The organism is Yersinia massiliensis (assembly GCF_003048255.1).
Classification (GTDB): Bacteria; Pseudomonadota; Gammaproteobacteria; order Enterobacterales; family Enterobacteriaceae; genus Yersinia; species Yersinia massiliensis_A.
This window is the reverse complement of the sequence record NZ_CP028487.1, coordinates 1960831-2017492: the sequence shown is the minus strand read 5'-3', so window position 1 is coordinate 2017492 and position 56662 is coordinate 1960831. Positions and strand designations below refer to the sequence as shown.

Here is a 56662-nt window from a genome sequence, read left to right as displayed (position 1 = left end):
ACCGGCAATCCATGGGTTGAACAGCAGTTTGGCTAATTCAATGAAGACACGCTCACTATTTTGCGTCACATTTCCCGCTTGCTCAGGGTTGTTTTCAAAATACGCGATACCAAAGAAGCCCACGGCGATAGTCCCTGCCAAACACAGAACCATCCAAGTCATACTGATGCGGCGTGCACTACGAATGGTGCGATGTGAGTCTGCCGCCATAAAGCGCGCTAAAATGTGTGGCTGACCAAAATAACCCAAGCCCCAACCGAGCAATGAGAGAATGGCCACCAGATTCAACCCTTTAAACATATCGATATTGGCTGGATTTTTCGCCGCAATCACCATAACCGAGGTATCAATGCCCCCCACTGCCAGAATCACAATAACGGGGGTGAGTATCAGTGCGAAAATCATCAACGTCGCTTGGACCGTATCCGTCCAACTGACCGCCAAGAACCCGCCGATGAAGGTGTAAATGATGGTTGCCGCAGCGCCTGCCCACAATGCCGTGCCGTAGCTCATCTCGAAGGTGCTTTCAAATAAGCGCGCGCCGGCCACAATACCTGAAGCACAATAAATCGTGAAAAAGACCAAGATAACCACGGCGGATATCACCCGCAGTAATTTACTCTTATCTTCAAAGCGGCTAGTGAAGTAATCCGGCAATGTCAGTGCATTGTTATTGGCTTCGGTATGTACGCGTAACCGCCCTGCGACCAGTTTCCAGTTAAGATAAGCACCGATCGTCAAACCAATGGCTATCCAACTCTCCGAAATACCTGACAGGAAAATCGCGCCCGGCAATCCCATTAATAGCCAGCCACTCATATCAGATGCACCAGCCGATAATGCGGTGACGACACTGCCTAAGCTTCGTCCACCTAGAATATAATCATCAAAGTTATTGGTCGCCCGGTAAGCAATTAAGCCAATCAATATCATCCCAAAAATGTAAACTAAAAAAGTCACCAACATCGGTGTATTCATGGTCATGCAACGTCTCCATAGTGCGTATTATCGTTTTAATATGTCCCGCAGTTTTTCGTTCTGCTTTCTGAGTGCGGCGTCTTGTTTATCTCTGGCGGTCGGAACGTGACACTAAGTTGCACCAAGGACAAGCGATGGTTCTCAGATAAGCTATCAGCACAACTATTTGCAAGCGAATGGCTATCTTAGGGTTGCTATCCTAGTGGAGGACTTTCTTTGTTCACAACAAAATAAACAATTTTTTTACAATAAATTCACTCCACATCACATTAACTGATGTCGGAAGTTACACTCACCCAATAATTATGAGTGATACCCAAGGTTAATCCCCTACAAAGCCTATTATTATGAGCATCCGTAAGCCTGATGCGTAATATTATAATTATTTCCCCTTCATACTAATTGTTAAAAACAAGACTAAATTCACAGTTCATTCACACAACCGATTTAACACGGTTGCACAAAGTTGCAACATGCCTGATATTGTCTGCAATAAAATCATAATCCCTTATATAAGGAGCCAGACAGCATGGCGAGTACCACAATGGGCGTGAAACTAGATGAAGCCACACGCGACCGAATTAAGGCGGCAGCACAGCATATTGACCGCACACCGCACTGGCTGATCAAGCAAGCCATTTTTACCTATCTAGAACGGTTGGAGAGTGGTAGTGAATTACCAGAGCTTCCCTCAACACAGGTGACTGCGCTACTCGAAACGGACGACATTATGCCGCAAGTCGCGGATAGCGCCCACCAGCCATTTTTAGATTTTGCCGAACAAGTTTTGCCACAATCCGTTGCCCGTGCCGCGATCACTGCCGCCTATCGTCGCCCAGAAACTGAAGCGATCCCCATGTTGTTGGAGCAAGCACGTTTACCGGCCGATTTAGCACAGGCAACCCATTCGCTCGCCTATTCCATTGCTGAAAAACTGCGTAACCAAAAAAGTGCCAATGGCCGCGCCGGGATCGTGCAAGGCTTGCTGCAAGAATTTTCGCTCTCTTCACAAGAAGGCGTGGCGCTGATGTGCCTTGCTGAAGCCTTGCTGCGTATTCCCGATAAACCGACTCGTGACGCGTTGATCCGCGATAAAATTAGCAACGGCAACTGGCACTCTCATCTGGGCCGCAGCCCATCAATGTTCGTCAATGCCGCCACATGGGGTTTACTGTTTACTGGCCGCTTGGTTTCTACCCACAATGAAGTGAAGCTATCCAGTTCATTGAACCGCATTATTGGGAAAGGGGGCGAACCGCTGATCCGCAAAGGCGTGGATATGGCGATGCGCCTGATGGGGGAACAATTTGTTACCGGTGAAACCATCGCGGAAGCATTGGCGAATGCCCGTAAGCTGGAAGATAAAGGGTTCCGTTACTCCTACGATATGTTGGGCGAAGCTGCACTCACTGAAGCGGATGCACAGGCGTATTTACTCTCGTATCAACAAGCCATTCATGCCATTGGTAAAGCTTCAAATGGCCGAGGAATCTATGAAGGGCCAGGGATCTCAATCAAACTCTCCGCCCTACACCCTCGCTATAGCCGCGCCCAATATCAGCGGGTGATGGACGAGCTTTACCCTCGATTACTGTCGCTCACCTTGCAAGCGCGTCAGTATGACATTGGGATTAACATTGATGCCGAAGAGGCTGATCGTCTGGAAATTTCACTCGATCTGCTGGAAAGACTCTGCTTTGAGCCGAAACTGGCCGGTTGGAATGGTATTGGTTTCGTGATTCAAGCCTACCAAAAACGTTGTCCGGCAACCATTGATGCCGTGATTGACATGGCCCAGCGTAGCCGCCGCCGCCTGATGATCCGCTTGGTTAAAGGTGCTTATTGGGACAGTGAAATTAAGCGTGCTCAAGTGGACGGTTTAGAGGGTTATCCGGTGTATACCCGCAAAGTGTATACCGATATCTCCTATCTGGCCTGTGCCCGTAAATTACTCGCCGTCCCTAGCCTAATTTACCCTCAATTTGCGACACATAACGCACATACGCTATCGGCGATTTACCATCTTGCTGGGCAAAATTACTACCCCGGTCAGTATGAGTTCCAGTGCCTACATGGGATGGGTGAGCCCTTATATGAGCAAGTCGTCGGGAAAGTCGCCGAGGGCAAACTTAACCGTCCATGCCGTATTTATGCACCAGTGGGTACCCACGAAACCTTGCTGGCCTATTTGGTTCGTCGCCTACTGGAAAACGGCGCGAATACTTCATTTGTCAATCGTATTGCAGATGCCACATTGCCACTGGATGAACTGGTCGCGGACCCTGTCAGCGCCGTGGAAAGCATTGCAGCAAGTGAGGGGCAGCTCGGTTTACCTCATCCACGTATTCCCCTACCGCGTGAGCTGTATGGTAAAGAACGTGCCAATTCCAGCGGGTTAGATTTGGCTAACGAGCACCGCCTAGCCTCACTCTCCAGTGCGTTGTTGACCAGCGCGAGCCAAGTGTGGCGAGCAGAACCCATCATTGATGCTGAGCTTGAGGGCGATTCTGAACTTGAAAACTCACCGGAACAACCGGTCACCAATCCAGCAGAACCGAAGGATATTGTCGGTTATGTTCGCGAAGCAACGGAAGCTGAGGCTAGCCGCGCCTTAGATGCTGCCGCCAGTGCCGGTGCGATTTGGTTTGCAACTCCACCGGCTGAGCGTGCCGCCATTTTGGTCCGTGCCGCTGAGTTGATGGAAGCACAGATGCAAACCTTGATGGGGATATTGGTGCGCGAAGCAGGCAAAACCTTCAGTAATGCTATTGCCGAAGTCCGCGAGGCAGTTGATTTCCTTCATTACTATGCTGGGTTAGTGCGCGACAATTTCGCTAACGATAGTCACCGCCCACTTGGCCCTGTGGTTTGTATCAGCCCATGGAACTTCCCGCTGGCTATCTTTACCGGTCAAATCGCCGCCGCACTGGCTGCCGGTAATAGTGTGCTAGCAAAACCGGCAGAACAGACACCACTGATAGCGGCTCAGGCTGTCCGCATCTTGCTGGAAGCCGGTATTCCGCAAGGTGTCTTGCAACTGTTACCAGGCCGAGGTGATAGCGTCGGGGCAACGCTAGTCAATGATAACCGTGTGCGTGGTGTGATGTTCACGGGCTCAACTGAAGTCGCAGCTATTTTGCAGCGTAGTATCGCAGGGAGGCTCGATCCACAAGGCCGACCGACGCCACTCATTGCGGAAACCGGTGGCCTGAATGCCATGATAGTCGACTCGTCAGCACTGACCGAACAAGTGGTAACCGATGTTGTTGCATCGGCCTTTGACAGCGCGGGCCAACGTTGCTCTGCTCTGCGCATTCTCTGTCTACAGGATGATATCGCCGATCACACCTTACAGATGTTACGCGGCGCGATGGCGGAATGCCGCATGGGTAATCCAGAGCGTCTGTCGACCGATATCGGGCCTGTGATAGATGCCGAAGCGAAAACAGGCATTGAGCGTCATATTCAAGCGATGCGCGCTAAAGGACGCACAGTTTATCAGGCCACCCGACCTGATACGCAAGATGAGCAAGAATGGCAACGTGGGACCTTCATCAAGCCGACATTGATTGAATTGGACAGCTTTGATGAGCTGCAAAAAGAGATCTTCGGGCCGGTGCTGCATGTCGTGCGTTTCCAACGCCAGAATCTTGGCGCGTTGGTCGATCAAATCAATGCATCAGGTTATGGTTTGACCTTAGGCATTCACACCCGTATTGATGAAACCATTGCCCATGTGACTGAAAAAGCCAAGGTGGGTAACCTCTACGTTAACCGAAATATGGTTGGGGCGGTGGTTGGCGTACAACCTTTTGGTGGCGAAGGCTTATCAGGGACAGGACCGAAAGCCGGTGGCCCACTCTATCTGTATCGCTTACTGTCTCATCGCCCAGACGATGCTGTGACGAATACATTGGCACGTCAGGATATTGAACAGACGGCGAATGTCACCGGTCGCGAGACACTGCAAACCGCCCATCATGCACTGCAACAGTGGATGAGTGAGCAGAAGCATGAGTCAGCACTGTTGATACAGCGATTTGGCGAATTGGCACAAGGGGGCACCGTTAGGCTGCTACCGGGACCAACCGGTGAACGCAACACCTATGCACTGCAACCCCGTGAGCGTGTTTTGTGTCTGGCGGATAACGAAGCGGATGCCTTGGTACAATTGGCTGCCGTATTAGCTGTCGGGAGCGAGGTTTTGTGGTCAGGGGATGGTGCACAAAAAGATCTGTTACGCCAATTACCCGCGGTGGTGCAATCACGTATTACGCTCACCCAAAACTGGCAAACCGCGAATGTCGTCTTCGACGCTGTTATTTATCATGGGGATGCTGATCAGTTACGCATTCTGTGCGAGCAGATAGCTCAAATCGATGGGCCGATTGTCTCGGTACAAGGTTTTGCTCGTGGCGAAACAAATATCCTGCTGGAACGCCTGCTCATCGAGCATTCATTGAGCGTGAATACCGCCGCGGCTGGGGGGAATGCCAGTCTGATGACTATTGGCTAACTAATCACTGTCGGTTAACTAATCACTATCGGTTAACGTTTCTCTCTGCCCCCATTGATAAACAAAAGGCCCGTTAGGGCCTTGAGATAGCTAACAAAGTGGCTATTGCGGAGAGGACAAGCAGATCGTAAAGACGCCGTAAAATCATCCCTGATGGCTCGAGCCACGCCATCCTTGGCGTGGACGCTTTACTCTTCTACCTGTCCTCACCGTTCCAGATCGAGTCATCAGTGCTTGTCAGCAATGCCCCCTCTTTGCATTTTATTCCCCGAGATAGATCGCACGACGCCCTTGTAACAACGCAACGCAGTCTCTTTCTTTTGGAAACGCTGCGCATCGTTCATCAGGTACTCTTGCGCATGCTGATGCAATTAACCCATTATTAATTCAAGAAAAATTCTGAGATGTTAACGACCCTAGCTTTCTTCTGAGTGAAGATATTGTGTACAACAACCACAGAGGTGATTATTATACTCATGGCTGATAAGAAAATTATCGATGAAATCCATAAAATTGCGAATCGACGTGGTAACGGTCAATTACGTCGTGAGATATGGGTTGATCAGTACGGTAAGATCACGCGTTATAATTTAGCGTATATCAATCATCGTTTATCACAGGGTGATAATGGCCGTGTCATCGGCTATGACAATGCTCATGGTTTTCATCACCGCCACTACTTGGGTGGCATTGAACCAGTTGATTTTATCAGCTTTGACCAGATAGAGGATTGCTTTCAAAAGGATTGGACTTCATTAAGGAGAAGTTAATGGACAAGCTCGTCATCAAAACGGCAACGGAAGCTGATTTTTTCACGCGAGGTAAACAACTCGCCGCCTTGGCAGATGCAGGAAAAGTACTACCGGCAGAACACACGATTACCTTCGAAGATCCCTTAGAGATGGTACGAGTGTTAAGTGCCGCACGTATCGTCTTGCTCCGGATGGTAAAAATGCACCCAGGCTCTATTACCTCCCTCTCAACACGCTTAAAGAGAGATCGCAGTGCCGTCACGCGGGATGTGGCTGTATTAAAAAAAGCCGGATTAGTGACTGTTGAACAAAAAGTTTTACCCGGTCATGGGCGCATGAAAGAAGTTAAAACGACAGCTCATCGCCTGAAACTTGAAGCCTTCATATAAGCGCTAACGGGCATCGTTAATCGGGTAAAAAGGGGGCAAAAAAACGCCCCCTTTTATCACCAAGATTCATTCAATGAAAACAGGTTTCACTAGTGATTATTCAAGAATTTATCAAGGAATTGACGAGTTCGTTCGTGTTGCGGATGGGCAAACAACGTTTTCGCCGGGCCTTGTTCAACGATACGCCCATGATCCATAAAAATAGCCCTATCAGCCACATCGCGGGCAAAACTCATTTCATGGGTCACGATAACCATGGTGCGTTTTTCCTCTGCCAGTGCGCGGATCGTATTTAAGACCTCCCCCACTAGCTCAGGGTCTAACGCAGAGGTTGGCTCATCAAACAAGATTACCTGAGGCTGCATTGCCAACGCTCGCGCTATCGCGACTCGTTGCTGCTGCCCACCGGATAAACGGCGCGGATAAGCATCTTCCTTACCACTTAATCCCACCTTGGCCAGTAACTCACGAGCGCGCTTTTCAGCAGATTCTCGTTTTTCGCCTTTCACAATGACCGGCCCTTCAATAATGTTCTCCAGCACCGAACGATGTGGAAACAAGTTGAAGCTCTGGAATACAAACCCAACCTGCTGACGCAGCGCACGCACTTGCCGTTGCTGTTTGCTGATAGGAATGCTGCCATCAATCTCAATATCACCGACACGAATAATCCCTGAGTCAGGGACCTCCAGCAGATTAATACTGCGCAATAAGGTGGTTTTGCCCGAACCACTTGGCCCGATGATGGCAACCACTTCACCGCTATTCACTTCAAGATCGATACCGTGCAGCACCTGTTGACCTTTAAACTGTTTGGTCAGTTTTTTAACGTCGATGGTACTCATGGCTACTCCTGATCCTGACGATTAACATGGGCTTCCAGCCGGTTTTGTAATGCTGACAGCAACGTCGCCATAATCCAGTAAATCAATGACGCTGCCAGATACATGGTGAAAACTTCCAGTGTGCGTGAAGTGACTAACTGCGCCTGGCGGAAAAGCTCGGGAACTTGAATGGTGGCCGCCAAAGACGTGTCTTTGACTAAGCCAATAAAACTGTTTCCCAGTGGCGGTAACGCGGTGCGCCCTGCTTGCGGCAATATCACACGATAAAGTGTTTGCCAGCGTGTCATCCCGATACTTGCAGCCGCTTCCCATTGTCCTTTTTCAATTGATGAAATCGCTGCCCTTAATGTTTCTGACGTATAGGCTGCGGTATTCAGTGAAAGACCGATCAAGGCCGCCGGCATGGGGTCTAGCTCAATACCAAACTGTGGCAACCCATAATAAATCATGAACAGCTGAGCAATTAAGGGAGTGCCACGAAAGATTGAAACATAAAAGCGGGATAACAGTGAGAATGGCAAGAAACTCGACAACCGCATCATTGCCAACATAAAACCTAGTGCTAGGCCAAAAAACATGCCCCCCAGACTAAGCTGGAGGGTGAACCACGCACCTTTCAATAAAAATGGTGCTGAATCCAGCACCAATTGAATACTTTCAGACATTATTTAGTTACATCCGCACCAAAATACTTCTCAGAAATCTTGGCCAATGTCCCGTCTTCTTGCATCTCTGCGATGGCCTTGTTGATTGCCGCTAACAATTCCGGGTTATCTTTACGCAAAGCAACCCCTGATTCCTGACGAGCAAATGCTGGGCCAGCAACGGCCAATGTATCGTTGGTTTTCTTCACCAAATCCAATGCTGCCAAACGGTCAACCAAAATTGCATCCGTACGGCCTACACGCAGATCTTGATACTTCGTTGGGTCATCATCATAAGTGCGAATATCAACGCCTTTCAGGTTGTCGCGTAACCACTGCTCGTAGTTACTACCCAAACCGACACCAACTTTTTTACCTTCCAGATCTTCAGGCTTGTTGAAATGACCTTCGTTCCCTTTTTTGGTCAACACCTGAATACCCGAAATGGTATAAGGGGTTGAGAAATCGTATTTTTTCTTACGCTCGTCAGAGATAGTGACCTGGTTGATAGCCACATCGATGCGTTTTGATTCCAGTGACGCTAACATTCCATCCCATTTTGTTGGGGTGATCTTGGCTTTAACACCCATGTGTTCTGCCAATGCATTAGCAAAATCCACTTCAAAACCTGTAAGTTTGCCATCTTCCCCTTGGAAGCTGAATGGCGGGTAAGTCCCCTCGAGCCCAACCACCAACGTGCCTCGTTCTTTAACCTGATTCAATAAATCAGCTGCTGCATAAGACTTCACGTTCAGGCCGGTTGCGAGTGCAACCGCCACCATCCCCAGAACTACTCGACGACGTAGAATTGAAAAACCCATAAATACCCCGACTGTCATGTTTATTTTTGATAATCAGCACTTTAACAGTGCTATTAATGAAATAAAGAAATATAAACTAATATGCATAGCCACAAATGGAATAAGCAATAACGAATGGCTACACTTGTGGGTGATAAGCAAAGAGTGCTGGCGCCCCACCTGTGTGAATAAACAGAATCGGGCCATTACCGCGAAACTTATTCAGTGTCAGGCCATCCAGTAACCCCGCCATCGCTTTACCGGTATAGACCGGGTCCAACAATATTCCTTCTAAGCGGGCTAATAGTGCAATCGCTGCCAATCCTTCTTCGTTTGGCATGCCATATTTCGGGCCAAAATAATCATCCCACAAAGTAATCTCTGCCTGCGGGCCTGTTAATCCCAAAGAAATCGCCAATTCTTGCTGGATTTGCGTCACCTTCGGTCGTTGTTCATCAGCTTTGCGCGAAACCGTGACACCAATTAATTCAGCATCCGGTAACAGTTGTTGTAAACCGACCGCTAGTCCAGCATGGGTACCTGCACTACCAGAGGCCACAACAACGGTACTAAAAGCAACATTTCCGGCAGATTGGTCGGCTATCTCGAGCGCACACTGCACATAGCCCAATGCACCTAAGGCATTAGAACCACCAACCGGCACCACGTAAGGACAAAAACCCTGAGCTTCAAGCCGTGTTGCCACTTCGGCTAATTGTTGGTTGGGTGAATGCAATGCATCACACATCACCACCTCAACATTGAACAAGTCCAACAGCAATCGATTGCCATTGGTGAGATAATTTTCTGCTGATGTGCCAATCGGATTCTCGAGTAATGCGACACAATGTAGCCCGAGTTTAGCCGCCACTGCTGCTGTTTGCCGCACATGATTAGACTGAATCGCCCCCGCCGTCACCAGTGTATCTGCGCCCTGACTCAATGCATCCGCGGCCAGAAACTCCAATTTCCGCAGTTTGTTACCGCCTAAAGCAAGCGGCGTCACATCATCACGCTTGATATAAATCTCACGACCAAGGTAATCGGACAGACGGGAGAGTTTTTCTAATGGAGTAACATTGCCGACCAGCTCCAGTCGCGGAAATTGCGCCAGTTTATGTTGAAGCGTCACGTGCCCCCCTGAGAATTAATGAACAATTGTAATCACATAGATTTATCAGATGTCACTCCAATAATCACTGATTTTATTATAGATGTTAGTCGCAATTAACGCAGGAAGATAAGACAATTCGTAGGATAAATAACCGATACTCAATAAAATTCAAAGTGTCATAAAGCAACAAGACATCATTTCCAACAAACGAACACAGATGGCACAAGCGAGGGAATAACCATTATCACCGTGCTTGCAGTTTGGAGGGTAACAAAAATTAGGCATTAAAATGCCCAGTAAAGATGGACTTTGCTGGGCGTCGTATCATTAAAATCAATAAATCAACAATGACTTTTTATATCATGAGCTTCACTCGCTAAAATACAGAGTTTTCTTAACTCACAATGTACTGTTATGTCAGAAATTAGTAATTTTTTTGCCATGCTAAATACTGATCATATTTACGTAAAGCAATACGATAATTATTATGTGCGGCATTCGGCAACTCATCAATAATACGCTGGTGCATGGTTTCTGCAGCAAATTTTTCTGCCGGATAGTTAGTTGCAACCAACATTTCATCTAATCGCCGTAAACGCACAACATATTCGCGAACAGTGCTATGACTCATCTCTGTTTGCTCAAATAAGTACTGTTTGAACGCCATAATATCAAAATAGCCAGGTGTACTATTGCAATATATCTCACTGCAAAAACGGCACAATGCAGTTAATTCATGCTGAAGCTTTGACCACACTTGATCATCGATCGGTTGGTCCATACCGGCAATCGCTTCTTTATTAATAATTTGTCCGCGAAAAACCAGTGCCATACGGTCTAGTTGTTTATGGCAATGTGAGCAATGAGTTTGGCCGTGCTTATAATCTTTTAAATAACGGCTCAGTGGCCGCTTTTTAAGCTGAAGTCCTGGCATGAGAAGACCTGCATTAATAAAGTTAATCACTGTGATATTGCTGAACCAGAGTGAATTAAGAGTCATTACTCAGCCGGGCGCGTAAGCGTTTTATCGCCTGACTATGCAGTTGGCTAACACGGGATTCCCCGACTTCAAGCACTGCTCCTATTTCTTTCAGGTTCAACTCTTCTTGGTAATACAGCGTCAACACCATTTTTTCACGTTCTGGCAAAGCCTCGATCGCTTCAATAACGCGCTGGCGCAGATTTCCTTCCAACAAATGTTGTAACGGATTGGCATCTTCATGCCCTTCCAACATCGGTTCGACACTTTCACCATGCTCTTCCCGCCATTCGTCGTAGGAAAAAAGCTGGCTATTATTGGTGTCCAACAAGATCTGACGATACTCCGCCAAATCAATATCAAGCGTTTTTGCCACTTCTTGCTCTGTGGCTGGGCGCCCAACACGCTGTTCAACTTGTTGCATCGCGCTGGCAACTTCGCGGGCATTACGTCGTACACTGCGCGGTGCCCAATCTCGGCTACGCAATTCATCCAACATCGCGCCACGGATACGCTGCACCGCATATGTGGTAAACGCAGTTCCTTGCAAAGCGTCATAACGCTCGACAGCATTTAGCAGACCAATACCCCCAGCCTGCAACAAGTCATCCAATTCCACACTGGCTGGCAGGCGTACCTGCAAACGCAATGCTTCATGGCGAACCAGCGGAACATAGCGTTGCCAGAGGGAATTTTTGTCGATCACGCCTTCGGCGGTATACAAATCGCTCACTAGACAGGCACCTAAGGGTAAGAGAGTCGTACCATTATCCTGTCAGGTCTGTCAGGCAATCGGCTGAATAGACCTATAAAAAGGCGGCTATTTGGCTTATGCCCCGCGTAATCGGCTTTGAAGCCTCTTTTTTATCGACTTAATTCTGTCTGTATTCGTATAAATTTTGTTTTTTTTGCTTTACGCGCTATATCAATAATTGCAACGAAGAAAGGTCATCATTCACTTTCACTTTATCAATTTCTTCAATTAATTGATTCTTAACACCGGTACTATGCTGGCTAAATGCATGGTAAGAATAGAAGATATCCACAACGACATCTTCGGTTAATGTTTTATTATCTTTCATATAGATACTGATCAATGAACGGATAAAGAAGAAATCAACCATAATTAAATAAAAATGCTTCAATAAAGGAATGTTATCATTTATTGCAAATTGGTCATGATGTAATACATAAAGAAAGTAGTTACGAAGAATATGCGGATGTTTAGCAAAAAACAGGCTCACATCATCTTGCCAAATACGACTTAACTCTTTCATTTTTTCGCTAACCACCTCAGCGTTGAAATCAACGACAAGATAGGCAATAAGATTATTTAAATACCCTAATATCGTCTCTCGACCGCGATAACCCGGCGTTTTGGTTATGAAATTTTGTAACCTGATTAAAAGCTGCCACTGCAACTCCCCATTAAAAGGCAGATGTTCTAAACACCCGTTAATCTCACCGGATTCAAGTTTTTGCAGTAGCCCTTCATAGCCTGATTCCATATAAGGCAGCTTATGATTGATATCGCCTTCTAACTTTTGATAAAAAAGTAGAAAAGAGGCCATACTGTATAGGCTTTCTTCTATACGAACCTGATCTTGCATGAATAAATTAGCGCAGAAAAGGTTAATCAAATTCCCTTCTGCACTCAGTTCCGAAGCTTGAAAGAACGTTTTATGTTCCTCAATCAGAACATCCATTTTTAAGCTATTCGGATTCAGTAACACCTGAGATGCTGCTTCTGGGCAAGAGATGTTCAAACTTTGCCGTTTTTCCTGCTTATAAATATGTTCCGTTCTAGGATATACAGTACAAGTATCACTGAGTGCATCTTTACCTAAGCGTTTATAAATACCGCAGAGCTGGTCTACATCCAAATAAGGACAGTTATCTTGATCATTGAGTTTTATTGCGGCCCAATTAACCTCACTCGTTCTACTGACCGCTATATTAGTAACGGCAATTCTTTTAATATCCGGATTTTGGCTTTTAGCGTACTTACGGTACGTATTTTTATCCAGCGTGATTATCCAGCGTTTACAGCAGTGATCACGACAAGATGCACCTATACAGCTGAAGTTTTCGACATAGACAGGTCGTACTACGCTAAGTTCTTTCACCAGCAAGCCTCAGTATTAACCCTAGATCGAATGCTTTTATTCTAAATAAATTAATCTGTCACAATAATTTATTTAGAATAATAAGGCGACACTCATGCCGCCTTATTGATATAGCGCGATAAATTAATTAACGCAGCAGAGACAGTACAGTCTGTGGAACCTGATTAGCCTGTGCCAATACAGAAGTACCTGCTTGTTGCAGAATCTGTGCACGGCTCATGTTAGATACTTCAGTTGAGTAATCAGCATCTTGGATGCGGCTACGTGCTGAAGTCAGGTTGTTGATGGTATTACCCAGGTTGGTAATCGCTGAGTCAAAGCGGTTTTGTACCGCACCCAGGCCACTACGCAGAGCATCAACTTGTGCCAGCGCTTTATCAACGGTAGCCAGTTGGTTTTCAGTTGATTTCTGAGATGCAGCAGCATCTTCGTTGATCAGCGTTGTGTTGCCATTAGCAGTACGAGACATGTACATTACTTTGCCAGCAGCATTGGTGATTTCATCACCTTTAGCGTTAGCGGTATACACGGTACCGTTAACAGTCAAAGTACTGCCTGTTTTGGTCGCGCCTTGTAAATCCAAGTCCGCTAAGGTTGCAGCACGGTTGCTTTCAGCTGCTTTAGTGGTTAAACCGCCACCAACAACTGAAGTGAACAATGCACTTGAAGTTTTCACTTCGGCAGCAGTACCGCCAGGTGCAGTACTTGCAGTCGTTGTGAAGTCAACGCTTTTACCATCGACAGTCGCACTGAAAACACCGTTACCATTGGCATCAGCAGCAGTTTTAACAGTAAATTCCATGCCTTGTGCAGTGAATTTATCACCAACAGCTTTACCGACAGAAGCGGCAGCAATAGAAGTTGCTTCAGCACCCGCAGTGGCGGTAGTGGTGTAGACTGTTGAAGCTGTGTTAGCTGCAGTCGCTGTGCCAGAGAATGCACCGGTACCTGCATCAATATATTGTGCTGCACCCGCTTTAGTTACTGCGCCGCTGTTGATATCGGTAGCATAAGCTACACCGCCAACATCAAAGTTGTTAGTACCGGTCGCTTTAAACTGAGAAGTCAGATCATCAACAGAGGCTTGTTTAGCGCCATCAACGTTGAAGCCTTGCATGCCCAAGCTTTTTGAGTCAATTTTTTCCAGATTGATGCTGATAGTTTCGCCATCGTTAGCACCAACTTGAACTTTCATGCTGCTGTTGCCAGCCAGAACTTTCACGCCGTTGAACTGAGTTTGGTCAGATACACGGTCGATTTCGTCCAGACGTTGTTGGATTTCGTCTTGGATTGATTTCAGGTCAGAAGATGAGTTAGAACCAGTTGCAGCCTGAACGCTCAGTTCACGTACACGTTGCAAGTTGTTGTTGATTTCACCCAACGCGCCTTCAGTGGTTTGTGCCAGTGAGATACCGTCGTTAGCGTTACGAGAAGCCTGAGTCAGGCCCTTGATATTAGATGTGAAACGGTTAGCAATGGCTTGACCCGCTGCATCATCTTTCGCACTGTTAATACGCTGACCTGAAGACAAACGCTCAATGGCGGAGCCTAAGGCAGACTGAGATTTGTTCATGTTGTTCTGAGTCGTCAGAGACAGAATATTAGTGTTAATTACCGCCATAATATTATTCCTTAAATGCTGTTGGGTTATGGTTTGGGCTTACTGCCCACGGCTTCATCACCGTCACAACTTGTATCGGCGCTCTTTAAGGAACCTTTAGCCATTCTTTGAAATAATTTTAAATTTCGCTCAAATTATTCTTTATCTCTTCTTTAATTATTGCTCTATTCAATAGCCTAAATAGCCCCCTGTTATCCCCCGTTATTCCAGCCATCATAAATTCTATTTTATGTGTAAACTTTTCCACTTCTTGGCCGATAACCCCTGTAACGACACTTGAATATTAAGGATTAGACATGGCAAGTATTAGTTCGGTGGGTATCGGTTCAAACATGAACTTGGGCACGTTACTCGATCAATTAAGTGCCTCAGAGCAGACTCGTTTGACACCATTAACTAACCAGCAGACCAGTTACAAAGGTAAGCTCACAGCCTATGGTGTGTTACAAAGCGCGTTAGCTAAAGTCGAAACTGCCTCTGCAGCACTAAGAAAAGCCGATACTCTGGCCACGACCTCGATCAGCAGCACGAATACTGCTTTTGCTGCAACCACCACCAGTGGCGCAACAGCAGGCAATTACACGATTGAAGTGACCAATCTGGCTAAAGCACAATCCTTACTCTCTTCTGATGTGCCAAACACAACAGATAAGTTGGGTAATAGTAATGACAACCGGACGATCACTATTACTCAACCGGGTCAGAAAGAACCGCTGGAAGTTAAATTGACCAGCGAACAGACCTCATTGACCGGTATTCGCGATGCGATCAATAAACAAGAAGGTAGCGTCACTGCCAGTATCATGAAAGCAGATGATAATACCTATTATCTGGCGTTGACATCTAAGGAGACAGGGACGAAATCTGAAATGACCGTCAGTGTTTCGGGTGACGATACCTTAAATAATTTCCTAAATTACACGCCAAGTGCCACCGGCGGCAGCGGCGCGTTAACCCAAAAAGTCAAAGCGGAAGATGCAACACTGACCGTTAACGGGGTCGCCATCACTCGCCAAAGCAATACGATTACCGATGCGCCACAAGGTGTGACCCTGACACTCAAAGCGCTCACTAAAAAAGATGAACCAGAACAGCTGACAGTAACGCGTGACTCCACCGCAACCAAAGCAGCCATTCAAACATTTGTCGATGCTTATAACTCATTGCAGACAACATTTGCCTCTTTGACTAAATATACGGCTGTTGAAGCGGGCAAAGATCAATCCACCAGCAATGGTGCATTGGTGGGTGATGGCACATTGCGTAACATTCAAACGCAATTAAAAAGTCAATTAGCCTCAGCCCAATCGGGTGATGTGAAAACTTTAGCAGCGATGGGTATTACTCAAGATCTTGATGGCAAATTAGTTATCGACGCGAAAAAACTGGATAAAGCGTTAACTGACCAGCCTAACAACGTGACAGCCTTTTTTGTCGGTGACGGTAAAACCACGGGTTTTGCCACTCAGATGGATAACCTGCTAAATACGGCGTTAGATAGCACCAAAGGCACATTGAAAACAGCCACAGATGGTATTAATAAGTCATTAAAATCATTAGAAAAACAGGTTGAATCAACCACTGACAGCATTAATGCCACGATTGAACGCTATAAAGCGCAATTTACCCAATTAGATAAATTGGTCAGTTCATTAACCAATACCGGCAATTTCTTAACGCAGCAATTTTCTTCATAAAGGATAGAGCATGTACAGTCGCTCAGGGGTTCAAGCTTATGCCCAAGTAGGAATGGAAAGTGGTGTCATGAGCGCCAGTCCTCATCAACTGATCGTGATGCTCTTCGACGGGGCGCAAAGCGCCCTGGTTCGAGCGCGTATCTTGATGAATCAAGGCGATATTCCGGCCAAAGGTGCTGCCCTTTCTAAAGCAATTAACATCATTGATAATGGACTAAGTGCAGGGCTAGATATGGAGAAAGGGGGTGAACTAGCGCAGAATTTATCAGCCCTATACGACTATATGTCACGCCGTTTACTGTACGCTAATTTGCATAATGACGAACAGGCAATTAATGAAGTCGCTGCCTTACTCGAGAATATTGCGGATGCTTGGCGGCAGATTGGCCCCAATTATCAACCCAACTAGGACCCCATTGAATGGAACGTCACCAGCATCTTTTGTCCGAATATCAACAAATCCTGGCCCTTAGTGAGCAAATGTTAATGCTGGCGACTGAGGGTAACTGGGATGCGCTGGTTGATCTGGAAATGACTTATCTTAAAGCGGTTGAAAGTACCGCTAATATCACCATATCCTCATGCACATCTCAGGTATTACAAGATTTATTGCGAGATAAGTTAAAGGCTATTTTAGATAATGAAGTCGAGATTAAGCGTTTATTACAACAACGGCTTGATGCGTTGAGTGAATTAGTGGGGCAATCAACCCGACAACAAGTGGTTAATAATACTTATGGCCAGTTCCCTGACCATGCTTTGCTATTGGGTGAAACACAGTAATCGGTGGGTCACTGAATCTTAAATATTGATTCTTTGCTTAACACCATATGCAATTGCAATTATTAACATGGCAATTAATTTTTATTGTCATTCTATTAACATGTGCTGATTTGAGCAAAATACTGTTTTTAGTATAGGATTAATTTAGCATGATAGCGTATTGATAATCGTACTCATCATGTCGAACTGGCTATTATCATTATCCTTAAATCTTTTCGCTAAGTAGTCAGTTACTATAAATTTTCTATTAAAATGAGTTGCCAGTCTGCCATTCAAAGCGTAAAGATATTCTCAGGACAATATTGTGAAATGAATATCGATGGAACGTACGATTAATTTTTGTCCGGGTGTGGGTAGCTCAGCACATGTTATTCAACACACGGAACTACTACTTACTTCAGTCTATATTGAGATGCCACTTCTCATTATGGTTAACCGTGGGCATAAGATAATCCGCTGGGATAATCAGGAGTGTATTGTCCAAGCGGGTGAAGTTGTCGCAGTCAGTAGCGGACAAACGATTGATGTGATTAATGGTTTATCTGATGACGGTTTATTTTTTAGTCACCAACTTCGTTGTGACCCACGTTTGATAGCTACCTTTGCTAGTCACCCCCTTTCTGCTGGGCTTAAGCGTGTTCCAGGAGTGCTCGCTATACGAAATTTAGCTCCCGAATTTGTCAATACTTTCAGTAACACCTTTAAGGCTATCTCAGATATTGGGGATATCCCCCCCACAATTGTCAGGCACCGAATGCTTGAATTACTGTTGTGGTTAGCTGATCGTGGCGTGAAATTTAAGCTGAATGATGGCAATACACTCGGTGAGAAGGTACGCCGTTGTTTGGCGATTGATCCGCACAAAATATGGTCTGCATCTGAAGTAGCCAGTCATATGGCGATGAGTGAGGTTGTGTTACGGCGAAAACTCGCGGCAGAAAATATACTTTTGCGTGATTTAATGATTGATGTCCGTATGACTAGCGCTCTACGTTTGTTACAAGGTACAGATTGGCCAATCTCTTTAATTGCCAGCCAAGTGGGATATGAAAGTGCATCACGCTTTGCCGAGCGTTTTCGCAAACGTTTTGGTTTTGCACCAACAGCAATTCGCGGGCATCACCGTATACTGGCGGCAGATAACGATTCTCCCTCAGATGATTATCATGAATATCTAAATTTACACGCCCCTAACGTAGGGTCGGCATGAGTCACGGCCCTCAGGCATTTAACACCTTATAAAAATATTTAACCCACTCAATAATATCGCTATATCCCCTTAACTGAGCTGTTTAGAATCCCTTTCACCTTCCTATCTGTACTGCTAAATACTGCTTTTAGATATTCCGCACGTTAAATCATTCTTTTTTCAGAGTATGGTTAGTATTTTCATCCAAAAATTTAGTCTTAACTCTTAATAAAGACTTTTAAATCATGCGATTAGATTAACTAGACTGAATATCTCAACAAAATGTTGATTATGTCTGCTCATCCTATGATTACAGTTGATGAAATAATAAACTTCGGGATGGCTATGATGCTAACCAAACTGTCGGGATTAAAGAATCGCTATCCTTTGCACATCCAAATTGCTGCGCTATTCACACTATTGATTGTTTCAATTGGTACTGTGATTATTGCCTTTAACCATAGTCAGTTGACGAAGTTAACTGAGATCAGCACCAACCGTCAGTATCAAAAAACGGGAACGGCCATTGCAGCTGAATTAGATGCGGTTACTCGTCCCATGATGATGTCAGTTAACCTTCTCGCCAGTATGCAGATTACAGAATTATCCACACTGGAACAGAGAATGGCTTTTGTCAGTAAGTTTATTGAAGTTCTGCAACAGAATGATTATGCCAGCGCCGTCTACAGTGCTTATCCCAATGGCGATCTCTTTATGCTTAGGCGTTTAACAGAAGCCAACCGCTTATTATTTCACGCACCTGAAGAAGCCGAATGGATGATTCAAAGTAATCGTTTTTTGGATAGCATGCCGGAAAAACGATTTATTTATCTAAATAAGCAACAGCAAGTTATTGCCGTTATGCCAAGAGATAATGATAACTATGACCCGCGGCGGCGTGATTGGTTTATTATGGCCTCCGAAAGTCCCACGCTCATCACCTCCCCTATTTATATTTTCAAAGGTACAGGTGAGGTTGGTTTTACCTATAGTCGCCAAGCTGAAAATAAACAATCGATTATTGGATTAGACGTTTCTCTCGCGTCATTGTCTCAGTTTTTAGTCAAACAAAACCTGCCACCGAGTAGCCAAGCAATTATTATTAACTCCCGCGGCGAAGTCATTGCTAGCTTGCCAAAACCCAAGGGGAATCCCGCTGAAACGTCCCATGCGGATAATCAACCCCCTGTATTACAAGTGTTGCTAGACACACAATCAGGCACGAATGCGCAAAAGAATAGCAATACCGGCAGTATTATGTTTGAAGCGAAAAATCAGCAATGGTTTGGTTCTATTGTCGACATTAATAACAATGGCAACGCTTATCAGTTAGTGATTGCCACCCCCGCTAGCTATTTGACGGCCGATGCAAATTCAATTCGTAACCATGCCACTTTTATCGCTTTTATTCTATTACTGCTCAGTTTGCCGATCGTTTGGTATTTCTCAAGGAAAATATCCAAACCCCTTATTCGGTTGCGTCAAGATGCGGATGCCATCAGTAACTTATATTTCGAAGAGCATGAACGTGAGCAATCGGCCATTGAAGAAGTCGACGAATTGCACAAATCCATGTCAAAAATGAAGTCGACCCTGAAGCAGTTTATTTCTATGGGCAACATGCTGACATCAGAAAGCAATTTCTATCGCCAAATGCAGGGATTATTAAGTGAAACAACCGAAATCGCCGGTATGACTGGCGGGATTATTTTCCTCGCGGATAAAAAAGCCGATACCTTTACACCGACAGCATTTCGTTGGAATGGTGATAATATTCCGGTTGCTGAAATGTCTTCATTACAAGTCGAAAAAGATAACTTCGCCGCGTTCAAGCCAGTATTGGATGGAAAGACCATCACTGGCACCCTCAACAAAGATAATATTTTTAACCAGCTACAAGATTTCCTACAACCCTATTTACCGTTACGCTTTGTCGCTGTGCCGATGAAAACGCATGATGACCAACTATTGGGCTTCTTACTGTTATTTAATCCTTATGTCTTAAATGCGGAACGTGAGCGCTCAAAAATCCAATTAGTTAATGCACTCGTCGGTAGTTTGTCGGTATCAGTAGAAACTCAGCGCCTGTTGCAAGAACAGAAAAACTTGCTTAACGCGTTCATTGAGCTAATTGCCGGTGCGATAGACGCCAAGAGTGCTTATACCGGCGGGCATTGTCAGCGCGTACCTGAAATCACCAAAATGCTGGCTCGCGCCGCAATTAATATCAAAGAAGGGCCATTCGCCCAATTTAATCTCTCAGAAGATGAGTGGGAAGAACTGCATACCGCCTGCTGGTTACATGATTGCGGTAAGATAACGACACCTGAATTTGTGGTCGATAAATCCACAAAACTGGAGTTAATTTATGATCGTATCCATGAGGTACGGATGCGCTTTGAAGTCTTAAAACGCGAGAAAGAAATCGCCTTCTTACGCAGCCATACCAACGTGGATGCCAATGAAACAGAGCAACAAAGGCTGGCTGACGAATTACGCCAGTTGGACGACGATTTTTACTTTATCGCCCATTGTAATATTGGCGGCGAATTTATGTCTGATGAGGCTATTGCGCGTATTCAGCATATTGCGAGCTACCATTGGACCCGCACATTAGATGATAACGCCGGTATCGCCCATGAAGAACGCGTTCGTAAAGCACGACAGCCCTCTTCTCCCTTACCGGTACAAGAACCAATGTTGGCCGATAAAGAAGAGCATATTATTTACCGCGACGATAAAAATAAGCGCCCAGAATATGATGACTTCAAGGTGAAGGAACCGACGTTCCTTTATAACCGAGGGGAGATTTATAACCTCAGTATTCGCCGTGGAACACTGACGGATGAAGATCGTTATAAAATTAACGAACACATCATGCAGACCATAGTAATGCTAAACAAATTACCGTTCCCGCGCACAATGTCCAATGTGCCCATTATTGCGGGTGGGCATCATGAACGTATGGATGGAAAAGGTTATCCTTACCAGCTCACTTATAAACAAATGAGTATTCCCGTTCGGATGATGGCCATTGCTGATGTATTTGAAGCACTCACGGCGGCCGATCGGCCTTATAAGCCAGGGAAGTTGCTCTCTGAAGCATTGAATATCATGGTTAACATGGTGAATGAAAATCATCTCGATCGTGAGCTGTTTATTTTGTTCCTGCAATCGGGGATTTGGTACGAATATGCGCTAGCCCATCTCCAAGCGGATAAAATAGATAATATTGATGTCTCAGTTTTACTGCAAAGAATAGGTCATCAGGATATCAAACTGGCCGCGACAGCCTAGAAAGCAAGAAACGGAGAGTCAGTGTGATAAAGTGGCGCTATATTTGATAGCGCCCTATTTATCTTTTGGATCGCATTGAGTTTTCCGCAGGCACTGACTGGAGTGAATACGTGTTCTACAGCTACGGTGAAACAGAAATTAATCATCTCAAGCGGCGCGATAAAAAGATGGCCGCCGCGATTGACCGTTTGGGTATGCTAGCCCGCCCGCTGTCCCCTGATTTATTTGCGGCATTGATCCGCAATATCGTTGACCAACAGATCTCGGTTAAAGCGGCGCTCACTGTCAATGCGCGTTTGGTGGCATTACTGGGAACCGTGACCCCGATGACAGTGGCAGCAGCATCCGCAGAAGCCATTCAAGGGTGTGGTATGACGATGAGGAAGGCCGGATACATTAAGGGCGCAGCGGAAGCGGCACTGAATGGGTCGCTGGATTTATCCGCCATTGCGCAGTTACCCGATAATGACGTGATTGCCCAGTTATCGAGCCTCAATGGCGTGGGTGTTTGGACCGCAGAAATGCTATTGATATCCTCGCTTTGCCGCCCAGACGTGCTCAGTTGGGGCGACCTAGCTATCCGCCGTGGCATGATGAACTTATATCGCCATAAAACGCTGCCACGGGAACGTTTCGAAAGATACCGCCGCCGCTATGCGCCCTATGGCACAACCGCATCGCTCTATTTATGGGCGTTATCAAACGAAACCGAATAATCTCAGGGAAAAGCGCCGTCTTACACGCCCATATTCATCATGTGAAGTGGTTAAATTTAAGTTCGAGTTAGTTCTCGGTATATCACGGAAGGCAGTACATTACCGCAAAGTGTCTTGACTATGGTTGGCATAGTTCGAGTTAGTTTGCGGTAATTTTTTGCCCCATTTTTGCCCCATTCCCCCCCCCCACCTAACAGGCATACCTGCCAACCATCACATGCAGAAACTAATCGTCAATTAAGCCCAGTTTTGTATTTTATAAGCCTGATAAACCTCAACGATCGTTTTAAACGATCAATCTTTCATTATTGATCTGTCGAACCAATTTGAAAGCCTCGAACGAATGCCATTATCCTTATTGCTCACATAAATCATGGTCATACCGTAAGGAAATTCGTTGTGATGGAATGGAAATTAATGACGGGAACTGAAAATGATTTTAGTCTCGCGCCTCAATGGGCCAAACGTTTAATCAATAGCGATGGAAGAATTTTGTGGTGGGACGGGATGAGAAAATTCAAACCTATCGATGGTAATGAATTCATACTCTCCGATAGATTTGAAGATAACTATCGGTTAATAGCAGAACGAAGGTTAGTGCCTAAAGTTTGATTTCCGGGCCAAATAAGCCCGGATTGTGCTTATTCCTCGTCCAGTGGTAACTCTGTTTCTTCCCTTTCTGGCATCTGAACACGCAGATCAACAAAACGCCCTAACGGGATATCAATTGGCTGTCCATCTTCATAACCATTGATATTGTTCTGTGCAAATACTGGGGAAGTTGGATGTGTGCGGTGATAGGTCCTAATGACTAAATCACCATCCTCTTCAAGTGAGTAATCAACCCAGATAAGCGGCTGCTTATTTTTGTCTGTCGGAATCTCAATCCCCCCATCGACCCCACCCCATGCATCATCTGAGTTAAATCCCAGCACTCCAGATATTTTATAGACCCCTTCGCTGATGCGTTCTGATGTTGCGCCCTCTGATTCTTCATTTGTTTCAGATCCGCCATCACCGTACAACTTCACCACCGGCGAGGCTTTTTTCAGGAAACCATTTGAGTCTACCGTTGTGTTGTTTGTGTGATAGAGCATAACCGCGGGGCTTAATGCGGTGTCATGGATTGTGCGGACATAGCACTGAGGAGCCCCAGACCCGACATTAAAACTTTGTATAGCGATTACAGCTTTTCTGGACCCGGCAGCAACTTGGCCCGATCCAACACCAAGGGAGATAATATTCCAATGCGCTGGCAAACTACCTGACACGTCTGTAGGAGTTGTTCCGCCCCAGTTAGTCATTGTCGTAAGGCTCATCATTCCCAGCGGGTTTAACCACGCATTATTCACTGATGTCATATTTACTGACGGGCCGCCGATGCCATTAGAACCCGTTGTCATAGCACGGCCTGCTGTCTGGTCTGCGCTATTTGCAACTACATCAGTTACCGCAGCAGAACCCAGCCCTAAGGCGGTTCGGGCCAACGGTGCAGTAATAGCTCCCGTCCCACCATCAGCTATTGAGACTGGTATTGCGGAATTTTGAACTCGGCGCACAGTAAATACTCGTGAACCTTTCGCTCCTACCGATATGACTTTATATATTTTATAATTTGATTGTGATGTTGTATCTGGAATAAGCGTTAATCCAATGCGAGTTGAATTACTGGAGATATAATCAACTGTGATACTGACCCCTGTACCTGCATTATAGATAATATCTGCTGGCGCATTGGTCCAAATATTATTTGAACCAATATAGTTAGCTCCCGTTAGGAAATCTTGCTGTTGCCAATCTAGAGCGGTTAAACCGACAAGCGTTGGCAATCCAACTCCAATGTTAGACAACTGCTGCTGACTAGCTTTACCATTTATATCTTCCGACATTTTAGTTAATGAGGGAATAACCACAGTTGAACCGTCTGGCGCAATAATAGTGACATCGCCAGTGCCTGTTGTTATTAATTGCCAGTCCTCAAGCAAACCTTGGTATAAAGCCAATTGAACAGCCGTACGACGCGCCAAATCAGACATAGAATTTGATACGGTTGTTACTATCGCATAATCTGAATTAGTAATGGATGAGGCTGAGTTACTTGATATTCTAATTTGAGTATCACTATCCACAGCAAGTATTTCATATATAACAACCTGCCCCGCACCGGGGACAAGAATCATCTGCCCCGGCGCGATACCAAATATTGGATTACTCCATAACGTGCCGGTGCCAGTAATAACATTTGTACCGACTACGGACGTGACTTTACCTGCCTTATACCAAGACATATGATTATTCCTAATTTGATTTAAAAGTAAGTGTCGGTATTTAGAACGGGTAAAGCCAACGGACTATTACCGTATCTATTGTCACTCATTGGGACGCTATTTAAATAAGCCCCCTGTCCTGCTGTTATGCTTGATCCTGACATTCTCATAGCGGTTAGATACCACCCTATAAAACCTCCGCTTTGCTCTAGTCCTGCTGGTAGCCCTCCAAGACTAGGAAGGGGGATCATAGGTCTTGTTATGCCAGTATTTACCCATGTATTAGGTGTGGAACTTAGTTGTGTCGTGTTTGCCAGAATTAGCGGCGCATAGCGGGATGAATATGTGCATTGTCCTGATGTATTAAAAATAGCTAACCCCGCAGTGCCGGCGCTGGGCGGTGCAGGGAAAAAACCCGTGGTGAAAACACACACGTTAGCAACCACTGAGCCGTTACTCGTCGAGCCTGTCGAGTTGATAGCAAAGCAATGAATATTTTTATTGGCACTATCGTATAGTAAAGACACATTAGGATCGTTCCAATTAGCAAACACGATAGCATTATTACGGTTTGGTATCCCTGCTGGTACTTGCCAATCTGACGATATAGTGACCTGCCCTCGCCATGTGCAAAAACCCAATGCCGTAGCATCGGTTATTGCCATGAAATTAGCCGAATTTTGCAGGAATAACCCGTATGTCCCGAACGCTGGGGATGTCGGAATTTCAAACGCTGAGAATGTCGCCCATCCGTAATTACTATCTGAAGTCGTAAAGGTTATACGGTTGCCCGACATTGAGTAACCCGTAACATACCACGCATATGCCGAGGCGGCACCTGCGGGGGTATTTACTCCCCCGAAAGATGTCGGGACTAAATATAACTGCCCTCCTGTATAACCATTCAGAACAACGGATGGCGGGTTGCCTGTTCCCAATGTGTCGTAGTTTCCTAGAAATCTAAGTAACCGTGTTCCAGATGTCATATAGACACCTTTCCCCCCATCACTGGGGGAGACATATAGAATCGGCTCTGCCATCAGAAATAACCCACTTGCACGGCAATTTGTCCATTAGCATGATATGTTTTTTGACCACGATAATCTATTATTGTACGAATACCATTTGTGGTTGTGTCCATTGTTAACTGCCCTCTTATATTTGCATTATTAAACCAAGCATCTCCATTTTTATTCACATGCCAACCTATAGTTGAGCCATTCCAATTACTAGACTGGATGTATTCGCCTATTTTTGCATTGGTTATAGAGCCATCTTGAATGAACGCAGCCCTCAGGAATGTTTGTGACCCTGTAGCGGCAAACGCTAACTCATAACCACCGTTATTGGTGTTATAAACTGCAAATGTATCTGCGCTAAAAAGAATATAACTTTTTGCCACTCCGCCTGACACTTCAGCAGCAATTGACATGCCAGCTGATACATCCTGCCCATTATAAGTAAAACCTGCATTGACACTATAAACAGCCGAACCCTGCCCAGTATGGTCAAACTTTGTTGTTGCCTTTGTTTGAATGGCTGCCTCTTGTTCATCAAATTGCGCGGTGACCAATTGTCGATACTCGGCAAATGATTCCTGGTCATTTGCAATAACTGTTCTAACTTCAAGTATCTCCGCTTTACCTCGCCCAGAATCAACCCTCCACCTCCTAATATCAGCATCGTTGGCTATTGCGTTTTCAATTATTGCATCACTGTTTGTATCTATTTTTGTGGTTATAGATTCAAATGCTTCTGATCCCCTGATTGCATCATCAATGTAATCAATCATGCCGGGAATATCGGAGGATGCGACACCGGATGCCTCAACAAACTCAGAAACACCAAACGCATTACGAGTCCTGACGTAAACATAATAAGTTGTATCGGCCTTGAGTCCGTTCAACGTCCATTGAGTTGATCGCCCTAAAAACTGAGCTTCATTCTCAATGTTTGCCAGGCTAGATGCTGGTATTTCTCCAGTCCACCAAAACTCAAAGGTAGTATCTGTTGTGGCTGTAATGTTCATTACTGGCACGACATCAGCAGAGAATATGCCTGGCGTCCATCGAACTGATGACGGCATTGGTGGGACACCAATGAGCAAACTAACCTGCGTTTCAGCCCCTTTCATGCCGTTATCATTACGCCCACGAACTCCAAGAGAATACATCCCTGCCGGAATGCCAAAGAAGTCATAGCGGAACTGATCTGTTTCGTACTGCGCGAAAACCTTTCCATCTAAGGTATAAACCAGCAACTCAAACACAAGTTTTCTGGTTGTAGTGGCTGTTTCCCACGAAGCGCTGACTTGAACAGTCTCACTGTTCGTGTTGATCACCCGAAGGTTCTCGATATTTGGGACGCGATAACCATTCAATGTATCGGAAGGGACATCGAATACAGCCCCTTCATCAACAATGGCTTGCTTGTTGGGGTTATGCAGCGTTGCGGATATGCTGTAGATAGAGTTATTTTCATCTTCAGATATCCCCATAATACGGAACAAGCGCGTAGATACTTCACTGGTTGAAATTGCAAACGTAGTGCCATCTCTAACCCATGCTGGCGCAACTTTCAGCGTGATAGCAGAACCATTAACCGAGGCAATTTCATATTTAGTGAATTTAGCGTTAGCGCCCATGATAGACATAGTGTCGCCATTTCCAGCCAACGCCGACACATCAGCGTCAACATTGATCACCACCCCGCTATGACTAACTATTCGTCCACCGAGTCGGGCCGCTGTTCTGTTGTTATCCATTAACTCAACAATGTCGCCAGGGATAAACCCAATTGCATCACGTGCCATGCGAAACGTTACTTTGTCTTTTTCAAGCTTGGCGCTTTCGACTAACCATCTAGCGGTGCGGCGGGCCTGTCCACGAGATGTACAACCAAAAGCCTCTATCGTTGTTTCGTTGTAGGCACCACTACTGCTGATCATCTCATCATCAGAGTAATATTCCTTCACTTGCTCCCAACCGTTATTGGGGTCAGTCCATGACACAACGACAGCGTTGTAACGCTCGGATCGCTTCATTGCGCTATAGGTGAATAGCCCATCAACGACACTGGCATTCGTTACAGCGGCAACCGGATCTTGTGGTCGGTCTATCATGATGCTGAATCGCATACCATCCCACAGCGCTATCCCTCGAAACATGCCAGCGATATCATCAAGTAATTCACGCGCACTTTTCTGCTCAGTAATATAAGCATTCAAGGTAAATCGAGGCTCTTCACCACCGAATCCATCTTCTACTTTTTGGTCACAGAATTGAGATAACACGTACAGGCTACCGTCATCAACATCGATATATCCCGCACGACGAGCCAGTCCGTAGCGCGTATTTTTAACCAGCATGCGGAATATCCACGCAGGGTTATTGGTCCATGCTGATTTGAAACCACCCAGCCAGAGGCCGGTATATGTGCGTGTTATTGGGTCGTAATTATCGGGTACATCCACTATTAGTCCACGTAAATGGTATGTTCGGTTAGGTGTGTCAGTGTACTGATCTCGGTCAATTACAGCGCCACATACAGCCGTGTAAGGATATGAGAGATTGTCGTCAATCATCTCAGTAAAGCTATTCCAGATGGTTCCATTTCTGAGAAAGTCGCTTGTACTATCAGCAGTAATGCGGCGAACTCGAATATCAAATGGCTTTGTTTCAGGTGCATCAATCAAGTGCGCTTCAAGGTATTCCCCTGAAATTTTATTTGGGCCAATCGTTACTGTTTTAACGACCTGAAAAGAACTATTCCCAACCCTGGTTTCAATGACCATTGTCACTGAAGTGTTCCTTTGGTTTCCTTGAGCATCCTGCTCTACCAATGAACTGACGCCGATATTAAGCCTTACGCGGGTAACATTTGTGTCAGTGATAGTTCTCACTAGCGGCGTTGCCTGAGTTACGTCTGCCTTAACAATGGTTGTTGACTCAACAGCAGAGAAGCCATTTATTGGGGTTTGTGTTGCTGATCCTGGCCGCCAGGCGACGCTAACTCCAGGAACGCTAACTACACCTGCATTATTAGTGATTGGTGTTTTATTTAGTCTGAATGATGACAAATGCTCTTGGTCTACAGGGCCGTAAATTGGGCCATCTGAAATGATGTCGAGAACGCGATAAAATTGCTTTGACGTGAGATTGTCATTAATGAGTGTTGGTGTACTTCCGCCACCGCCGCCTGAACTCATATTGCCACCTTAGCTAATAGAGATGTTCCAATCTTTGTTATTGCTGGTATCAATGCCGAGCGAACCCACGTTCGATCCAACAACCATTTCGCCCAACAGCAATGGAACAGGCCGCCCCTGTCCAACTTTGTTCTCAGCGCTGGTGAATGAGTTATTCGTTATCGTGCCACTTTGTGCAGACTCAGCCGACGTCTTAGTTTTCATGTTCGAGGTCATATAGAGCGAATAGGCTACTGAGGCCACGGTAACGGCGACCATGATCCACGCTGCGGCCACAGCAGTTATTGCCCCCTCAACAACAGGGACAAACAAGACTGTCGCGCCGTCCCTTAAGTGCCGATCCATGTGAAAATTAAGCGTGTCATTGGAAACGTCATTGCCGTCAACCCGCATTCGAATTTTTGATTTATAGAAGTCACGTTTGAATTCAGGACATTGGGCAAGAAGAAGGCGTAACCCCTGCGAAGGGGTATCAACCTTTAAAGTGATTTGGCGGAAATGTCGTCGAAGACTCCCCGAAAATCTAAAGATGAGCATTGTTCGTGTCTCCAGATTGAATGAGTAAGGCGCAAATAAGCAGGCCGCAAAGGTTCGCGACGACTTAGGCGACCGGTATTTTCATGATGAAGAATGGTGTTATCACCAAGGTAAATCATGGCGTGGCAAGGGTCTGACTCTGGAAAAGCTCGCCGAATAAACACATCACCCAGTTGGACGTCTTGCATATTTACTCCATGAAAACCATTGGCTGCCATGTTTTTTAGGTAAAGGTCTTCGCCGCGCAGCCACCACCCGTTAGTGCGTTCAAAATCAGGCAAATCAATGCCGCACAAATGATAGGCGTCACGAAATAGTGTGTAGCAGTCCATAACACCATGCTTGAATGTCCGACCTAGCAGATGCTCTACAGGTCTAAATTTCCGAAGCTTTCCGCCGCTAGCAAGCCACCAATCGATGCCGGTTGCCAACTGTCCGGATCGGTCTGCACCAGATAACACAAGCTTTTGCTCTGGGTGAGAATGAAAAACGGCGGTGATTTCTCCCGCCGCTTCTGTTTCTAACCAGTCATCATCACTTATTCGAAAGTGCCGCCTTGGGTCTTGGTGAATATTTCGACATCTGACTAGCGACTCATTGCCTACTATCAGGCCACAAACCTCTTCATCAGACGAGGCGGCGAACTCAAGGCATTCATTCTCAAGCATCAGGACACCTTAGCTGATCCGGGGAAGCAACCTATTGGGAGTGGTTCTGGTTTAGGGTGGCGATATCGACATCCTGAAGAGTGTTTTGAGCACTTATCTTTTGATGGGTCGGTCGTTGGGTTGTCTTTATCATCGGCAACAGGCGGCCCAGAGTAACCACAGCCATCACCGCGATATATCCACTGGCAAACGTCTGCCAGAATGGTTCGTGCTGGGATAATCGCGTTATCGCAATCCACTGGAGTGGCAAGGTTGTAAGTCACTGTCTCGAAAGTTTCTTCAACCATTTCCTCGATCACATAGCGTGAAACAGCCTCCATCGTGGTATCCGCATCTGGATTGCCACCGGGGAAATTAACCGCATCGAGATTTTGAACCAGAACCTGCCGCCGAGTAACGACTGCACCCAATGCATCATCAAAATCGCTGTTAATGCCAGTAATTAAGCCGGTGATGTTGGCAACCTTCATCGTTGGCCGCGAGTAAGTCCCTTCTGACTTAACTTCAAACCCTTCTACCGCTATTGGATAGGCCGAGTATTGCTGACCTTTCCAGATAACATCACCGTAATAACCATTGGTACCGGAATGAAAGCGGATCACATCACCGCCGAATGACTGTAAATCAACCTCGAACAGGTCAATCATTGCGCCAACGCCAGCATCAACGCTCGCGATAATGAGTTCTGCTGGTATGTCTCTCATATTTCACCCATAAAAAAGCCCACTTTCGTGGGCATTGGCGTGTTTATTGATCAACTCAATGGCGATTACCGGCTGATCTTCTATTGTGTAAGGTCAGCCCACTCTAGCCATGCGCGGCTTGAGTGTTATCTATCGGAGGAATGGCTGATTTACTCTGGGATAAGGAAATGATATGAGTCAACAAAAACAAAGTGTTATTAACAATTTGCAGGTAACCACAGATAACACTGATTTGAATACTCTTGGTGCTGAAGTGACCGCTCTGAAAGTGGCGCTCGGCCTTATGTTTCAGAAGTTACAGGAACCATTGAGAGAAATATTCTTAAAAGAATTACGTCAAACAAATACACCAGCCCTTAACGATTTAGCTGACCAGTTAGAGCAATTCAGAGTTTAACTATGAACGTAAAATCGTCCTGAGTAAAAAGTAGAAATATCTTTAGCGGCCTGAGAAATGGCCGCATTTATATCGTTAAAATTTGCTTGATTTGAATCTTGGTGATGAGTCACAGCTTGCTTAATTTCGGTGAGCTGCTTTTTCATCTCTGATACCTGCTGTTCTAGCGCTTCAATTCGTTCTTCTTGCGTCATAACTCACTCCTGCCTTTCGGCTTTAATTAACGTGGCACCTGATCAAACGTGCATGACAATTCAAATACTGGACCGGTCTTTTTCATTGACCACGAGCGGCACACATAAAGCGCTTGAGCACCAGTATCTGATGGTGTCCAGTAGAACGCCTCTACGGCCATTCTCGCCTTAATGAATGCTTCTGCTTGCTTTGCTACATTCGGTTTATTGCATTGACCGTCAGTTCCCATGAATGTCAGAGAATAGCTATCCATCAATGGGTTAATGCCTTTGACCTGCCTCTGCTCGTAGCCATCGCCAAGTTTAACGACAGCTACATTTGGCGCGCGGGAAGCCGTGAAGCCTTTTTGTGGGCTCCATGTAAATGTTTCTGGCATGGGGTACTCCGGATAATAAAAAACCCGCCTGAGCGGGTTAGTATTTTAGTACAGGAAGAACTTAAATTTCTGATGCCAGTTCTTTTAATTGCTTCTTGGCTTGCTCGAAAATTCTTTGTTCAATTACTGCAAGGGATGAATTCTTATCATGCGGAATACAAACGAAAACTTTAATGTTTCGATTATGATCTTCATAAATAAAGTTTACCGTTCCAACAATTCCAGATTCATTATCATCCGGATAATCGAAAGCAGCGATCTCTTCAATTTGATAACGCATTTAAAGCTCCTTTTTAGTTTGTAACTAATGATTACTTTAGTGTCACCTCTACCTGCTCAACAACCCTCGTGGGCGCTGCTGGTCTTTGAGAATAAGCATTGTATCCGTTTTCCATGCCTGCCTTAACTGTTTAATAGTGGCATCATCCAGCCCGTTAGTAGTGTTCACAGTAATATTCATTACTTGATTTAGTGATGTTCCCCCACCACTACCACCCTGCATATCCTTATTGCTGATGACCTTTCCATTGTCGCCGGGGATCATGTACTGCTTGCCGTTGGACGCTTTAAGTAGTTCTGGCTTCCCACCCTCCCCGACTTGGTACATTGAATCAGCATTTACTGGACCGCCGTTCTTACGAGCGCCGGCCAAGGCCAGTCCCTTCGATGCTGCCAGCGCTGTGCCATAAGCAGTAGTACCGACCGAAGAAGCTCCTCCCATTGTCGCAATAGAGGCGCTAACCGCCGCTGGAGCCCATGCCGCTGCCGCTGCGGTTGCTTGTGCGGCCGTAGCAGCAAGAGCAGTAGTTGCCGCCGCCTGTCCCATTATCATGTTTTTGACATACTGAAGCCCCATATCAACAAGAGCACCAATACCATCTTGTGCAATTGTTGAAGCAAGATTAAGCATTGCCTGCTTTCCAGATTGTGTCTGCATGATTAGGCCGGTAAGAATATTGGTTGAGCGCTGCCCTAACGATTCGAGCGAGCTTGCCAGATACTGGTTTCCCTCACTCTGATTCCTCCAGATATCCCATTGAGCTGCCAGCCTAGCTTGCTCGTACTGGGTGTTTGCGGCATTACGGAGAGTTAACGCTTGCTGCTCGGTTAACGTTTTATCCTCTTCAAATTTCTGAATCAGTGCTAACTTTTGAGCATTCTCATTAGCCAACGCCTGTACAGGATCAACTAATGCGGCGTTTTGCTGTTGTGGGGTTACAGCATTATTTGCTGACTCTTCAGCTATCTTTTTAGAATACTCACCCGCTATTTCTAACCTGCGCTTCTGGTAGGCTTCTTCATCGATAAATTTAGCGTCAAGTTGGCGCTTAGCCTGAGCAAGATCTTCATCTCGAACCTTTGCAATATTTGCAGACGTTTGCATCTCCTTGGCTGATATTTTATCCTGTTTTTCTTGCTCAAGTTTCCACTGAATCTCTGCGTTTTTTTCTGCTGCCGCTGTATCCTGTGGGCTAGATTTTCCTCCAAGAGCCTGAATTGCTTTGAACTTTGCTAGAGCTAAACTCCCTTCCTCGTATCCCGTACTTAGTTCGGCGATTGATTCACGCTGAGTTTTTAATGCATTTGCAGCATCATTAGATACTTTATTACCTTCCTTTGTGGCCTGAGAATTTTTATATATCTGAGCATACTGATTCTCTAAATCTTTTGTTCTGGGGTCATCCTTTGCCATTCCTGCATCTTCAGCATCATACTGAGCTTGAAGCCTAGCTCTCGCTTCGCCTTCCAATTTTGTTAACTCAATTCTTCTTTGTGAGTTCTTTAATAACTTGTCTTGTTTATCATCGCCGGATTGTGCATTTGATTTTACCTTAATGGGTTGATTAGCAATCGCTGCATCTTTGGCTGATTTAGCTCTGATATTAGCAATTTCACCTTCTACACGTTTAAGTTCAAATGCAGCTTGCCCTCTCCTTTGTTGGAAAACAGTATCCGTTTCATACCATTGCTTCCCTTCAGCTAATTCATCGTTATATTTTTTTTGTAATTCGATTAGTTTTGGCATGCGTGATGAGTCGCCAATATTCTTATTGTAATAACTAAGATTATTAGAGACAGACATCATTAAGCCTGCAAGGGTTTGGGTTAATCCAATAGATTGGTTTAGGTCGCTAATCATATTTTTAAATGCAACATCAAGGCTGTTTTTTGCACGATCTACGGTAACCGGCATTTTATCAAACTCAATATTTACTGACTGGGCTCGATTTTGGATTGCATTCAGTGCCTGCTCAGCCGTTAATTTTCCATCAAGCATCATTTTACGAAGGTCACCTAGTGACACTCCTAGCCCTGCTGCAATTTGTCTCGCAAGTTCAGGCATATTTTCAAGTACAGAGTTAAACTCTTCAGCCCTAACAACTCCTCCTGCGATGGATTGCCCGAATTGTCTTAAAGCATTTGACATTTCCTCTGTTGAAGAGCCACCAACAGTGCCTATTTTCTGCAAAGTATCTGTCAATAATAAAACCTGCCCGTTGGTTGCCCCTGCTTCTTTCAGGCTAGATGTAAGCGTCTCCCACAACTTCTGAGTGCTAGATAAACTACTGCCAGTATTAGACGCTATTGTTGAAAGAGAGGCCATGGTTGCCTTCGCTTCTTCAACGCTTGAACTTAGTCTCTTAACCCTAGCATCCAACATGTTCATATTGTCAGCTATATCAATAAGCTTTTTTGCTGCGCTGATCGTGAATGCCCCAGCGATAGCAATTCCCACCTTATTAAGACCTGACTCCAATCTCCCTGATGATGCAGTAGTCTTATCAAAACCGCCCTGCATCTGATCAAGTCGCTCATTAACCTTGTTTTGAGCCGCAATTAGCTTACCGACTTCCATCTCTACCTGATAAACGATATTACCTAGTTGTTGTTCACTCGCCATTTTTCGCTAACCTCGCCTCTTCTTCAGCAATTAAACGCGCTTGCAGACGATCATCTGCATCCATGATTTCATCGTATTCTTCGCGGGTGAAACCTTTATCTTCTGGGTATTTAGCCTTGAGCAATAACTGGAACTCGGTCATCGTTAACTGCTCGGCTTCGTCGCGTGGCATGTTGAAGTGAATTCTTGCAGAATTGATGTAATCCATTGCGTTAAATTCGGAACTGTATTCGTTCTTGCCTTCATTTTTTTGCAGCTTTCTTATTTTTGCTTTACCGATAACACCATGTTCAATTAATTCTCTAGCCATAGTAATAACGACTTCTTTTGAAACTTTACCGGGCCGATAAACAATGCAATTTCGCCATCCCTTAAATTCACCCACAAGCGCCGTTACTGGTCTGTCACAACAAGCCTCAATAACCCTTATAGCGGCGGCAAGAATATGATCTGTGCATTGTTTTATGGCCTTGCTTGGCATTAACGATGCTGGCAGGTTGGCATTTATTGCCGGAGTCAAAACCTGATTCAATTCAGAACCATTCAACACTGCGTATGTTTCGACAATCTCAGTCGCTGCGCCTATTCTTGTCATGTTCTTTAATGATGGGCGGAAGAAATAATCTTGCTGACACTCAGTGTCAGACAGGAGCATCTCGCCAATATCAAGCATCGGGGTCATGGGGTATCCTGAAATTTAGGCAATAAAAAACCCCGCATTAGCGAGGCTATTTGTTTAGCGTAGAGGGTTAAAGATAAATATCTATTTACAAGCTTCCCTACCTACAAAATCAGCTATTGAACCAGTAAATATCTCCCCCATATTCTTATCTGCTCCAGATGCTTTCATTTGCTCCAAGGTATCACCACTCCCAAGATACTTTACGGTGTGATTGTTGCAATCATAAGCCCGCTCAGAGTAACTGACACCAGATGAACCAGATCTCTTGGTTACGATTGTCTTTAGGTCTCCTTGGGTTCCTTTGCTTAAAACTGTGTACTCAGCTTTAGAATCTGAAGGGATCGTGATTTTGTATTCTTCGGCGTTTAAAAATGGCGTAAACAATAAAGCTGTCATTGAAACTATAAAGCGAGTTCTCATATCCCTATCCCCATCCATAACAGTTCGTTACATGATAGCAGGGGTATGGTGCAAGACAACGCAAAAACCCACCGGAGTACGAATGCGTCAGTACTGATCATTTGTCAGTATTGGTTATTTTTTAATCTCAGAGTAATCTGTTTCGGTTCTTTGGTCTTTGATTATGACATGTGATGGAAGCATCTTTTTACCTGCCCCTGCATATAACCGGATTTTACCGGAATGTGAGTAACTGGCAGAATCACTACCCATTTGCAAGGAAACACCATCGTCCCTCAGAAACACAATCATCATTTTCTCTAAATCTATCATGCTTCACCTCAAGGAAATTGTATGGACGCAAGAATATTCATGAACTACTACACGTCCATTGATCTGAATGGATTATTGTTGAAAGCGGCAACAATTGATGACGATACCGGAACCACGCTTAGGATTCATTTACTTTGCGAACGGCTTGTTGAGGCATGGATATGTGCATGCTCTGGTAACGCGTACGTTTTTGGAGATGATACAAAGCGTTTGCGGATGGAATGCAGTTCTAAAATAGAGATGGCCAAAAACTTCGGACTTCCTAGTGATATATGTGAGGCTATCGGGGTAATAAACTCACTGAGAAATGACATTGCTCATAATGTAAGTAAACAGGAAATACCGGACTCAAGAATACAAAGCATTGCGGCTAAAACAAGTAATCACATAGCAAAAACTAACGAAAAATCGCTCGATAACTGTTACATCACTATTTTTGATGAAAATGGAAACGAACAAGAAACTGTAACGCTTAAATCAGAAAGTCCGAAGAATAGACTAAAACTGTATTTGATTTTTGGAGAAATTTTACGCCATGTCATGTTAGTAATAGCAAAAAAACATAGTGGCAAATGGGATAACGATTTTTCACAGCATCAATATGCCATCACTTTGACAAAAAAATAATTATTTTAATTTTAGAACTGTGTTTGACGAAGAAATCATCATCAAGAGCACCAATAAGATGCTCTTTGTGATAATTACGCGGTGATAGTGATATTACTCGTTCCGGTTTTAGCGCCATCATTCGTCGTGAATGTGATTGTCGCTGTTCCGACTGCTACACGGGTGACCAGTCCCGTTGAGCTAACCGTTGCTTTGGTTGCGTCAGAGGTTGTCCATACGCCAGTTTTGTCGGTAGCGTCCGCAGGCAGGACGGTGGCGGTAAGTTGAACTGTTGCGGCGACCGCGCCAGTACTGGTTGCCGGAGCTACAGTTACACTAGCAACCGGAATCGCCGAGCCATCAACGAAAGTGACAGAATCTGCATCAGCAACTTTCCACTCACCAGAGTAAGTAGCAAAGTCAGAAGAACCAAAGTCTGAACTCCACGACGTGGTATTAAAGTAACCCTGAATATAGGTGCCATCATCCACGCCGAGGAAATCAAAGCGAACCCATAGGCCCGGCTGGCGGCCTGCCTGCACTTCATCGAAAATGTATTTCGACATTTTCACCGGACCGACCTCAGTTGATTTAGCTCGTTTTCGCCACTCGCCCTCACCTGAGATCGTCAAATCCATGTTGGTGACCAAGTTCTCTACCAGCCCCTTTGCGTCATCCGCGTCGGAAGAAATGGTATTCATCGAGTAGTCGAGACCCTTGGTGGTTAGCGCACCCATGCGCTGCCAATCCGCTACTTCTGGTAGTGTTTCCGGGCAACCAAACGCCATCCGTAAAACGGCGACGCGACCAACCAGCTTGCCGTAATCATTTTGGCAACCTTGCATATTTTTTACCTCTGTTAGTTCGGCTTAGTCGCCGTATTTAATTGCGAATTGAAGTCTGTAGACCAAGCGGCCTTCAGTGGTTGTGACGGGGGATGGAATACTGCCTAGGTTTTCAATATAGCCAATGCAGTCATTTGGATTCGGATTCGCCTGAACGTGCGCGATTATCGCCTGTGTCGTGTTATCTGCCGCCTCGTCCTCGTTAACTGCACCAATCACATCAACCAAGACATAAAACTCACTGCCCAGGTCATTGCGAATTGAGCTGCCACCGTTGGGCCGGAAGACAATGAATTGTTCAGTCTGCTTGTCAGTATCACGCCATTTGAGCATTTGAGTAGTGAAGCCAGTGGTTAACCCAGCATCGACAAAATAATCCCTGATACGCCTATGCATTGATGGAGTCATAGCTTCATTTCCTCCGCTATCGCTTTATCAATGATGTGCTTAGTATCCTCAAATCCTTTAACTAAGAACTCCTTCTCAGCCGTGGCCCTACGGAACGTTTGTTTAACATTCGGATCATGAACATATATGGCATAGTTTGCCGAGTAGCCCACTCGCCCGGTCAGCCTAGAGCCATTCACGTTGATATCACGAAATTGAGAGTTGATAAGAGTTGATGTATCAATGGGGGTATAGAGTGCTGCCTGCGACGCTCCGATGATTAATGCCTTGGTGATTGCCCTGACAGCTTTCCGGCCTTGAATATCCCCGATCAACCTATCCAGATTGGCCTTTGCCTCTCTGATGCCTTTAACTTTCGCGCCCATATCAGACTCCTGTAATAATTGCGTAGTCGTCTGCAATGCGCTCGAATGTGTCGGCATAACGAATGATGTGCCTCACCTCATCAGCACCATCCACCTTGGTCGGGTCAATCGCTACCGAATCGCCGATCAGGATGTAGTCGCCCCGTTCAGCATCAGCGTACTCAGTCCAGTGTGTGTTTTTGATAACGAACTCCAGACCGATATCACCTAGCTTCGCCGTAGCATCACCACCGTAATCACACATAATCTGAATCGGAGGAAGCCAAGCCTGTTTACCGTACTCATCTGGCTTCCCGTTCTTTTTCCACAATGTGGCCACTGCCGTGTAACTCCAGTTTGCGGCGCTACTCATGATAAATAGTCCTCGAACTGATCTGGGCACTCACCACCTTCACATTCCTTGAATCGCTGAATCCTCACCTTCTTCACGAAGGTTGACCGAATAAATTCGCCATCATTAAGCTCCATGAATTCAGGAGGGTTTTCGTTATCGAATCCCAAATATGAGAAAAACCGAAATCGATGCTTATCAACTAATAAGGAATCTTTGAACGTGATATCACCAGACCCAGTGTCATAGAGCACTTCGATATCAAGCCTTACTGATCTTTGCATGCTTCTTAGTGACGCCATTCTATTTATCCCCGCACATGCATCCACCCTTGCCAATCCAAATCCCAGCAAAGGCGGCATTGCTTGGGTTAGATGGCGTTATCGCAGTGGCGCAACCGTGCTTATCAAGGCTCCTAAGCAATGAGAGAGAGCCATTCCACCGGTCAGCGAATGATTGATACCGAAATGAGCGCGACGCACCAGACGGGGCTGTTTGAGAGCTAATGTACTTATCACCCTGCCCCAGCCCCATCAACCCAATCAGATAAAGCTGGATAAGCAGCGCGGTTGCTGGCGTGTAGTTGGCGTCCAAACATTCCTGAATCGAGTTAGCCTGTTCCACTAACGCATCAAGCACGAAGGAAGGGAGCGATATCCCGACTGTGGCCAGATACTCTTTTGCCTGTTCTGCGGTCAGCATACCGATCCCCTAAAGTGAAACCCTCCGAAGAGGGTATTAAAAAAGCCGCTCAAATATGGCGGCTTATTCGGTTACTTCATTTTTCGGTTGCTTTCGTTTGCCAGATGTCGCTTCTGGAGTTGCTGGAGCCAGGTCACCTAAAGCCTCACCTGACAGCGGACGGACGTTAGCTTCAAGCGCCGGATGTAGCGTATCCAAATCCACCACATCGCCATGCTTAACCCCATTCCAAGGGCGAATAACTTCATACTTAGCCATCGCAACTCCTTACGCCAGATTAGCGCCGTACAGCACGCCAGATTTACCGCCGCCATCTCGCTTAATCTGTAAACCCATAGCCGCCATAATCTGGAAATTCCAGTTTGACTGAGGCATAGGACGTGGCAGAGGAACGACACCAGTTGCCATGCCAACCAGTGGAGTGATCACGTCCTGACGGCGCTGATAGGCGATGAACTCATTGTCAGTCAATGCGAAAGTCTGACGGATTGCGCGAGCAGGAATAAAGCCAGTGATAACATTCAGAACCGTACCGCCTGACAGCAGAGTATCACCGCCGATAGTCACAGTTGCTGGCTTCATCAAGTTGGCCCAAATCTGAGGGGAAACCCACAGGACATCGTATGCTTCCACGAAGTTGTCACGTGCCGATTGTCCGAATGCGCCTGACGTGAAGAACGTAGCGAGTTCAGTTTGAGTGGCGGTGGTGAGATTGATGTTTGCGCCACCAGATCCCGAACCAAGATTCAACTTAATCGTGTTGCGGTGATTACGCATACCCTGCGCCGGATAGTTCTGCACCTGAATAGTGCTATCGCCGTCCAGAACGTAGGAAACGATTCGCTTATTAAACTTGCGCAATTTAGCGGCTTGAGAGTCAAGAACCAGATCTACACCAACGGTGTTAAGACCAGCCGCTAGACGCCAGTTGACACCATAACCAGCGGCAAACACCGGCACCGGATCACCATCACTGGAATACTCGGTGTGGTCGAATGAATATGGCGGCTGCCCATCTAGGCTGATAGACACATCATCAGCAATATCACCAACCATGTTGTACAGCTTCGCGGTTTTGCCGATAGGCAGAACGGTCTGGATACCCATCAGGTCAGTGACGATTTCCATACCCGTTTCTTGGTCACGCAACTGAATAATTTGGCGATCGATCTCAGCCCAAAAGTCACGGCCCAACCCATCGCCAAGCAAGGTGTTTGCCGTTAGCATTTCAGGCGTCATCATGTTTTGGTTGGCGGCAATCATGCCACGGTGTTGCGCATCGAACATGTTGCGGTTTGCCCACAACTCATTCCAGTGACCGCGCAGGCGGCTATTCGTAGCCAGCGTATTTGCATCAAAAAACATCTGATTCTCCTTAAGAAACAGTAACGCTGTCAGCGCGAACGCGGATGCGAATAAAGTCAACTGCGGTAGTCACTACAGCATCTTGGCAATAGCCAATAACCTTGTAAGTGCCTGCGGTGGCAGGAACAGCGGCGGCCAAGCCTGCAACAACGGTGATCGGTTGATCTTTGACATAAGTTCCAGCAGCTACACGCACAGCAAACTCACGACCTTCCTCCAAGTAGTTGCCAATGGCAGAGTGTCCTGAAGGGATCTGGTCAGTGATACCCAAGCCTTCATGGTATGCATTGTCCAGCACGTACATACGGCCAACTGGAGTTGTTGCCTGTGCAAACAGCTTGCTACCGTTGATCACAATAAAAGTGCCTGGATAAAGTGCAGCAGCGGTTTTACGGGTTTCCGTTTTGAACAGGGAATCACCGTCAATATTAACGCGACGATAACGAGCCATTATTTAGCACCTCCGAAATGGGTTGCTGGGTCAGGTGCGCCAGTTTCTGTCTGAATTTGCGCTGAATTAGTACCAAGCGGCGCGGCTTTGCCTAACGACTTAAACATTGCATCCAGAGCCTCGCCCGATAGAGCATTAGCCACGATTTCACCGTGAACCTTCGCTACTTCTGCGCGCTTTGTTACTTCTTCGGCGCGTGAGTTAGCGGTCAGCGTGTCTGATAGCGTTTTATGGTTAGCTTGTAGCGCATCAACCTTGTCAGAAAGTGGCTTCAATGCCTTTTCTGTATTGGTAGCCACAGCCTCACCAATCATGCTGCCGATTTGTTCCATTTCTTCTTTGGTTAAAGGCATGTCGCCCTCCGTATTATTGCTATTGGTTGCAGGTGAATCCTGCGGAGTAAAAAGGGATTTAACTTTGTTTGCGATGATGGAAACCCATGACTCTTGGCGGGTTACCACTGTTCCTGTGTCGGAAAAGGTAATTTTCCCACCTTCAGATTTGTAGCCGTAGACTTGCGCATCACCGCCGTTCTTGATGATGACTGCCTGAGAATCCGTGAAGTCGGCAATCCATGCATAATCGTTATCACCAGGCGCGAATCGGTCTTTTGCAGCTTTCTCTAACCGGCGTTCACGCTCACGAAATGATTCACCAATCAGTGCGCCAGAATTAACTTGTAATGGTGTTGCTAGATCAGCGTTAACCATTAAGCCAACACCTTGCTCCGGCGTCGCGGCTCCGACTTCATGCAGTAGGATGGCGTCATGATCCATGCGAACAATATCCGCCACCCAGTTAGCCCCCAGCGCACGCTGCTGTTCACTCGGCTCAATTTCATTAAGGAAAGCAGCGACACTACTGTGAATTGGCGGAACATCTTCGCCTCGTTCGATAGCTTCCACCCGAGCCAGAAGTTCTCGTCCACCATCAGATCGCTTGGCAACCTCAACATCCACCCATTTCTCTACATAGATGCGGTTGCCTGATTTCTTAACGTTGCGGTTCCATGCGCCAATATGGCCCTGATTAATACCCTCAGCGCTGAATGCTGAGACGAAAGCACCATTAACCTCTGGATGGCCGAGTGGTGCTAATGTCCCCTCAAGTCCAGAATAATGAGCATCAATCTGTTCTGATGTGTACAGCCCGCCATTCATGACCACATTGGCCGGAAGCGTGTAGCTAGGCAAAACCCAGTGCTCTTTGCCGTTGTATGTCTCACGCCGAATTGATTTGTTATTCACCCTTGTGGTGATGTTTACCTGAATTGACATGATTTATTCCTCAGCCCACGGATAGCCTCGTTCAGCCATTTGTTTGCGTTCCTCTTTAAGCTTTTCAATAATTGAAGGGGCTAACGGCTTTCCTCGATCGTCAACCAGCGTTTCAACTTGGCTGCAATGACAGTTGATTGAGTTGCCATTAACCGCATACCAGTCACGTACCTCTTCGATGGTGTACAGATGTGAGTGTCGAGCCGCATGTGTCCTGCGCGTGGTAGGCAATAATGCAGATATATGAACGAGCATCGTTTTGAGTCCGATACTTTGCGCATCTTCCGCTTCTTCCCATCTCGCCCGCCTTAATGCACCGGGTATTTCGGTCTGCGCTATACGATTAGCTCGTCGCGTTTCAACCCCGATTTGGTCACGCAGATTACGTGCTACTTCTTTCGGGTTGAGTCCTCTACCTATTCCATCGGTGAGCACTCTAGCCATTTGCTGCTTAGTCTTAGCGGTGAACCCCTTCATCTCTTCAAATACTCGCGCATAAGTAAGGGCCATGCGGCGCTGATACGGGGTACTCAAGAGGATGGCTTGCAGAGATTCACGACTTGCAGCATAGGTGGCTGATTGCTGGCTAAGATTAACGTATGCCTGGTTGGTGCCGCGTATCGCAGCAGGCTCGACATAATCCTCAGAAAACCACAGATAGCTTTGCCCACCCTCTAAGAGAACGGCATCGACGAGCACACTCGCATCATTCAAGATGATGTTGAGTAGTAGCGTGTCAAGTTGGTATTCGTATCTGCGGTTAACTACTGGTGCGGCTGGGAATCTGTCTAATGCGTCGATGTAGGCTTTTTGAACCTTCCTTAAGCGCCTGGCGAAATCTGCCATCGCCTTTCGTTCTAACGTATTAAGTCCTGTCGGATCACTCTTGTTCTTCGGGATTATCGCTGGCTTTGGTTTCATCGCCATCGCTCGTCTCTCCTAATGGCTCTACACCATCCGGTTCATAACCTGCCGCAACGCGAATCTCTTCACCACTAAATACTGCCTCGCCAGTTGCCATCGATGAGTTATTGATTTGTGACATCTTCACAGCACTATCCAACTTCTCGGATGCTGTTTGCTCGTTCAGCTCATCCCAGATAACCGTTTTCATTGATACCGAATCAATAATGCCGAGGTAGATTAGCTTGTTGCAGAAATCCTCAATATCAAATGAAAGAGCGCGATTGCGGCGGGACTGGCATCGCGTGTTGAAGTAGCGATTATCTTCTGTACTCGCCCGCTCACCGGTTTGAGACATAGCCAAGATTCGCGCAGGGATATCAACAGCAGATGAAACAGTTTGCAGGTTAACGTTATAAGTTGGCTCAGGGTCTGCCACCGCTGTGACAAGTGGCGTCACACTCGCGCCCTGAGTTGTCAAAAGAACATCATTCCCCCGGTTGATCTCAGTAGCTGCTTCGTTGAACTTATCCTGAAGCTCATCAACACTAACGCCATAAAGGGAGGCGAGATTGATAAAGTTTATTTCCTTTTCAAAGTTAAGATTAAGCTGTCTGGCGGCGTTTTTGAGGAATGACTCACCAGACCCACCCTCAACCTTTTCTAGGCTAACAAAGGCGTTATATGCAGGCTCAAGGAATCCGATAGCATCACTACTGTAGTCGCCGAGGATGAAAACTCGGTCAGGGTGAATTTTTACACGCCGACTCGCCCCACTTGGGAGTGTTTCTTTGTATTGCCACATCTTCGGATTGCCGTATGTTGTGGAATTCAAATCCGTGTCCCATTCAACCGGTTCCAATGTTCCTGCCCATGCTGGCGTGATCTTCTCTAGGCCTCTCCCCTTAACTACGGGTGTATTCCAATTAGCTTCATCACGAACATGAAGCAATATCCCGGAATATCGGCCAACCAATCGCCGCATGTCGGCATCAGCGAATTGTTGCCATAAGCGATTAGTGAATACGGCTTTTAAGCTTTTTTCCCACGCAGTGACCGCACCTGATTCATCCTTTTCTTCACCTTCGATAATCTCTGGATTACTAAGCCAGCACGTACCAACGAGTTTGTTTACCGCTCCGTGAGCAATACCACCGCGACGATAGAGCCTGTAGAGATCGTAAAAAGTTAGCTCTTGCTTGAATCCATACTCACACCATGCGTTAGCACGCTTAGCGTCAAGCCCCATGCCGACATCGAGCAGGCCCATGCGAGCACGAGCTATAGCTGACTCACTTATTGCGCTGTTAATCTGCAATGCATGGTTAACAGCAAGCTGTAATTTATCTGTCATGCTGTATCCGTTAAGGTTTTTTCGGTGGTGGTTCCGGAGTTGCGGCCGGTTTCATAAAAGATTTTGGCGACGGCGGGTTCTGTCCGAGTGCAAATCCAAGCGCAAAAGTTGGAAGGAAATCGACTTGCATCATTACCTCGCATTAAAATAGCTTCCTAACGCAATCGACTAGGAAGCATCATCCCTACTGGCTGATATCCACTAAGTTCTGTCATCGCCCACACCATCGCATCAAGCCTATCTGGCGATTTCTTTGAAGTGGTTGGAACATATTCCATCATCTGATTTTCAAGTTGATAGAGGTTGCCGCGATGCGCTACGCGACCCTGAGCGTACAGAGCCGATATAGGTTCTGCTCTGGCAAACTTACCCTTGCTGGCGTGAACTCGGATAATGCGATCTTTGAAACCGGCGTTGCGAAGCGTTTCTTCCGCCATATCGCCGCCTTGGTTAGTTTCAATGACGATAGCATCGGCATCATGCTGTTTGTAGGCATCCATTGAACGAGTGGCCCAACCGTTAGGAGAATACTTCCCGCTATAGTCGCCATCGGCTGAATATTGCTTCCTGTCTTCCGATCCGTACGCGCTGGCGGCGATAATCCCAGTTTCGTCACTCTCTTCACTGTTGGTCGCTTGAGGGTCAATTGCTATTACTGTTCTCGATAGATTTTCACTAATGTTTAATTCTCTGGCAGCAGCAATCATTCCCTCAGTCCATAAAGCGCCCTCAGCATTAAACCGGCGCGGCTGTTGCATGTACTGTGCTTCAGCGGTACGACGATGGGAGAACAATGCTACTCGGTGTGATTCGTTATGCTTAAACGGCCATAGCCAACCATCAGATAATCCGTGTTCAATTGGGATTGAGTGAGTGTTATCCGGGTATTGCTCGCTGTAACTCTGGCTATTGTCGATGATTACAGGGAGGTTGAGGTGGTGCCACATTTCGCCAGATCCACCACGCAGCAGGTAACCACTCAGATCGTGGTAGTGGATGCGCTGCATAATGACAATCATCGGGGTTGTTTCAACAGCCAGGCGAGATTTGATTGTTTCGTTGAACCGGTTGTTAACTCCCCCCCTCACTGTTTCTGAGTAGGCATCGTCTGGCTTGACTGGATCATCAATAATCAATGCGCCCTGAAAACCGTCCTCCATATGCCCGGCACGAAATCCGGTAACCTGCCCAGCGGCAGATGAGGCATATACACCACCACCCTGCTCCGTCCACCACATAGCCTTGCTGTCAGAGTCATCACGCAGCGCCATGGGCCACATATCTTGATACGCTTTCGATTTCACGATAGCGCGCGCTGTGGAGGAATTGAGTAATGCAAGGTTGTGCGAGTAAGATAAATGCATAAAGCGAGCGCGGGCATTTAAAGCAATGCCATGGGCGATCATGTTGATCGTCGCCAATTCTGTTTTTGTGTATCCGGGAGGAACGTTGATAATCAGGCGTTGTATCTCGCCGCTCACCACTCGCTCTAACGTATCGTTAATGACTTGATGATGTGGTGCGACAATCATCTTGCCGCCAGTACGTTGCTTGAAGAAGTACCTGGAGAAATACAGCCCATCTTCTTCACACTCTATTTTGCGCGCATAGTTTCTTTGCTCAACAGTCGTCATCCTCCAGCATCTCCCGTCGAGCTAATTTGTATTCATCCTTGGTTAATGCTGCCGACTCAATTGGGCCACCATCTTTCCCTGTGTGCTCAAATTTGTGTTTGTTGCTATAAGCATCACCAACCTCTTTTGCGGCCTGCTCCATTAGTTGGGCAGTCATCGCAAAGTTCTTCATACTCTCAGCCTTCGTCGCCATGCGGTCGAGCGCTCTAAGTCGATAGGCGCGATTGGCGATTGGGATGTCGGATATTTCAGTTTGAAAGCGGGAACGAGTTGAGTTGAAGAGGTCTATCCATTTCTGTCCGAGATTCTTCGCAATGGCCTTTGTCGGGTCGTATGACGACACCTGCTGAAGCGTTAACGTGAGGCTGAATTCTTGTTTCACTAAGGCGACTACTTGCGACGGTGTGTCATAGCAGGCTAATGACTGGACGATGAAGGCTTTGACCTCTGGTTTTAATGCAGCCATTGGTATCCTCCATGACTAACGTAATGTAACTAATCAAGCTAATTTAAGCAGGCACGTCCCACACGCTCTTGCGACGTTGAGATTGCCGACCTCGGGTTTGTTATTCGCTGCGTCAATCATCTCTTGGACTTCAACGCTTGCGCCGTAGCGACGAACCACACCAACAAACTCTTCGACATCATGGCCGCGCAGTTTCAATACTGGCTGCCCTTCTTTATTAAACTTGGGCGCGCCGAATTCGTCCTTTGCGTGGCAAATATGGTATAGCTCATGTTCTATCAGAGCACAGAAATCAAGGTCAGGGCATTGAGCGCAGTAATCAGCAGCCAGAGTAATGATGAATGTCGGCACATCACCGAACCATTCATACATCTGCTGTTCCATTCGGGCCTTTTGCCAGCCGCCGGCTCTCATTGCTACTTGCTCGGCTTGACCAAGAACAGTGCGACCCTGCTTTTCAAATGCAGATGACGCCCACATGATTTTTATGTCAGCGTCGATTAAGTGACTGTGGTCAGGATTGTGTAGTTCGCCATCGTCACTGAGTATTTGACTATTAACCCACTCAAGCACTTCAGTGGCGGGAACTAATTCAATGTGTGCCCTGAACTCATTGACGAATGATAGTGGTGGATATGGCCGCTTCATTTGTGTGTCTGAATTAGCCATAACAGAATATTCCGCTGGTTGGTAAAGTATCCCGCTCGGTGATGGCGAGACCAGTATGATTGCAAATCTATATAAGATTCTGTCAAAGGCACTTGTTAGCACCTTTTGCAGAGTTTTATAAATAGCATCCAATAAAAAACCGCCCGTAGGCGGTTAACTTGACACTTAAGCTAAATCACTTAGGAAATTTAGCTGCCCATGTATGGTTTGGGATCGATCATCTTTAATGTGACCTTTGAATAGATAATGGTTGCCATGGTCTTCGATAGATAGCTCAAGGTCTAATGGATACTTCCCATTAAATGCCGTGGTATCACGATTATTGTGCGGGACAGATTTAACAGACGCCTTACCCCCAACTACCGACCCCTTGTAATAACACACATAATCGCCGCCATTAATCGCCCCATCTCTAACGGTGACAATCCCATCAAGCTGACCATTCGGATTAACGTTCGTATTAAAAATAAGCTTATAAATTCCGTCTTTCATGCTCACTCCAATATTTTTGTGCCTTATGGCTTGAGCATTATATCACCAGTATCTGTAATGATTGAGAGCCGTTGTGAAAGTGGCTCTCTAATTTGTCTTTAAAATCAGTGAGCGCAATTTTGCGCAGGTCATGGCACCCATAGATTAGGGGTCGCGTAAAACTTTTACGTAACCCATAAATCATCAAGTTATCAGGCCGCCAGCCGGTGCTGCTCTTCAATGAGCGGAGCCTTGTAGTTTCGCTCAAACATCCCTTTCAGCACTTCTTTACGGTGATCGAACTCCCACCCCATGCTGATGAACACAGTGTTCGCACGTTGTAGTTCTGTGATGCAGTGGATTTGCTCAGGAGTCAGGTAGTCACGAATAGACTCTTTCTTATCTATATCGTTATGCACTCGGAACTTAGCTGATGTCATACCCAGAGTGATTCGATTGATTAAATCGGCTTCATTACTGAAATGGTGGGGCGATATGGTTTTACCCAAAGCCTCGCGCTCATGCTTAATAGCGTCAGTCATTGGCTTGTATTCGAGTCGTGACGTATTGCGATCTAACTTCTTGCTAGCCAGTGCACCGCGCATCCTGAAGAATTCCGATACCAGTCGCTTTTTAAATGCACGAACGATATCGCTGTTACGCATGTACGTTATCAGCAAAGTGGTTTGCTGCTCATTCAGAAGTGCCACTTCTTGCTTCTGCATACCACCATCAGTTTGAAAGGGTCGCATTTCAAATTCCACCCTTCCGAATTCTTCCAAGTCTGCTTTGTATTTCCTGATGAGCTGAATAACTGGTTTATGGTCTTTTTGAACTCCCTCAGCAATAGCGGCGGAGTTAGTAACCAAATCAAATTTCTTAATTTCGACTAATTGCATGGCGATTACCTTTTTGAAATAGAGCCTGCCGCATAGAGAACTAGCCCCAAGAAGCTCGCCAGCTATAACTGGTCCTCTCAGGCTCTACATCAAACAGGTCTTGGGTTGTGCGCTGCGGGCGCTGGATTTACTGCATAAAAAAGCCCGACCTAAGTCGAGCTTCAATTTCTGGTTCGCAGTCTTCGCTATGTATCTCTACGTTGCTTGACCACTTGCTGTGATTACAGCCATTAAGATTTGGACCACACTCCTTTCGGGGTTGAACAATTCTATTTATCACCTTGTCGGGTTGATTCGATTTGCCTAATGCTCGCCTTGTCTGCGTTGCACTGCTCTATCACCGTTAGCAAGGTGTCATTCAGCAATAGGCTGTTACCCCAAGTTAATACCTCGGGTATCTCTGGCGGCATGCAGTCAGAAAGTAAGCTTGCTGGTATCGGTACCTGTGGCACCTGAACGTATTTGATTTGCGTGTTTCCGCAGGAGGTCAGCAGCGGCAGCAGGAACAAGATTATTAGTACAATCGTCGCCTTTAATCGCCTCTCGAATGTAAACAACGCGAGCCTCACCCTCTTGAGTAATTTTCTGTTTGTCATTCTCGTTGGCCTTGGCAATATCGTTGATGATGTTAACCATGCGGACTTGGTTGCTGAGAATAAACCGGGCTTCGTCACGCTCTTTTGCTGCTGCATCTGCCTTGTTGTGCCATTCGTCAGCTTGGTTGTAATAGTGAATCGACAAGCCGGCCAGCATGATGAGTAGCAGCGCTGGCAAGTAGGTAAATATGTTCTTTAACCCGCTAAACATAATTCCCTCTCTATCTCGCGTCGGTTCTGTAATCCCTTCCACGGCTTACCACCGGCGTATGTCCAACGGCGTAACTCATCGCAAGCGCCTTTAATATCGCCAGTGTTGAGCTTTTTAAGCAGGGTGGATTTAGTAAATGCGCTCTGGCCAACGTTATAGGTGAATGAGTACAGGGCAGCTTTCTGGTATTTGCTCAGCGGAACTTTTACTGCGGTATCGACAGTTCGCTGTACTGGGGCCAAGTCTTTCTGCAATAAAGCGTCGCACTCAGCATCTGAATATTTTTTGTTGGGGATGATGTCTTTACCAGTGTGGCCATCGCATACAGTGAGGACATTGACGACATCGTAGTAAGCTACATACTTGCGGCCCTCTAACCCATCATCACCACCAAGCAATACTACGGCGATCGCCAGCGCGGTACCGGCCGACGCACCAATTATCTTATTGCGGAGAGCTGGAAACATTTGACCGCTCCCGTAGTTGATATTCTTTTCGCTTGTAGTACCAATTCACTCCAAACGTTCCAATGGTGCAGGCAATACCAATAAGAAGCGCCCACTCGTTTAATGACATTGCACCGAGCATCGTGGTTATACCGCCGAACCAGTAGGATGAGCCGCTTGAATATTTGTCCATTCTCATTTGTCTCCCCCTGCCAGTTGGCCTGGGCGTGTATTTGCTGTTGTGTAGGGAATAGCTCCCGCCGTTTCCACTTTTCGCTAGAGGGTGTTTGCGGTTGATTGGTGTAGGCGGTGAGCTAAATGCAAAAAGGCCACCAAATTGGCAGCCTTAAAAGTTTGGATGTGATGCCCGCCTTGGCGAGTGTTGGATTTAACCGCTTCACCACATTCGGCTGGATACTGTTTCACAACGATTGGATTAACCAACCCAGTACCCATGCGAATGCAGAAAAGCAAAAAGGCCGCCTTAGCGACCTTAATTTTGTGATGGGTAATTACTTTATTAATTTAGTGAAAATATCACTCTGACTATCGCTAGAATTTTTCACCGATTCGCGCACAAGAAGATCTTTAAACAGTTTATTTACCGCAGAAAAAATAACTTCATCGTTTTTTTTCTGCTTAAGTATTCTTGCGCTGTATCTGCGATTTCCCATATACAACCTCGTCTAGTTGCTCGTCATTGATTAAGAGGCAGGCGGTGACGATGCCGCTTTTCGGGAGCTACCCTAGCCACTTAGTATTATATAGCAAAAAGGCCCAGCGATTAACTGAGCCTTCTTGATTGCAAACCTCTCAGCTTGCTTAGTTGGAGTTCCAGCCCTGAGGCGAAGTGACCAACTCGGCGGTATCTATAAGTCAGGAGCCGCCGCTTATCCCCTGACTCATCGCTCTTCGCCTTTGACGTCCGAACTTAACTGAAATATACACGTTTATAATTTTTATGCAATACCTTGCATTAATTATATTCATGCGGCTTTTTGATTAGATTCATTCATTTCAAGCTCTCGATGAATTGAGTTATATATCTTTGCCTCAATAATTCTAATGCACCATCTAATCCTGTCCCTTGCTTGAGGTGGTGTTAACGCCCCGCTTGTTATTCGAATTAGATATTGCGATATAGTCTCAATGCGATGCCCATAGACAAAGTAATCAACAGCAACTCGCATTAACGGCGTTCCGGCCCCAAGGGTTTTCATGATTACCCGATCCATGAACATACCCTCTTCATCGCTTATCTCTGGAGCTGAGGTGTGTTTTAAACTTGCAATGATTTGCGCTAATTTATTGATAAGCTCCCCACCTGAATAACCGCGATCATGTAGTCCTTCAATGATTGCAACGATTCCATCTGCTGTTATGGCCCCCCGACCTGACACAGACTCCATGAATCTACCTATTGGGCTTATTTGTGTCTTACCTTCCAAGCCGCTATAAGCCCATTTCCCCCAACCACTTAGCATGTGACTTGCCCAAATCCTTTTTGTTGGTTCAAGCGTCTTTACCGGATCGACATCTCTGCTTTTCTTTATGAGAGCCAGTAATGCGATCCTATCTTGAGGAAGGTTGTGTCTACTGGTTACATCAGTGAAAAATTCCCCATCGCTTTTACGGAGAAATTCATTAGCGATCTCAATTGCTTTTTCTTTATCAGCATGAGTGCCAAGATTGAATCTATGTCCGAACCTTGTTATTTGAATGACCCACCTCTTAGCATTCCTACTCCAACTTACGCAGCGGGCACCAGATGTATTTGACTTGCCTAACCTTTGGTTATGGGTATTTCTTGCTCGAGTGGCCTCTCTTAAATTGCAAAGTCTATTATCTGAAGGATTGCCGTTAATATGGTCAATATCTGCTGTTGGCCATTTCCCATGTACATAGAACCACGCCAACCTGTGAGCAAAGAAAACCTGTTTGTTAAATGAAACCTTCAGGTAACCATTCTCTGCAATCATCCCTCTTACTTTCACGCCAGAATGTAGTGCGCTGGTAAAGTTTCCAGTTTCAGGGTTGTACTTTAGAGCCTCTTTTAAAAGGGCCCAATCCATTCGGCCTTCTTGCTCTACCAAATATGTAAATGGTTTATGCTTCACGCTGCCTCCTGAGTTTCTTTAAGCCGCTTCAACTCCAACCGGTAGTAATCACGAATGCTTTTCAACTCTTCAACGCTATAGCTGCGGCGTTCGTGGTTATTCTCGATAGCCTCAACGGTTTCAATTCCAATACGCTTGATCAGCTCGACGCGGTACGGAACGATATTCCCGCTCTTGTGCTGGTTGCATACTGAACATTGTTTGTGTATTTGTCGGGGGTCGAATCTGAATTGAGGTGCTGCTGAGGTTGTTCTGTAGTGCCCAGCGTCCCACTGTGCTGCTGAAGTAGTGCCACATGATACGCAGGGTAGGTTTGAATCTCGTGCTCTTACAAAGGCGTTGACGGCTTGCTGTGCCTGCTTAATCCAATATGCTTTTGGCTTGGCGTTAATTTTCCTGACTTTTAACGCTATTCTTTCCTTCTTCTCTTTCTCCCGCCTTCGCTGTTCGGATTTTCTTAACGCATCATCATGAGCTTTTTTCGCCAACTGCTTTATGTGCTCATCTTTATGCTTTTCGCAGCACCACCACTCGTATATCGCGGCTGGCTTAAACCTATCGTTGCATACTTTACAATTCCGGTGCTTTGGGAGCTTGGCTATCATTCCCGACCTCCTTCGCTGCTTTATCAATGCATTTCTGATGAGCGTAGGTTTCACCCTTGTTAAGCATCAGGAAGCAGAAGATACATATTGATTGGGGGAGTTCAGGCATGGCTAACCTCCGGCTTTGGCAGTCCGTCATAGACTTCAGATAAGTGACCTCTGATTTGCATTCTTCGCAGGGCGCTGTACATGAAGTCGCATTCAGCCTGTTTGTTGGCTCTGAACGGCTTTGATGCTGTAGAGCACCACAGAGCGTTACCGGGCCAGCCATGTACCTTGTAAACTCGTCCGTTCTTTACGTGCAATAACCCCCACCCTTGCGGCAGGTCAGCGGCGTTAATAATTCCCGGCTCACAGATAAAGAACCGCCAGTCGCCCATACCTAGCTCTGGATCAATACGAAAACGCTTTTTCTTGTCTGCCAAAAAATCAGAGCGGGAGCACTTAGCTTCAATCAGGCAAGACGCCAGATTTCTAAACCCTATTGCATCTGGTTGCTCTCCAGTTGATACGGCGGCAACAAAGCGATCATGAAATGCCACTTTAAATCCGTTGTTCCTGAGAAACTTTTCAGCTATCAGGCATAGCTCATCGTGAGTTAATGACTGCTCACTCATCGCGTTCTCCTTACTCTGTCGAATTTTGCGCGCAACAAAACGCATATGTGGTCATATGTAGGTATTTCGCTGGCGGGGATTGGGGGTTTAGGCTTGGTTCGGTGGGATACTTTGAATTTGAGATTATCTAGTGCGATCTGGGTCGGGCTTATCTGCCTCATCAGCTTTATCCTCAATCACTATGCAGTGATAGGTTTTCTTGCCAACATAGAATTTACCCAGCCGTTGACACTCTGTTGCTACAGTCTGATGCGCTGACTCCCAGCCAAGGCGATAAGAGGCCCAGACTAATGCGCATACCGCAACGCCGAAAATAATTCCGTTAATCATGCTGCCCTCCCAAAATAATCATTGGTGTAGCGAACCTCGCGCAACTTCACGCCACTACCGACCGCCCATGCTTGCGAGTATTCAATTAAGCTCGTCATGCGCTTAATACCCATCTTGGCGGTCGATTCCCTGATGTTGCAGAACTCGCCCTCTAATCCAGGCACCACTTCCGCACCCATACCGGTTGCCATTGCGTGGCCCGATACGAATAACGTTTTCCACTGAACCAGATTGCGCTCTTTCTCCATCCACAAAACCTGCTTAGCCACGTCACCACACAATGCGTGGAACATGCTGTTTTGCAGTAGGGAGCGGTCAAAGTCGGTGATGCGGATTGTTATGGGGTGGTGGTCATCAAGGGGGAGTTGGTTTATTGCTGCTATCAGGTTTCGTCTTACTTGCTCGTTTCGTAGAAAGAATATTTGTTTATCCATAGTCACTTCCGAAACATCATGATGGTTAAGCCGTTTTTGGTTACTACTTTTAGCGTGCCACTCTCCGTTAATTCACTAAGATTGAAAGCGTCATACAGCTCGTTAATGACCTTCTGCTTTCGATCTTCTTTCTTGCGTTTATCCCATTGCTTCCAGATGATTCTTGCCATCCACTCGCCTGTTTTAAACATGATGAACAAGTAACCCGCAAAGGCTAAACCAACATTTAGGTAATCGCTCATAGTGGCTTCTCCGGCACTGTAGGGAGTGGCATCCAGTATTTGATATATGGGGCCCTATCTGAGCTGTACCACCGCATGACTGGAGTTTCATAAGCTGTATGGCAGAAATCCATGACATGCATCACCCAGCATTTTGCATAAAATTCAGGGTAGTGACACGCAACTAAATAGTCTCCTGATTTATCAGGTAGCCGGTCACTGCATTTAATCCAGTCTTGCGTTATCTTCCAACCGTTAGGTATTAAACATTCACCAATATCTACTTGTGGTACATTTTCAAAATTTATGGCTGCCTCAGAAACTTCAACGGCTCGTACTAGATTTGTTTTATTTATTCCAGCTAGAGTGAAAAATCCTAAATGGTCTTTTGATATGCGATTCGTTAACAAGCCAAGAAGTGCAGATTTATAATCAGGTATCTCCGGAGAGTTCAACTGTGGGGTGGTGTAGAGAGGTCTTGTGCAACCGGCATCATTTGCATAACTGAACGCTCCATCATCTAAGTCACAAGCGTCATTCCAATAAGCAACAGGCTCAGCTCTCTTTGCAGCTAACGCGATTCGGGCTAGGGAAAGTAATTCTCGAGGGCTTACTGGCATTTCATCACTAGTTGGAGTGTTATGAATCTCTTGCTGGCAGGAACTTATAATTTCTTCAATCTCTTCTACAGTAAAACTGTCTAATTCTTTCATGCCCTTTCTCCCAGCCATACAGCTACCCTTGAGGCCCATTCTTTGTCAGTAATAAGAGCATTTCCTATCCATTTAGTTATGCCCTTGGGGGAATATGGAGATCCACGAAGGATTAATTGTTTGCAATTTTTTCTCGGGCCTCTAAGTCTTATTGCGCAATCAGCATATGCAGAGTTGACCATGACTACATAACCCATAGGCGCTGGAATTACCCACGAGTCGCAGCCGAAAACCACAAAGTGCTTTGCCTTTCTTCGGCCTTTAAGTATCCGCTGAGGGATGATGCTGCCTTTTTTAAAAAATTCGCCGCGTGATTTAAGTTCTGTCACTGTTAAGTCACTCATTCACTCTCTCCCTTGATTCGAATGCCAGCAATTGCAAGGCGAGCCATAGTGATCTCTTTTGAGATAGCCTTGCCGATTTCTTCCGTATTGATAGCAGGAGGTAATATCACCTCGATCGCCCGTCTGGATACTTGCCACCACTTCCATGCGTCGCGGGAAGCAAGTGAGTAGTAATCAATTTCAGGATCTTCATCAGTGCCGTGGTTGTACATCTTAAGCAGCATTTCAATATATGCATTGCCGGCGTGTTGCTTGCGGAATTCAGCTTCAAACTCTTCACGCGATTTAGTTATGTCCATCATGCCTCTCTCTTCGATTCGTATCTGGCGCAGGTGATAGCAGTCCAAGCAATCAACTCCGCGCGTTTCATGTGAAGTTCTTTTAGCCGTTCAAGCCAGATAACTACTGGTCCGGTATAGCCGTTGTGAGCAAGTCGAATATATTGCTCAATAGTTAATTCATCTTCGTGTGTGAGTTCCATCAGAAACCACCTTGTTGCTTGGATGACCGGCGATCTGATTCATCAGCCTTTGCTCTAGCTTGAGTCTGGTCACAGTCATAAATTGCCCCGAATCTTTGCTCCACATACACGACGCCGTTTTCACCGTGGCGATTAAGCTTCATCAGCAGCTCTGTATCATGCTGATTGGCGTTATCGTCGTAAGCACCAGCGCGGTATATGCCGAGCCAGTAGTCACAGTCCTGTTCGATTTGTCCGGTATCGCGGGAGTCGCTGGGGAGTGGGCGTTTGTTGGTACGCTTTTCCAAATCACGGTTAAGCTGGGTCAGCAGCACAACGACGCAATCCAGTTCTTTAGCGAGGTTCTTAAGTCCTTTGGTGATCATCCCGTAAGCCAAGTCGTTTCGATCAGCTTTCTCGGCTTTCATCAGCGTCAGGTAGTCAACTAACACCATGCCGACAACGCCACGCTCTCGCTTAATACGACGACATTCTGAAACAATGTGCGCCAGTGAAAGGCCCGGTGTGTCGTCGATGTAGAGATTGCCGTTAGTAGCCAGCTCTACGCCCTTGGCAGAAGCCAGAGCAAACCGGTTATCGTCGTACCCATCAAGATAGAAATTCTTGCTTGATACGCCGGATATCTGGGTGATCATCCGTTCGGCCAGTTGCAAATCAGGCATTTCAAGACTGAACGCCAGCGCTGGTA

Annotated in this window: 67 protein-coding genes (2 of these 67 running past the window's edge); 13 read left to right on the top strand and 54 right to left on the bottom strand. The window is 46.1% G+C overall.

What is annotated here, in order from left to right:
* On the bottom strand, window positions 1–984 hold the 5' portion of the coding sequence (putP, locus tag DA391_RS09420) for a sodium/proline symporter PutP (RefSeq protein WP_050080486.1). Its footprint begins 501 nt before the window's first position; the window shows 984 of its 1485 coding nt (coding positions 1–984); the start codon lies at window positions 982–984; the stop codon falls past the left edge of the window.
* A 523-nt stretch (window positions 985–1507) separates the two neighbouring features.
* Between putP and putA the strand changes: the two genes are divergently transcribed.
* Window positions 1508–5494, top strand: coding sequence for a trifunctional transcriptional regulator/proline dehydrogenase/L-glutamate gamma-semialdehyde dehydrogenase (gene putA / locus DA391_RS09415; protein ID WP_108087614.1), 3987 nt, complete (start codon window positions 1508–1510; stop codon window positions 5492–5494).
* Between the two features lie 32 nt (window positions 5495–5526).
* On the opposite strand, the gene DA391_RS24705 is transcribed toward putA, so the two are convergent.
* Window positions 5527–5649, bottom strand: coding sequence for a gluconate 5-dehydrogenase (locus tag DA391_RS24705; RefSeq protein WP_108088262.1), 123 nt, complete (start codon window positions 5647–5649; stop codon window positions 5527–5529).
* A 321-nt stretch (window positions 5650–5970) separates the two neighbouring features.
* Here DA391_RS24705 and DA391_RS09405 point away from each other — a divergent pair, with 321 nt between their 5' ends.
* Together DA391_RS09405 and DA391_RS09400 are read left to right on the top strand one after the other, a co-directional pair.
* Window positions 5971–6264 carry a toxin-antitoxin system TumE family protein gene (locus tag DA391_RS09405; protein WP_108087613.1) on the top strand — a complete coding sequence of 98 codons (294 nt, stop codon included), beginning with the start codon at window positions 5971–5973 and terminating at the stop codon, window positions 6262–6264.
* Window positions 6264–6635, top strand: coding sequence for a MarR family transcriptional regulator (locus DA391_RS09400; RefSeq protein ID WP_050080483.1), 372 nt, complete (start codon window positions 6264–6266; stop codon window positions 6633–6635). Before DA391_RS09405 ends, DA391_RS09400 begins: the two co-directional genes overlap by 1 nt.
* 89 nt (window positions 6636–6724) lie before the next feature.
* Here the strand turns inward: DA391_RS09400 and tcyN are convergent, their stop codons facing one another.
* From tcyN to DA391_RS09360, 8 genes are all read right to left on the bottom strand, one after another.
* On the bottom strand, window positions 6725–7480 hold the full coding sequence (tcyN, locus tag DA391_RS09395; RefSeq protein WP_050080482.1) for an L-cystine ABC transporter ATP-binding protein TcyN: 756 nt from the start codon (window positions 7478–7480) through the stop codon (window positions 6725–6727).
* A gap of 2 nt (window positions 7481–7482) precedes the next feature.
* Window positions 7483–8145: a cystine ABC transporter permease gene (tcyL, locus tag DA391_RS09390; protein WP_049605670.1), complete on the bottom strand. Its 663-nt coding sequence runs from the start codon at window positions 8143–8145 to the stop codon at window positions 7483–7485.
* Entirely contained in the window at window positions 8145–8945 is an 801-nt protein-coding gene (gene tcyJ, locus DA391_RS09385) for a cystine ABC transporter substrate-binding protein (RefSeq protein WP_050080481.1), read from the bottom strand. Before tcyJ ends, tcyL begins: the two co-directional genes overlap by 1 nt.
* Before the next feature lie 118 nt (window positions 8946–9063).
* Window positions 9064–10056: a D-cysteine desulfhydrase gene (locus tag DA391_RS09380; RefSeq protein ID WP_108087612.1), complete on the bottom strand. Its 993-nt coding sequence runs from the start codon at window positions 10054–10056 to the stop codon at window positions 9064–9066.
* A 406-nt stretch (window positions 10057–10462) separates the two neighbouring features.
* Entirely contained in the window at window positions 10463–10972 is a 510-nt protein-coding gene (gene fliZ, locus DA391_RS09375) for a flagella biosynthesis regulatory protein FliZ (RefSeq protein ID WP_050080771.1), read from the bottom strand.
* Between the two features lie 55 nt (window positions 10973–11027).
* A complete protein-coding gene (locus tag DA391_RS09370) occupies window positions 11028–11750 on the bottom strand; it encodes an RNA polymerase sigma factor FliA (protein WP_050080479.1) in 723 nt (240 codons plus the stop codon).
* A 187-nt stretch (window positions 11751–11937) separates the two neighbouring features.
* A complete protein-coding gene (gene fliB, locus DA391_RS09365) occupies window positions 11938–13143 on the bottom strand; it encodes a flagellin lysine-N-methylase (RefSeq protein WP_108087611.1) in 1206 nt (401 codons plus the stop codon).
* Window positions 13144–13270: 127 nt separating this feature from the next.
* A complete protein-coding gene (locus DA391_RS09360) occupies window positions 13271–14767 on the bottom strand; it encodes a flagellin (RefSeq protein WP_108087610.1) in 1497 nt (498 codons plus the stop codon).
* A 293-nt stretch (window positions 14768–15060) separates the two neighbouring features.
* Between DA391_RS09360 and fliD the strand changes: the two genes are divergently transcribed.
* From fliD to DA391_RS09325, 7 genes are all read left to right on the top strand, one after another.
* On the top strand, window positions 15061–16461 hold the full coding sequence (gene fliD, locus DA391_RS09355) for a flagellar filament capping protein FliD (protein ID WP_050874251.1): 1401 nt from the start codon (window positions 15061–15063) through the stop codon (window positions 16459–16461).
* Window positions 16462–16471: 10 nt separating this feature from the next.
* Window positions 16472–16870, top strand: a complete 399-nt coding sequence (fliS, locus tag DA391_RS09350) for a flagellar export chaperone FliS (RefSeq protein ID WP_019210338.1) — start codon at window positions 16472–16474, stop codon at window positions 16868–16870.
* An 11-nt stretch (window positions 16871–16881) separates the two neighbouring features.
* Window positions 16882–17244 (top strand): flagella biosynthesis regulatory protein FliT, encoded by a 363-nt coding sequence (fliT, locus tag DA391_RS09345; protein WP_050080475.1) that lies wholly within the window; start codon window positions 16882–16884, stop codon window positions 17242–17244.
* A gap of 319 nt (window positions 17245–17563) precedes the next feature.
* Window positions 17564–18454 (top strand): helix-turn-helix transcriptional regulator, encoded by an 891-nt coding sequence (locus tag DA391_RS09340; RefSeq protein WP_050080473.1) that lies wholly within the window; start codon window positions 17564–17566, stop codon window positions 18452–18454.
* A gap of 327 nt (window positions 18455–18781) precedes the next feature.
* The gene (locus tag DA391_RS09335; RefSeq protein ID WP_050285805.1) at window positions 18782–21730 is read left to right on the top strand and encodes an HD domain-containing phosphohydrolase; all 2949 of its coding nucleotides are present in this window, start codon (window positions 18782–18784) and stop codon (window positions 21728–21730) included.
* 110 nt (window positions 21731–21840) lie between these two features.
* The gene (locus DA391_RS09330) at window positions 21841–22446 is read left to right on the top strand and encodes a DNA-3-methyladenine glycosylase family protein (RefSeq protein WP_019210342.1); all 606 of its coding nucleotides are present in this window, start codon (window positions 21841–21843) and stop codon (window positions 22444–22446) included.
* Between the two features lie 402 nt (window positions 22447–22848).
* Window positions 22849–23058: a hypothetical protein gene (locus DA391_RS09325; protein WP_050080520.1), complete on the top strand. Its 210-nt coding sequence runs from the start codon at window positions 22849–22851 to the stop codon at window positions 23056–23058.
* 29 nt (window positions 23059–23087) lie between these two features.
* On the opposite strand, the gene DA391_RS24445 is transcribed toward DA391_RS09325, so the two are convergent.
* Genes DA391_RS24445 through DA391_RS09295 form a run of 6 tightly spaced genes read right to left on the bottom strand, consistent with a single transcriptional unit; the run spans window position 23088 to window position 30829 of the window.
* On the bottom strand, window positions 23088–24734 hold the full coding sequence (locus DA391_RS24445; protein WP_240624804.1) for a hypothetical protein: 1647 nt from the start codon (window positions 24732–24734) through the stop codon (window positions 23088–23090).
* A 20-nt stretch (window positions 24735–24754) separates the two neighbouring features.
* Window positions 24755–25753 (bottom strand): DUF6453 family protein, encoded by a 999-nt coding sequence (locus tag DA391_RS09315; RefSeq protein ID WP_108087609.1) that lies wholly within the window; start codon window positions 25751–25753, stop codon window positions 24755–24757.
* Window positions 25753–28920, bottom strand: a complete 3168-nt coding sequence (locus tag DA391_RS09310; RefSeq protein WP_108087608.1) for a host specificity protein J — start codon at window positions 28918–28920, stop codon at window positions 25753–25755. The genes DA391_RS09315 and DA391_RS09310 overlap by 1 nt, the downstream gene beginning before the upstream one ends.
* Window positions 28921–28929: 9 nt before the next feature.
* Entirely contained in the window at window positions 28930–29457 is a 528-nt protein-coding gene (locus DA391_RS09305) for a tail assembly protein (RefSeq protein WP_050287232.1), read from the bottom strand.
* Window positions 29400–30125 carry a C40 family peptidase gene (locus DA391_RS09300; RefSeq protein ID WP_108087607.1) on the bottom strand — a complete coding sequence of 242 codons (726 nt, stop codon included), beginning with the start codon at window positions 30123–30125 and terminating at the stop codon, window positions 29400–29402. Before DA391_RS09300 ends, DA391_RS09305 begins: the two co-directional genes overlap by 58 nt.
* The gene (locus DA391_RS09295) at window positions 30125–30829 is read right to left on the bottom strand and encodes a phage minor tail protein L (protein WP_050287234.1); all 705 of its coding nucleotides are present in this window, start codon (window positions 30827–30829) and stop codon (window positions 30125–30127) included. Before DA391_RS09295 ends, DA391_RS09300 begins: the two co-directional genes overlap by 1 nt.
* Before the next feature lie 172 nt (window positions 30830–31001).
* Between DA391_RS09295 and DA391_RS09285 the strand changes: the two genes are divergently transcribed.
* Window positions 31002–31226: a hypothetical protein gene (locus DA391_RS09285; protein WP_108087606.1), complete on the top strand. Its 225-nt coding sequence runs from the start codon at window positions 31002–31004 to the stop codon at window positions 31224–31226.
* Here DA391_RS09285 and DA391_RS09280 read toward each other — a convergent pair.
* From DA391_RS09280 to DA391_RS09250, 7 genes are all read right to left on the bottom strand, one after another.
* Window positions 31223–31420 carry a hypothetical protein gene (locus DA391_RS09280; protein ID WP_108087605.1) on the bottom strand — a complete coding sequence of 66 codons (198 nt, stop codon included), beginning with the start codon at window positions 31418–31420 and terminating at the stop codon, window positions 31223–31225. The genes DA391_RS09285 and DA391_RS09280 overlap by 4 nt on opposite strands.
* Window positions 31421–31446: 26 nt before the next feature.
* Entirely contained in the window at window positions 31447–31797 is a 351-nt protein-coding gene (locus DA391_RS09275; RefSeq protein WP_108087604.1) for a phage tail protein, read from the bottom strand.
* A 61-nt stretch (window positions 31798–31858) separates the two neighbouring features.
* Complete coding sequence (locus DA391_RS09270; RefSeq protein WP_108087603.1) at window positions 31859–32077, bottom strand: hypothetical protein; 219 nt, start codon at window positions 32075–32077, stop codon at window positions 31859–31861.
* 48 nt (window positions 32078–32125) lie between these two features.
* On the bottom strand, window positions 32126–34699 hold the full coding sequence (locus DA391_RS09265) for a tape measure protein (protein WP_108087602.1): 2574 nt from the start codon (window positions 34697–34699) through the stop codon (window positions 32126–32128).
* Window positions 34689–35381, bottom strand: coding sequence for a DUF6246 family protein (locus DA391_RS09260; RefSeq protein WP_108087601.1), 693 nt, complete (start codon window positions 35379–35381; stop codon window positions 34689–34691). The genes DA391_RS09265 and DA391_RS09260 overlap by 11 nt, the downstream gene beginning before the upstream one ends.
* A gap of 81 nt (window positions 35382–35462) precedes the next feature.
* Window positions 35463–35801 carry a hypothetical protein gene (locus DA391_RS09255; RefSeq protein WP_108088261.1) on the bottom strand — a complete coding sequence of 113 codons (339 nt, stop codon included), beginning with the start codon at window positions 35799–35801 and terminating at the stop codon, window positions 35463–35465.
* Between the two features lie 114 nt (window positions 35802–35915).
* On the bottom strand, window positions 35916–36113 hold the full coding sequence (locus DA391_RS09250; protein WP_108087600.1) for a hypothetical protein: 198 nt from the start codon (window positions 36111–36113) through the stop codon (window positions 35916–35918).
* A gap of 21 nt (window positions 36114–36134) precedes the next feature.
* Between DA391_RS09250 and DA391_RS09245 the strand changes: the two genes are divergently transcribed.
* Window positions 36135–36740: a hypothetical protein gene (locus tag DA391_RS09245; protein ID WP_108087599.1), complete on the top strand. Its 606-nt coding sequence runs from the start codon at window positions 36135–36137 to the stop codon at window positions 36738–36740.
* Between the two features lie 74 nt (window positions 36741–36814).
* Here DA391_RS09245 and DA391_RS09240 read toward each other — a convergent pair whose 3' ends face one another.
* From DA391_RS09240 to DA391_RS09145, 20 genes are all read right to left on the bottom strand, one after another.
* Window positions 36815–37564 (bottom strand): Ig-like domain-containing protein, encoded by a 750-nt coding sequence (locus DA391_RS09240; protein ID WP_108087598.1) that lies wholly within the window; start codon window positions 37562–37564, stop codon window positions 36815–36817.
* Between the two features lie 24 nt (window positions 37565–37588).
* Entirely contained in the window at window positions 37589–37972 is a 384-nt protein-coding gene (locus DA391_RS09235; RefSeq protein ID WP_108087597.1) for a phage tail termination protein, read from the bottom strand.
* Window positions 37969–38337 carry a hypothetical protein gene (locus DA391_RS09230; RefSeq protein WP_050879000.1) on the bottom strand — a complete coding sequence of 123 codons (369 nt, stop codon included), beginning with the start codon at window positions 38335–38337 and terminating at the stop codon, window positions 37969–37971. Before DA391_RS09230 ends, DA391_RS09235 begins: the two co-directional genes overlap by 4 nt.
* 1 nt (window position 38338) lies before the next feature.
* A complete protein-coding gene (locus DA391_RS09225) occupies window positions 38339–38689 on the bottom strand; it encodes a hypothetical protein (RefSeq protein ID WP_108087596.1) in 351 nt (116 codons plus the stop codon).
* Between the two features lie 282 nt (window positions 38690–38971).
* Entirely contained in the window at window positions 38972–39370 is a 399-nt protein-coding gene (locus tag DA391_RS09215) for a DUF7370 family protein (protein WP_108087594.1), read from the bottom strand.
* A 63-nt stretch (window positions 39371–39433) separates the two neighbouring features.
* Window positions 39434–39628 (bottom strand): hypothetical protein, encoded by a 195-nt coding sequence (locus DA391_RS09210; RefSeq protein ID WP_050879004.1) that lies wholly within the window; start codon window positions 39626–39628, stop codon window positions 39434–39436.
* Between the two features lie 9 nt (window positions 39629–39637).
* The gene (locus tag DA391_RS09205; RefSeq protein WP_108087593.1) at window positions 39638–40735 is read right to left on the bottom strand and encodes a major capsid protein; all 1098 of its coding nucleotides are present in this window, start codon (window positions 40733–40735) and stop codon (window positions 39638–39640) included.
* Window positions 40736–40745: 10 nt separating this feature from the next.
* Window positions 40746–41186: a hypothetical protein gene (locus tag DA391_RS09200; protein ID WP_050879006.1), complete on the bottom strand. Its 441-nt coding sequence runs from the start codon at window positions 41184–41186 to the stop codon at window positions 40746–40748.
* Window positions 41186–42463, bottom strand: coding sequence for a hypothetical protein (locus DA391_RS09195; protein ID WP_108087592.1), 1278 nt, complete (start codon window positions 42461–42463; stop codon window positions 41186–41188). The genes DA391_RS09200 and DA391_RS09195 overlap by 1 nt, the downstream gene beginning before the upstream one ends.
* A gap of 3 nt (window positions 42464–42466) precedes the next feature.
* Window positions 42467–43390 carry a phage minor head protein gene (locus DA391_RS09190; protein WP_108087591.1) on the bottom strand — a complete coding sequence of 308 codons (924 nt, stop codon included), beginning with the start codon at window positions 43388–43390 and terminating at the stop codon, window positions 42467–42469.
* Complete coding sequence (locus DA391_RS09185; RefSeq protein ID WP_108087590.1) at window positions 43344–44720, bottom strand: anti-CBASS protein Acb1 family protein; 1377 nt, start codon at window positions 44718–44720, stop codon at window positions 43344–43346. Before DA391_RS09185 ends, DA391_RS09190 begins: the two co-directional genes overlap by 47 nt.
* 155 nt (window positions 44721–44875) lie before the next feature.
* The gene (locus DA391_RS09180) at window positions 44876–46354 is read right to left on the bottom strand and encodes a DNA-packaging protein (RefSeq protein ID WP_108087589.1); all 1479 of its coding nucleotides are present in this window, start codon (window positions 46352–46354) and stop codon (window positions 44876–44878) included.
* On the bottom strand, window positions 46341–46820 hold the full coding sequence (locus tag DA391_RS09175) for a DUF2280 domain-containing protein (protein WP_057649664.1): 480 nt from the start codon (window positions 46818–46820) through the stop codon (window positions 46341–46343). The genes DA391_RS09180 and DA391_RS09175 overlap by 14 nt, the downstream gene beginning before the upstream one ends.
* A gap of 33 nt (window positions 46821–46853) precedes the next feature.
* Window positions 46854–47489, bottom strand: a complete 636-nt coding sequence (locus DA391_RS09170; RefSeq protein ID WP_108087588.1) for a putative metallopeptidase — start codon at window positions 47487–47489, stop codon at window positions 46854–46856.
* A gap of 165 nt (window positions 47490–47654) precedes the next feature.
* Window positions 47655–47981, bottom strand: a complete 327-nt coding sequence (locus tag DA391_RS09165) for a hypothetical protein (protein ID WP_108087587.1) — start codon at window positions 47979–47981, stop codon at window positions 47655–47657.
* Window positions 47982–48172: 191 nt separating this feature from the next.
* Window positions 48173–48859: a Rha family transcriptional regulator gene (locus DA391_RS09160; RefSeq protein WP_108087586.1), complete on the bottom strand. Its 687-nt coding sequence runs from the start codon at window positions 48857–48859 to the stop codon at window positions 48173–48175.
* Window positions 48860–49128: 269 nt separating this feature from the next.
* Window positions 49129–49311 carry an Rz1-like lysis system protein LysC gene (gene lysC, locus DA391_RS24700; RefSeq protein WP_430980862.1) on the bottom strand — a complete coding sequence of 61 codons (183 nt, stop codon included), beginning with the start codon at window positions 49309–49311 and terminating at the stop codon, window positions 49129–49131.
* Complete coding sequence (locus tag DA391_RS24190) at window positions 49274–49666, bottom strand: exotoxin (RefSeq protein WP_159074566.1); 393 nt, start codon at window positions 49664–49666, stop codon at window positions 49274–49276. The genes lysC and DA391_RS24190 overlap by 38 nt, the downstream gene beginning before the upstream one ends.
* On the bottom strand, window positions 49651–50133 hold the full coding sequence (locus tag DA391_RS09150; protein WP_108087584.1) for a lysozyme: 483 nt from the start codon (window positions 50131–50133) through the stop codon (window positions 49651–49653). Before DA391_RS09150 ends, DA391_RS24190 begins: the two co-directional genes overlap by 16 nt.
* Entirely contained in the window at window positions 50111–50311 is a 201-nt protein-coding gene (locus tag DA391_RS09145) for a phage holin family protein (RefSeq protein ID WP_042661434.1), read from the bottom strand. The genes DA391_RS09150 and DA391_RS09145 overlap by 23 nt, the downstream gene beginning before the upstream one ends.
* Before the next feature lie 119 nt (window positions 50312–50430).
* On the opposite strand from DA391_RS09145, the gene DA391_RS09140 reads away from it, so the two are divergent.
* Window positions 50431–50658 carry a hypothetical protein gene (locus tag DA391_RS09140; protein ID WP_108087583.1) on the top strand — a complete coding sequence of 76 codons (228 nt, stop codon included), beginning with the start codon at window positions 50431–50433 and terminating at the stop codon, window positions 50656–50658.
* Between the two features lie 440 nt (window positions 50659–51098).
* Here the strand turns inward: DA391_RS09140 and DA391_RS09135 are convergent, their stop codons facing one another.
* The 11 genes from DA391_RS09135 to DA391_RS09080 form a co-directional block, all read right to left on the bottom strand.
* Window positions 51099–52229, bottom strand: coding sequence for an HNH endonuclease signature motif containing protein (locus DA391_RS09135; RefSeq protein WP_108087582.1), 1131 nt, complete (start codon window positions 52227–52229; stop codon window positions 51099–51101).
* The gene (locus tag DA391_RS09130; protein WP_108087581.1) at window positions 52226–52834 is read right to left on the bottom strand and encodes a recombination protein NinG; all 609 of its coding nucleotides are present in this window, start codon (window positions 52832–52834) and stop codon (window positions 52226–52228) included. The genes DA391_RS09135 and DA391_RS09130 overlap by 4 nt, the downstream gene beginning before the upstream one ends.
* Window positions 52835–52935: 101 nt before the next feature.
* A complete protein-coding gene (locus DA391_RS09125) occupies window positions 52936–53451 on the bottom strand; it encodes a hypothetical protein (protein ID WP_077174391.1) in 516 nt (171 codons plus the stop codon).
* 123 nt (window positions 53452–53574) lie between these two features.
* Window positions 53575–53781, bottom strand: a complete 207-nt coding sequence (locus DA391_RS09115) for a hypothetical protein (RefSeq protein WP_108087580.1) — start codon at window positions 53779–53781, stop codon at window positions 53575–53577.
* Window positions 53778–54215, bottom strand: a complete 438-nt coding sequence (locus DA391_RS09110) for a recombination protein NinB (protein ID WP_057649643.1) — start codon at window positions 54213–54215, stop codon at window positions 53778–53780. Before DA391_RS09110 ends, DA391_RS09115 begins: the two co-directional genes overlap by 4 nt.
* 2 nt (window positions 54216–54217) lie before the next feature.
* Window positions 54218–54457, bottom strand: coding sequence for a DUF4752 family protein (locus tag DA391_RS09105; RefSeq protein WP_108087579.1), 240 nt, complete (start codon window positions 54455–54457; stop codon window positions 54218–54220).
* Window positions 54454–55149 carry a DUF551 domain-containing protein gene (locus DA391_RS09100; RefSeq protein WP_159074565.1) on the bottom strand — a complete coding sequence of 232 codons (696 nt, stop codon included), beginning with the start codon at window positions 55147–55149 and terminating at the stop codon, window positions 54454–54456. Before DA391_RS09100 ends, DA391_RS09105 begins: the two co-directional genes overlap by 4 nt.
* Window positions 55146–55493, bottom strand: coding sequence for a hypothetical protein (locus DA391_RS09095; RefSeq protein ID WP_108087577.1), 348 nt, complete (start codon window positions 55491–55493; stop codon window positions 55146–55148). The genes DA391_RS09100 and DA391_RS09095 overlap by 4 nt, the downstream gene beginning before the upstream one ends.
* On the bottom strand, window positions 55490–55795 hold the full coding sequence (locus DA391_RS09090) for a hypothetical protein (RefSeq protein ID WP_108087576.1): 306 nt from the start codon (window positions 55793–55795) through the stop codon (window positions 55490–55492). The genes DA391_RS09095 and DA391_RS09090 overlap by 4 nt, the downstream gene beginning before the upstream one ends.
* Window positions 55792–55974: a hypothetical protein gene (locus tag DA391_RS09085; RefSeq protein ID WP_098904795.1), complete on the bottom strand. Its 183-nt coding sequence runs from the start codon at window positions 55972–55974 to the stop codon at window positions 55792–55794. Before DA391_RS09085 ends, DA391_RS09090 begins: the two co-directional genes overlap by 4 nt.
* Window positions 55974–56662, bottom strand: the 3' portion of a protein-coding gene (locus DA391_RS09080) for a DnaB-like helicase C-terminal domain-containing protein (RefSeq protein WP_108087575.1). 718 nt of this gene lie beyond the right edge of the window; the window shows 689 of its 1407 coding nt (coding positions 719–1407); its start codon lies beyond the right edge, outside the window; its stop codon occupies window positions 55974–55976. Before DA391_RS09080 ends, DA391_RS09085 begins: the two co-directional genes overlap by 1 nt.

Coding starts and splice junctions, on each gene's coding strand:
- DA391_RS09305 (WP_050287232.1), bottom strand. CDS start 29,457: ATGCTCATCTTTAGATTTTCGGGGAGTCTTCGACGACATTTCCGCCAA.
- DA391_RS09105 (WP_108087579.1), bottom strand. CDS start 54,457: ATGAGCGATTACCTAAATGTTGGTTTAGCCTTTGCGGGTTACTTGTTC.
- putA (WP_108087614.1), top strand. CDS start 1,508: ATGGCGAGTACCACAATGGGCGTGAAACTAGATGAAGCCACACGCGAC.
- DA391_RS09285 (WP_108087606.1), top strand. CDS start 31,002: ATGAGTCAACAAAAACAAAGTGTTATTAACAATTTGCAGGTAACCACA.
- DA391_RS09280 (WP_108087605.1), bottom strand. CDS start 31,420: ATGACGCAAGAAGAACGAATTGAAGCGCTAGAACAGCAGGTATCAGAG.
- DA391_RS09160 (WP_108087586.1), bottom strand. CDS start 48,859: ATGCAATTAGTCGAAATTAAGAAATTTGATTTGGTTACTAACTCCGCC.
- DA391_RS09185 (WP_108087590.1), bottom strand. CDS start 44,720: ATGACAGATAAATTACAGCTTGCTGTTAACCATGCATTGCAGATTAAC.
- DA391_RS09260 (WP_108087601.1), bottom strand. CDS start 35,381: ATGACCCCGATGCTTGATATTGGCGAGATGCTCCTGTCTGACACTGAG.
- DA391_RS09085 (WP_098904795.1), bottom strand. CDS start 55,974: ATGGAACTCACACACGAAGATGAATTAACTATTGAGCAATATATTCGA.
- DA391_RS09275 (WP_108087604.1), bottom strand. CDS start 31,797: ATGCCAGAAACATTTACATGGAGCCCACAAAAAGGCTTCACGGCTTCC.
- DA391_RS09180 (WP_108087589.1), bottom strand. CDS start 46,354: ATGACGACTGTTGAGCAAAGAAACTATGCGCGCAAAATAGAGTGTGAA.
- DA391_RS24445 (WP_240624804.1), bottom strand. CDS start 24,734: ATGTCTTGGTATAAGGCAGGTAAAGTCACGTCCGTAGTCGGTACAAAT.
- DA391_RS09165 (WP_108087587.1), bottom strand. CDS start 47,981: ATGAAAGACGGAATTTATAAGCTTATTTTTAATACGAACGTTAATCCG.
- DA391_RS09200 (WP_050879006.1), bottom strand. CDS start 41,186: ATGGCTCGTTATCGTCGCGTTAATATTGACGGTGATTCCCTGTTCAAA.
- fliD (WP_050874251.1), top strand. CDS start 15,061: ATGGCAAGTATTAGTTCGGTGGGTATCGGTTCAAACATGAACTTGGGC.
- DA391_RS09175 (WP_057649664.1), bottom strand. CDS start 46,820: ATGGCTGCATTAAAACCAGAGGTCAAAGCCTTCATCGTCCAGTCATTA.
- DA391_RS09140 (WP_108087583.1), top strand. CDS start 50,431: ATGCAAAAAGGCCACCAAATTGGCAGCCTTAAAAGTTTGGATGTGATG.
- DA391_RS09325 (WP_050080520.1), top strand. CDS start 22,849: ATGGAATGGAAATTAATGACGGGAACTGAAAATGATTTTAGTCTCGCG.
- DA391_RS09110 (WP_057649643.1), bottom strand. CDS start 54,215: ATGGATAAACAAATATTCTTTCTACGAAACGAGCAAGTAAGACGAAAC.
- DA391_RS09130 (WP_108087581.1), bottom strand. CDS start 52,834: ATGATAGCCAAGCTCCCAAAGCACCGGAATTGTAAAGTATGCAACGAT.
- fliT (WP_050080475.1), top strand. CDS start 16,882: ATGGAACGTCACCAGCATCTTTTGTCCGAATATCAACAAATCCTGGCC.
- DA391_RS09255 (WP_108088261.1), bottom strand. CDS start 35,801: ATGAGAACTCGCTTTATAGTTTCAATGACAGCTTTATTGTTTACGCCA.
- DA391_RS09190 (WP_108087591.1), bottom strand. CDS start 43,390: ATGGCGATGAAACCAAAGCCAGCGATAATCCCGAAGAACAAGAGTGAT.
- fliZ (WP_050080771.1), bottom strand. CDS start 10,972: ATGCCAGGACTTCAGCTTAAAAAGCGGCCACTGAGCCGTTATTTAAAA.
- DA391_RS09095 (WP_108087577.1), bottom strand. CDS start 55,493: ATGAGTGACTTAACAGTGACAGAACTTAAATCACGCGGCGAATTTTTT.
- DA391_RS09100 (WP_159074565.1), bottom strand. CDS start 55,149: ATGAAAGAATTAGACAGTTTTACTGTAGAAGAGATTGAAGAAATTATA.
- DA391_RS09170 (WP_108087588.1), bottom strand. CDS start 47,489: ATGGCTAATTCAGACACACAAATGAAGCGGCCATATCCACCACTATCA.
- DA391_RS09090 (WP_108087576.1), bottom strand. CDS start 55,795: ATGATGGACATAACTAAATCGCGTGAAGAGTTTGAAGCTGAATTCCGC.
- DA391_RS09270 (WP_108087603.1), bottom strand. CDS start 32,077: ATGCGTTATCAAATTGAAGAGATCGCTGCTTTCGATTATCCGGATGAT.
- DA391_RS09230 (WP_050879000.1), bottom strand. CDS start 38,337: ATGGGCGCGAAAGTTAAAGGCATCAGAGAGGCAAAGGCCAATCTGGAT.
- DA391_RS09240 (WP_108087598.1), bottom strand. CDS start 37,564: ATGCAAGGTTGCCAAAATGATTACGGCAAGCTGGTTGGTCGCGTCGCC.
- DA391_RS09315 (WP_108087609.1), bottom strand. CDS start 25,753: ATGGCAGAGCCGATTCTATATGTCTCCCCCAGTGATGGGGGGAAAGGT.
- DA391_RS09400 (WP_050080483.1), top strand. CDS start 6,264: ATGGACAAGCTCGTCATCAAAACGGCAACGGAAGCTGATTTTTTCACG.
- DA391_RS09245 (WP_108087599.1), top strand. CDS start 36,135: ATGGACGCAAGAATATTCATGAACTACTACACGTCCATTGATCTGAAT.
- DA391_RS09310 (WP_108087608.1), bottom strand. CDS start 28,920: ATGAGTTCAGGCGGCGGTGGCGGAAGTACACCAACACTCATTAATGAC.
- tcyL (WP_049605670.1), bottom strand. CDS start 8,145: ATGTCTGAAAGTATTCAATTGGTGCTGGATTCAGCACCATTTTTATTG.
- DA391_RS09235 (WP_108087597.1), bottom strand. CDS start 37,972: ATGACTCCATCAATGCATAGGCGTATCAGGGATTATTTTGTCGATGCT.
- DA391_RS09225 (WP_108087596.1), bottom strand. CDS start 38,689: ATGAGTAGCGCCGCAAACTGGAGTTACACGGCAGTGGCCACATTGTGG.
- DA391_RS09340 (WP_050080473.1), top strand. CDS start 17,564: ATGGAACGTACGATTAATTTTTGTCCGGGTGTGGGTAGCTCAGCACAT.
- DA391_RS09250 (WP_108087600.1), bottom strand. CDS start 36,113: ATGATAGATTTAGAGAAAATGATGATTGTGTTTCTGAGGGACGATGGT.
- tcyN (WP_050080482.1), bottom strand. CDS start 7,480: ATGAGTACCATCGACGTTAAAAAACTGACCAAACAGTTTAAAGGTCAA.
- DA391_RS09295 (WP_050287234.1), bottom strand. CDS start 30,829: ATGAGAGACATACCAGCAGAACTCATTATCGCGAGCGTTGATGCTGGC.
- DA391_RS09115 (WP_108087580.1), bottom strand. CDS start 53,781: ATGATTAACGGAATTATTTTCGGCGTTGCGGTATGCGCATTAGTCTGG.
- DA391_RS09150 (WP_108087584.1), bottom strand. CDS start 50,133: ATGTTTCCAGCTCTCCGCAATAAGATAATTGGTGCGTCGGCCGGTACC.
- DA391_RS09210 (WP_050879004.1), bottom strand. CDS start 39,628: ATGGCTAAGTATGAAGTTATTCGCCCTTGGAATGGGGTTAAGCATGGC.
- fliS (WP_019210338.1), top strand. CDS start 16,472: ATGTACAGTCGCTCAGGGGTTCAAGCTTATGCCCAAGTAGGAATGGAA.
- DA391_RS09145 (WP_042661434.1), bottom strand. CDS start 50,311: ATGAGAATGGACAAATATTCAAGCGGCTCATCCTACTGGTTCGGCGGT.
- DA391_RS24190 (WP_159074566.1), bottom strand. CDS start 49,666: ATGTTTAGCGGGTTAAAGAACATATTTACCTACTTGCCAGCGCTGCTA.
- DA391_RS09300 (WP_108087607.1), bottom strand. CDS start 30,125: ATGCTTGAGAATGAATGCCTTGAGTTCGCCGCCTCGTCTGATGAAGAG.
- DA391_RS09405 (WP_108087613.1), top strand. CDS start 5,971: ATGGCTGATAAGAAAATTATCGATGAAATCCATAAAATTGCGAATCGA.
- DA391_RS09335 (WP_050285805.1), top strand. CDS start 18,782: ATGCTAACCAAACTGTCGGGATTAAAGAATCGCTATCCTTTGCACATC.
- tcyJ (WP_050080481.1), bottom strand. CDS start 8,945: ATGGGTTTTTCAATTCTACGTCGTCGAGTAGTTCTGGGGATGGTGGCG.
- DA391_RS09215 (WP_108087594.1), bottom strand. CDS start 39,370: ATGCTGACCGCAGAACAGGCAAAAGAGTATCTGGCCACAGTCGGGATA.
- DA391_RS09205 (WP_108087593.1), bottom strand. CDS start 40,735: ATGTTTTTTGATGCAAATACGCTGGCTACGAATAGCCGCCTGCGCGGT.
- DA391_RS09265 (WP_108087602.1), bottom strand. CDS start 34,699: ATGGCGAGTGAACAACAACTAGGTAATATCGTTTATCAGGTAGAGATG.
- DA391_RS09195 (WP_108087592.1), bottom strand. CDS start 42,463: ATGTCAATTCAGGTAAACATCACCACAAGGGTGAATAACAAATCAATT.
- DA391_RS09125 (WP_077174391.1), bottom strand. CDS start 53,451: ATGAGTGAGCAGTCATTAACTCACGATGAGCTATGCCTGATAGCTGAA.